General features: G+C 73.2%; 47 protein-coding genes and 3 tRNA genes (1 of these 50 running past the window's edge). 30 read left to right on the top strand and 20 right to left on the bottom strand.

Annotation, left to right across the window (positions count from 1 at the left end; all coding sequences use genetic code 11):
• Positions 1-1,314, top strand: partial view of a polysaccharide lyase family 8 super-sandwich domain-containing protein gene (locus tag ABD335_RS07530; protein WP_344321316.1) — the end only. Its footprint begins 1,695 nt before the window's first position; 1,314 of the gene's 3,009 nt are visible here — the last part of the coding sequence; its start codon lies off the left edge, out of view; it ends in the stop codon at positions 1,312-1,314.
• Between the two features lie 87 nt (positions 1,315-1,401).
• Here the strand turns inward: ABD335_RS07530 and ABD335_RS07525 are convergent, their stop codons facing one another.
• Complete coding sequence (locus ABD335_RS07525) at positions 1,402-4,356, bottom strand: glycoside hydrolase family 48 protein (protein WP_344321315.1); 2,955 nt, start codon at positions 4,354-4,356, stop codon at positions 1,402-1,404.
• A 625-nt stretch (positions 4,357-4,981) separates the two neighbouring features.
• Here ABD335_RS07525 and ABD335_RS07520 point away from each other — a divergent pair.
• A complete protein-coding gene (locus ABD335_RS07520) occupies positions 4,982-6,721 on the top strand; it encodes a glycoside hydrolase family 6 protein (RefSeq protein ID WP_344321314.1) in 1,740 nt (579 codons plus the stop codon).
• 201 nt (positions 6,722-6,922) lie between these two features.
• Here ABD335_RS07520 and ABD335_RS07515 read toward each other — a convergent pair whose 3' ends face one another.
• A complete protein-coding gene (locus ABD335_RS07515; RefSeq protein WP_344321313.1) occupies positions 6,923-7,960 on the bottom strand; it encodes a LacI family DNA-binding transcriptional regulator in 1,038 nt (345 codons plus the stop codon).
• A gap of 329 nt (positions 7,961-8,289) precedes the next feature.
• Between ABD335_RS07515 and ABD335_RS07510 the strand changes: the two genes are divergently transcribed.
• From ABD335_RS07510 to ABD335_RS07495, 4 genes are all read left to right on the top strand, one after another.
• Positions 8,290-9,579 carry an ABC transporter substrate-binding protein gene (locus ABD335_RS07510; RefSeq protein WP_344321348.1) on the top strand — a complete coding sequence of 430 codons (1,290 nt, stop codon included), beginning with the start codon at positions 8,290-8,292 and terminating at the stop codon, positions 9,577-9,579.
• A 28-nt stretch (positions 9,580-9,607) separates the two neighbouring features.
• A complete protein-coding gene (locus tag ABD335_RS07505; protein WP_344321312.1) occupies positions 9,608-10,627 on the top strand; it encodes a carbohydrate ABC transporter permease in 1,020 nt (339 codons plus the stop codon).
• Entirely contained in the window at positions 10,624-11,547 is a 924-nt protein-coding gene (locus ABD335_RS07500) for a carbohydrate ABC transporter permease (protein ID WP_344321311.1), read from the top strand. Before ABD335_RS07505 ends, ABD335_RS07500 begins: the two co-directional genes overlap by 4 nt.
• A gap of 70 nt (positions 11,548-11,617) precedes the next feature.
• Positions 11,618-13,048: a GH1 family beta-glucosidase gene (locus ABD335_RS07495; RefSeq protein ID WP_344321310.1), complete on the top strand. Its 1,431-nt coding sequence runs from the start codon at positions 11,618-11,620 to the stop codon at positions 13,046-13,048.
• A gap of 143 nt (positions 13,049-13,191) precedes the next feature.
• Here the strand turns inward: ABD335_RS07495 and ABD335_RS07490 are convergent, their stop codons facing one another.
• The 3 genes from ABD335_RS07490 to ABD335_RS07480 form a co-directional block, all read right to left on the bottom strand.
• On the bottom strand, positions 13,192-13,434 hold the full coding sequence (locus tag ABD335_RS07490) for a hypothetical protein (protein WP_344321309.1): 243 nt from the start codon (positions 13,432-13,434) through the stop codon (positions 13,192-13,194).
• Between the two features lie 107 nt (positions 13,435-13,541).
• The gene (locus ABD335_RS07485) at positions 13,542-14,957 is read right to left on the bottom strand and encodes a sensor histidine kinase (RefSeq protein ID WP_344321308.1); all 1,416 of its coding nucleotides are present in this window, start codon (positions 14,955-14,957) and stop codon (positions 13,542-13,544) included.
• A gap of 51 nt (positions 14,958-15,008) precedes the next feature.
• Complete coding sequence (locus ABD335_RS07480) at positions 15,009-15,752, bottom strand: response regulator transcription factor (protein ID WP_344321307.1); 744 nt, start codon at positions 15,750-15,752, stop codon at positions 15,009-15,011.
• A gap of 97 nt (positions 15,753-15,849) precedes the next feature.
• On the opposite strand from ABD335_RS07480, the gene ABD335_RS07475 reads away from it, so the two are divergent.
• Positions 15,850-16,398 (top strand): hypothetical protein, encoded by a 549-nt coding sequence (locus tag ABD335_RS07475; RefSeq protein WP_344321306.1) that lies wholly within the window; start codon positions 15,850-15,852, stop codon positions 16,396-16,398.
• 44 nt (positions 16,399-16,442) lie between these two features.
• Here ABD335_RS07475 and ABD335_RS07470 read toward each other — a convergent pair whose 3' ends face one another.
• Positions 16,443-17,321, bottom strand: coding sequence for a spermidine synthase (locus ABD335_RS07470; protein WP_344321305.1), 879 nt, complete (start codon positions 17,319-17,321; stop codon positions 16,443-16,445).
• Between the two features lie 46 nt (positions 17,322-17,367).
• The gene (locus tag ABD335_RS07465; protein ID WP_344321304.1) at positions 17,368-17,817 is read right to left on the bottom strand and encodes a hypothetical protein; all 450 of its coding nucleotides are present in this window, start codon (positions 17,815-17,817) and stop codon (positions 17,368-17,370) included.
• Between the two features lie 173 nt (positions 17,818-17,990).
• On the opposite strand from ABD335_RS07465, the gene ABD335_RS07460 reads away from it, so the two are divergent.
• A complete protein-coding gene (locus tag ABD335_RS07460) occupies positions 17,991-19,454 on the top strand; it encodes a tetratricopeptide repeat protein (RefSeq protein ID WP_344321303.1) in 1,464 nt (487 codons plus the stop codon).
• Between the two features lie 50 nt (positions 19,455-19,504).
• On the opposite strand, the gene ABD335_RS07455 is transcribed toward ABD335_RS07460, so the two are convergent.
• Entirely contained in the window at positions 19,505-20,101 is a 597-nt protein-coding gene (locus tag ABD335_RS07455; protein WP_344321302.1) for a histidine phosphatase family protein, read from the bottom strand.
• Between the two features lie 287 nt (positions 20,102-20,388).
• Between ABD335_RS07455 and ABD335_RS07450 the strand changes: the two genes are divergently transcribed.
• The 6 genes from ABD335_RS07450 to ABD335_RS07425 all read left to right on the top strand — a co-directional run bounded on the left by ABD335_RS07450 (position 20,389) and on the right by ABD335_RS07425 (position 25,760).
• Positions 20,389-21,525: a hypothetical protein gene (locus tag ABD335_RS07450; protein WP_344321301.1), complete on the top strand. Its 1,137-nt coding sequence runs from the start codon at positions 20,389-20,391 to the stop codon at positions 21,523-21,525.
• Entirely contained in the window at positions 21,525-23,060 is a 1,536-nt protein-coding gene (locus ABD335_RS07445) for a hypothetical protein (RefSeq protein WP_344321300.1), read from the top strand. The genes ABD335_RS07450 and ABD335_RS07445 overlap by 1 nt, the downstream gene beginning before the upstream one ends.
• Positions 23,057-24,406 (top strand): AAA domain-containing protein, encoded by a 1,350-nt coding sequence (locus tag ABD335_RS07440; RefSeq protein ID WP_344321299.1) that lies wholly within the window; start codon positions 23,057-23,059, stop codon positions 24,404-24,406. The genes ABD335_RS07445 and ABD335_RS07440 overlap by 4 nt, the downstream gene beginning before the upstream one ends.
• Positions 24,407-24,549: 143 nt before the next feature.
• Positions 24,550-24,906, top strand: a complete 357-nt coding sequence (locus tag ABD335_RS07435) for a hypothetical protein (RefSeq protein ID WP_344321298.1) — start codon at positions 24,550-24,552, stop codon at positions 24,904-24,906.
• A 124-nt stretch (positions 24,907-25,030) separates the two neighbouring features.
• The gene (locus tag ABD335_RS07430) at positions 25,031-25,696 is read left to right on the top strand and encodes a bifunctional DNA primase/polymerase (protein ID WP_344321297.1); all 666 of its coding nucleotides are present in this window, start codon (positions 25,031-25,033) and stop codon (positions 25,694-25,696) included.
• A tRNA-Lys gene (locus ABD335_RS07425) sits at positions 25,687-25,760 on the top strand. The genes ABD335_RS07430 and ABD335_RS07425 overlap by 10 nt, the downstream gene beginning before the upstream one ends.
• A gap of 84 nt (positions 25,761-25,844) precedes the next feature.
• On the opposite strand, the gene ABD335_RS07420 is transcribed toward ABD335_RS07425, so the two are convergent.
• Entirely contained in the window at positions 25,845-27,209 is a 1,365-nt protein-coding gene (locus ABD335_RS07420; RefSeq protein WP_425583564.1) for a M6 family metalloprotease domain-containing protein, read from the bottom strand.
• Positions 27,210-27,525: 316 nt separating this feature from the next.
• Here ABD335_RS07420 and ABD335_RS07415 point away from each other — a divergent pair, with 316 nt between their 5' ends.
• Positions 27,526-29,349, top strand: a complete 1,824-nt coding sequence (locus ABD335_RS07415) for a putative bifunctional diguanylate cyclase/phosphodiesterase (protein ID WP_344321295.1) — start codon at positions 27,526-27,528, stop codon at positions 29,347-29,349.
• On the opposite strand, the gene ABD335_RS07410 is transcribed toward ABD335_RS07415, so the two are convergent.
• On the bottom strand, positions 29,319-30,491 hold the full coding sequence (locus ABD335_RS07410) for an LLM class flavin-dependent oxidoreductase (protein ID WP_344321294.1): 1,173 nt from the start codon (positions 30,489-30,491) through the stop codon (positions 29,319-29,321). The two genes, ABD335_RS07415 and ABD335_RS07410, sit on opposite strands and share 31 nt — an antisense overlap.
• A gap of 428 nt (positions 30,492-30,919) precedes the next feature.
• On the opposite strand from ABD335_RS07410, the gene ehuB reads away from it, so the two are divergent.
• From ehuB to ABD335_RS07380, 6 genes are all read left to right on the top strand, one after another.
• Positions 30,920-31,780, top strand: coding sequence for an ectoine/hydroxyectoine ABC transporter substrate-binding protein EhuB (ehuB, locus tag ABD335_RS07405; protein ID WP_344321293.1), 861 nt, complete (start codon positions 30,920-30,922; stop codon positions 31,778-31,780).
• Entirely contained in the window at positions 31,777-32,535 is a 759-nt protein-coding gene (gene ehuC / locus ABD335_RS07400; protein WP_344321292.1) for an ectoine/hydroxyectoine ABC transporter permease subunit EhuC, read from the top strand. Before ehuB ends, ehuC begins: the two co-directional genes overlap by 4 nt.
• Positions 32,532-33,182: an ectoine/hydroxyectoine ABC transporter permease subunit EhuD gene (ehuD, locus tag ABD335_RS07395; protein ID WP_344321291.1), complete on the top strand. Its 651-nt coding sequence runs from the start codon at positions 32,532-32,534 to the stop codon at positions 33,180-33,182. The genes ehuC and ehuD overlap by 4 nt, the downstream gene beginning before the upstream one ends.
• Positions 33,172-33,987, top strand: a complete 816-nt coding sequence (ehuA, locus tag ABD335_RS07390; RefSeq protein WP_344321290.1) for an ectoine/hydroxyectoine ABC transporter ATP-binding protein EhuA — start codon at positions 33,172-33,174, stop codon at positions 33,985-33,987. Before ehuD ends, ehuA begins: the two co-directional genes overlap by 11 nt.
• 102 nt (positions 33,988-34,089) lie before the next feature.
• On the top strand, positions 34,090-34,929 hold the full coding sequence (locus ABD335_RS07385) for an IclR family transcriptional regulator (protein WP_425583563.1): 840 nt from the start codon (positions 34,090-34,092) through the stop codon (positions 34,927-34,929).
• Between the two features lie 98 nt (positions 34,930-35,027).
• Positions 35,028-35,101: transfer RNA gene (locus ABD335_RS07380), tRNA-Lys, on the top strand.
• Between the two features lie 51 nt (positions 35,102-35,152).
• On the opposite strand, the gene ABD335_RS07375 is transcribed toward ABD335_RS07380, so the two are convergent.
• The 3 genes from ABD335_RS07375 to ABD335_RS07365 form a co-directional block, all read right to left on the bottom strand.
• The gene (locus ABD335_RS07375; protein ID WP_344321289.1) at positions 35,153-35,644 is read right to left on the bottom strand and encodes a phospholipase; all 492 of its coding nucleotides are present in this window, start codon (positions 35,642-35,644) and stop codon (positions 35,153-35,155) included.
• 249 nt (positions 35,645-35,893) lie between these two features.
• The gene (locus ABD335_RS07370; RefSeq protein WP_344321288.1) at positions 35,894-36,487 is read right to left on the bottom strand and encodes a lytic polysaccharide monooxygenase auxiliary activity family 9 protein; all 594 of its coding nucleotides are present in this window, start codon (positions 36,485-36,487) and stop codon (positions 35,894-35,896) included.
• Positions 36,488-36,581: 94 nt separating this feature from the next.
• The gene (locus ABD335_RS07365) at positions 36,582-37,232 is read right to left on the bottom strand and encodes a nucleoside/nucleotide kinase family protein (RefSeq protein ID WP_344321287.1); all 651 of its coding nucleotides are present in this window, start codon (positions 37,230-37,232) and stop codon (positions 36,582-36,584) included.
• A 138-nt stretch (positions 37,233-37,370) separates the two neighbouring features.
• Here ABD335_RS07365 and ABD335_RS07360 point away from each other — a divergent pair, with 138 nt between their 5' ends.
• The 5 genes from ABD335_RS07360 to ABD335_RS07340 all read left to right on the top strand — a co-directional run bounded on the left by ABD335_RS07360 (position 37,371) and on the right by ABD335_RS07340 (position 43,790).
• Positions 37,371-38,660, top strand: a complete 1,290-nt coding sequence (locus ABD335_RS07360) for a glycosyltransferase (protein ID WP_344321286.1) — start codon at positions 37,371-37,373, stop codon at positions 38,658-38,660.
• 157 nt (positions 38,661-38,817) lie between these two features.
• On the top strand, positions 38,818-40,455 hold the full coding sequence (locus tag ABD335_RS07355) for an ArnT family glycosyltransferase (protein ID WP_344321285.1): 1,638 nt from the start codon (positions 38,818-38,820) through the stop codon (positions 40,453-40,455).
• Entirely contained in the window at positions 40,452-41,057 is a 606-nt protein-coding gene (locus ABD335_RS07350) for a GtrA family protein (RefSeq protein WP_344321284.1), read from the top strand. The genes ABD335_RS07355 and ABD335_RS07350 overlap by 4 nt, the downstream gene beginning before the upstream one ends.
• Positions 41,058-41,067: 10 nt before the next feature.
• Complete coding sequence (locus ABD335_RS07345; protein WP_344321283.1) at positions 41,068-43,593, top strand: galactose oxidase early set domain-containing protein; 2,526 nt, start codon at positions 41,068-41,070, stop codon at positions 43,591-43,593.
• 123 nt (positions 43,594-43,716) lie between these two features.
• Positions 43,717-43,790, top strand: a tRNA-Lys gene (locus ABD335_RS07340).
• A gap of 95 nt (positions 43,791-43,885) precedes the next feature.
• Here the strand turns inward: ABD335_RS07340 and ABD335_RS07335 are convergent.
• Positions 43,886-44,032, bottom strand: coding sequence for a hypothetical protein (locus ABD335_RS07335; RefSeq protein WP_344321282.1), 147 nt, complete (start codon positions 44,030-44,032; stop codon positions 43,886-43,888).
• A gap of 361 nt (positions 44,033-44,393) precedes the next feature.
• Between ABD335_RS07335 and ABD335_RS07330 the strand changes: the two genes are divergently transcribed.
• Entirely contained in the window at positions 44,394-46,367 is a 1,974-nt protein-coding gene (locus ABD335_RS07330; RefSeq protein WP_344321281.1) for a glycosyltransferase family 2 protein, read from the top strand.
• Complete coding sequence (gene glxA / locus ABD335_RS07325; protein ID WP_344321280.1) at positions 46,364-48,328, top strand: radical copper oxidase GlxA; 1,965 nt, start codon at positions 46,364-46,366, stop codon at positions 48,326-48,328. The genes ABD335_RS07330 and glxA overlap by 4 nt, the downstream gene beginning before the upstream one ends.
• A gap of 119 nt (positions 48,329-48,447) precedes the next feature.
• On the opposite strand, the gene ABD335_RS07320 is transcribed toward glxA, so the two are convergent.
• From ABD335_RS07320 to ABD335_RS07300, 5 genes are all read right to left on the bottom strand, one after another.
• Positions 48,448-49,488 (bottom strand): glycoside hydrolase family 6 protein, encoded by a 1,041-nt coding sequence (locus tag ABD335_RS07320; protein WP_344321279.1) that lies wholly within the window; start codon positions 49,486-49,488, stop codon positions 48,448-48,450.
• A gap of 176 nt (positions 49,489-49,664) precedes the next feature.
• Positions 49,665-50,456, bottom strand: coding sequence for a class F sortase (locus ABD335_RS07315; RefSeq protein ID WP_344321278.1), 792 nt, complete (start codon positions 50,454-50,456; stop codon positions 49,665-49,667).
• 11 nt (positions 50,457-50,467) lie between these two features.
• The gene (locus tag ABD335_RS07310) at positions 50,468-51,181 is read right to left on the bottom strand and encodes a hypothetical protein (protein ID WP_344321277.1); all 714 of its coding nucleotides are present in this window, start codon (positions 51,179-51,181) and stop codon (positions 50,468-50,470) included.
• Positions 51,182-51,308: 127 nt separating this feature from the next.
• Positions 51,309-52,088 (bottom strand): HAD-IIA family hydrolase, encoded by a 780-nt coding sequence (locus ABD335_RS07305; protein ID WP_344321276.1) that lies wholly within the window; start codon positions 52,086-52,088, stop codon positions 51,309-51,311.
• A gap of 77 nt (positions 52,089-52,165) precedes the next feature.
• Positions 52,166-53,443, bottom strand: a complete 1,278-nt coding sequence (locus ABD335_RS07300; protein WP_425583562.1) for an ROK family transcriptional regulator — start codon at positions 53,441-53,443, stop codon at positions 52,166-52,168.
• Here ABD335_RS07300 and ABD335_RS07295 point away from each other — a divergent pair.
• On the top strand, positions 53,442-54,572 hold the full coding sequence (locus tag ABD335_RS07295) for a Gfo/Idh/MocA family oxidoreductase (RefSeq protein ID WP_344321274.1): 1,131 nt from the start codon (positions 53,442-53,444) through the stop codon (positions 54,570-54,572). The genes ABD335_RS07300 and ABD335_RS07295 overlap by 2 nt on opposite strands.
• A 120-nt stretch (positions 54,573-54,692) precedes the next feature.
• Here ABD335_RS07295 and ABD335_RS07290 read toward each other — a convergent pair whose 3' ends face one another.
• Positions 54,693-56,045 (bottom strand): DUF445 domain-containing protein, encoded by a 1,353-nt coding sequence (locus ABD335_RS07290; protein ID WP_344321273.1) that lies wholly within the window; start codon positions 56,043-56,045, stop codon positions 54,693-54,695.
• Positions 56,046-56,329: 284 nt separating this feature from the next.
• Between ABD335_RS07290 and ABD335_RS07285 the strand changes: the two genes are divergently transcribed.
• Positions 56,330-57,643 (top strand): SGNH/GDSL hydrolase family protein, encoded by a 1,314-nt coding sequence (locus ABD335_RS07285; RefSeq protein ID WP_425583561.1) that lies wholly within the window; start codon positions 56,330-56,332, stop codon positions 57,641-57,643.
• Positions 57,644-57,671: the final 28 nt, after the last annotated feature.

Genomic DNA, 57,671 nt, shown 5'->3' with positions numbered 1-57,671 from the left:
ATCGAGACGGTGGTGGACGGCCGGAACCTGCACGCGCCGGACGCTCCGCGACGGGCCCGGCTCACCGTGGACGGCGCGGAGGTGCCCGAGGCGCTCGGCGAGACCCTGCGCCACCCCCGGCCCCGCTGGGCGCACCTGGAGGGGACCGGCGGACACGTCTTCCCGGACCTCCCCCGGGGCGTGGTGGGGCCGCGCGAGCTGTCGAGCCGGCGCGAGGACCGCACCGGCACCTGGCGGGACCTGAACGCGAACGGCCCCACCGCGCCCGTCACCCGCCGCCATCTGACGCTCTGGCACGACCACGGCACCGACCCGGTGGACGCGGCCCACGCCCATCTGCTGCTGCCGGGCGCCTCGCGCGCCGCCACGGCCGCCCGCGCCGCCCGTCCGGGCGTGGAGATCGTCGCGCTGGGCGAGGACGCGCACGCCTTCCGCACGGTGCCGGGGGCGCCGGGCGTCCCGCGCGGGGCGCGGCTGACCGCCGTGAACTTCTTCGCCGCGGGCTCCGCCGCCGGGATCACCGCCGACGGGCCGTGCGCGGTGCTGGTCCTGGCCGAGCGGGAGGCGCTGCGGATCGCCGTGAGCGACCCGTCCCGCTCGTCCCCCGTGGTGCGGCTGGCCCTGGACCGGGAGCGGGCGGCGGGCCGGCGGGTGGTGCGGGAGAGCGACGAGGGGCTCACCGTGCTCTCCGCGGGGCCGGACGGCGTCCGTCTGCTCGCGGAGACCGGCGGACGGCACGGCGCGACGCTGACGGCGGTCCTGGCGCCGGGCCCCGGGCACGCGGCGCCGCGCCGGGAGGCGCTGCTGCTGGAGCCCGTGGCGGACGCGACCGTGCGCGGCGGCCGGCACTCCGGGGAGAACGACGGCGCCTCGCCGGTGCTGACCGTGCACACGGGCGCGGACGCCGACGACGAGCGGCGGGCGTACCTGCGGTTCCGGCTGCCGCGCGGCGTGGCCGCCGGAACGGTGCGGCGCGCGGTGCTCTGGGTGCGCGGGCACGTCCCGAACGACCCGGGCACCCGCGAGGACGACATGCTCTTCACGTCCCTGCGCGCCCACGGCCCGGCCGGGAGCGACTGGAGCGAGACGGGCGTCACCTGGGCCGACGCCCCCGCGCCGGGCCCCGCCCTCGGCGAGGGGCCGGCGACGACCTACGACGACTGGACGGGCCTGGACGTGACCGCGGCCGTCCGGCGCACGGTCACCGGGGAGACGACCCTGGTGCTGGCGCAGGACGGCCGCGGCCATCAGGTGCGGCTGAGCAGCAGAGAGGCGGGGGAGGACGGACCGCTGCTTCAGCTCGTCACCGGCTAGTGGACGGAGTTGTCCCGTTGGAAGGCCCCCCGGTGCGGCCGCCGTCGACTCAGACCGGACCGGGGGGCCGGCTCGTGCCCCCTTCGGCTACTCGCCGAAGAGGTCCGCGTAGGTCGCCATGGCGAGAGCGGCGTCCGCCTGGGCCCAGAAGCGGTGGTAGGTGAACTTCGGCGCCTCGCCGCCGTTCAGGTAGCTCTCCACCTTGTTGAACTGCGGGTCGTCCTCGTAGAAGGAACGGATCGACAGGAAGGTGGAGTTGGAGTCGATCCTGTCGCCGTTCGGCATGGTGCCGGTCCAGCCCGAGGGGACGTACACCTTGTCGTCGAAGCGCTCGAAGTCGGTGCGGGTCTCCTCGACCGCGATGCCCATCGCGTCCTGGTGGTGGTCCCACATGGCGTCCATCAGGTCCTTGGCGGTGGTCCTGGCCTCCTCGTCGCCGGACTTGGCGGCGTAGTACATCAGGGTCTTGGCCAGGGCCGCGGTGACACCGACGTCGGTGGTGTAGTCGCGGACCGTCACGTGGAGGTTCGCGTTGTCACCGGGGTTGGACGGGTTCCAGGTGTCGGGCCGGCCCGACCACTGGAGGGTCGACGGGATCTGGTAGTTGCCGTCGGGGTTGACGGTGATCTCCGACAGGACCCAGTCCACCCACTTGTCCAGGACCTCCTTGGCCGTGGCGTTGCCGGTCTCGTGGTAGAGCTCGGCGACGCGCTCCATCGACCAGGCCTGCATGCCGAACCACTGGTTCGACGGCGGGTCGTGGTAGACGGGCTTCTCGTCGTAGAACATGCCGTAGAAGGTGGGGGTGCCGGACGGCGGGGTGCCGTAGTTGCCGCCCCAGCTGTTGGTCGCGCCGCCCGCGATGGCGCCCTCGTCGGACTGCAGCCAGCGGTAGAACTCGACCTGGCGCTGGAGGCTCTTCTCCCAGTCCGCCACGGCGGTGGAGCCCTTGGGCCGCAGCTCCGGGACGGTGGTCAGCGCGTGGGCCGTCATCGGGTTCTGGTAGCCGAAGTGGTTGTGGCTGCTGCCGATCCGCCAGGCCCAGCCGGCGCTGGTGTCGGTGGCGCCGCCCCAGGCGTAGTACCAGGAGAGCAGGTAGTGCGCGCTGTCCTTGCCGGTGCCGGCGGGGCAGGAGGTGGCTCCGACGCAGTTGCCGATCTTCTTGAAGTACTTGTCGAAGAAGGCGTAGCGCAGGTAGTCGCCCATCTTCGCGGCCTTGGCCAGGGTCGCGGAGATCTCGGACTTCCTGCCCTGCTCCTCGGCCCACAGCTCGGCCCAGTAGGCGGCCTGGATGGCGCGGGCGTCGGCGTCGGGGGCGTTGGTGAACTTCCACTGCTTGGCGTAGCCCTGGTCCTTGATGAACAGGTCCAGGTAGCCGTTCCTGCCGCCGAACTTGAAGTCGTCGCAGGTGGGCTGCGGGACGGTCTCCCAGACCGACTCCTGCGAGCCGCGCTGGAAGGTGTTGATGTACGACGGGCCCTGCTGGTTCGGCCCGCCCTGGCAGACGCTGCCGGGGGCGTTGCCGTAGCCGTAGACGTTGTCCACGTCCTGGAGCCAGTGCATGCCGTAGATGTCGTTGGTGCCGTAGGCGCTGCGCAGTTCGGCCGCGATCGGGTCACGGCCCACGGAGACGCTCGGCTGGATCTCCGACGGGTAGTTCGACGGGTCCGGGTGCTCGGCCGCGTAGGTGGCCGGCTTCGAGGCGTCGTAGAAGCTGTTCGTCGGCTGGTCCGCCTGCGTGGGGATCATGTACTTCTCCATGATCTGCCACGACTCGTTGAACGGGCCCCAGTCCTCGGTGACCTTGCCGTACATGGCCTGGAGCCAGATCAGGTAGCTGTACGCCTCGGAGGTCGTCTCGTGGCCGTGGTCGGGTGCCTCGACCATCAGCGTCTCGACCGAGTGGTAGGGGATGCCCTCCGGGGAGAAGTACCCGTTGGCCGGGTCGAAGATCTTGTTGTAGAGGTCGAGGAACCGCTGCTCGTACTCGCCGGCGTCACCGGAGTTGGCGAGCTGGGTCACCGTGACCTCGGCGTCCTCGTGACCGGGGGCGCTGACGGTGAACGTCGCGGCTCCCGAGCCGCTGTCGGCGGCGGCGATGGTCACGGTCTGGGGGGTGTCCCAGTCGGACGGGGTGAAGGTGAGCCGGTCCCCGCTCAGCACGGAGAGCCCGGAGTTGCCGTCGGTGCGGCGCACGGTCGCCGTCACGGTGGAGGACGGCTGCTTGGAGAGCCGCACGGAGAACCGGCCGGTCTCCCCTTGGCGGATGCCGAGTTGGGCCGGGCTGACGACCAGCGCGGGACCGGCGGTGACCTGGATGCCGACGGGCGTGGACTCGCTCGACATGCCGTTGGAGTCGTGGGCGACGGCGTAGAGGGAGTAGTTGCCCGCGGCGACGTCCTCCCAGTCGAAGCCGTAGGGGGCCGTGGTGTCGGTGCCCAGCAGCTCGGTGTCGCTGTAGAACTCGACCTTCTCGATGGTGGCCCCGGGCTCCTCGGCGCGCGCGGTGGCGGTCAGGGGGACGGTCGCGCCCTCGGAGAAGACCGCGCCCGGCTCGGGGCTGGTCAGGGTGGCGGTGGGCGCGGCGGCGGCGCCGTTGCAGCGGGTGCCGTTGACGGAGAAGGAGGTCGGATCGGTGTTGGTGCCGCTGTAGCTGAAGTTGGCGCCCGCGGTGACGGCGGCGCCGGACGCGATCCTCGTGTTGTACGTCGGATTCTTGACGGTGATGGTCCCGCCCGACTGCGACCACTGGCCGTTCCAGCCCTGGAGCAGCTTCTGGTTGCCGCTGTAGTCGTACGTCAGGGTCCAGTTCTCGATGGGTTCGGAACCCCGGTTGGTGATGGTGACACTGGCGGTGAAGCCGGAGCCCCAGTCGTTCTTGGTGTAGTCGACGCCGCACTGGACGGCTGCGGCCTGCGCGGTGCCTCCCAGGGCCGAGACCGTCCCCAGGGGAAGGGAGAGCACGGCGACCGCCGTCAGCAGCCTTCTGGCTCTGCCCCTGCGGGGTCTCGGTGGCGCTTCCGGTACCGGTAACACTCGCATGCGGGGGTTCCCTCCTCGCGGCTCGGGGGTGTGGGGAGGAGCTGTGCCTGGTGCATGGGACGAGGTGCTGAAACCAGTGGGAGCGCTCCCAAGAGTCAAGGTGGACATGACACCTGTCAAGGGTCTGAACGAGACGACCCCGTCGAAGAAATTCGATTCGCCAATTCCTGAAGGCAGTCTGGCCACATGTGGAAGTTGCCGCTACGTTCTTCCCAACCAGTGGGAGCGCTTCCACAGTCGTGCGCCAGGGACGGCGCGTTCGACCGACCAGGAGCCGCTTCATGTACCCCCCACCGCGCCCCCGGGCGTCGCTCACCGCCGCGGTGCTCCGCGCCGCGTCTCCTCACGACCGCCCTTTCGCCCACGTCCACCGTGCCCCGTCCTCCGTCCCGCCGTCCGTCCCGCCGTCTCCCGGCGCCACGGGCGGGCCGCGCTCCCGGCCGAGCCGGCCGGAGACGGGACCGGAGCGCTCCGTCGCTCCGTACCACGACGGCGGTCGTTCCCCACCACGACGGAGGCCCGCCCTCGTCCTGGGCTCGCACCCGTGACACGACCGCACCCCCCGAACGCGGAGCTGGGCTCCGTCGGCATCCGGAGGACCCCCGGAAGGAAGAGGAAAGATCGCATGACAGGCACCAGTACACCGACGCGCAAGCGTCGGACGGCGTTACTCGCCGCGAGTGCGCTGCTGGCCGGCGCACTCGGCGCGGGCGGATTGATGCAGGGAACCGCGATGGCGGCGCCCGCGTGCACCGTCGACTACAAGGTCACGAACGACTGGGGCTCCGGCTTCACCGCCTCGGTCACCGTGACCAACAACGCCACCTCCACCCTGAACAACTGGAAGGTGGAGTGGGACTACGCCGGGAACCAGAAGGCGGGCCAGGCGTGGAACGCCACCGTGGCCCAGAGCGGCGCGCACGTGACCGTGACCGCCCCGTCCTGGAACTCGACGCTGTCCGCGGGCGGCTCGGCGAACTTCGGCTTCAACGGCACGTACTCCGGGTCCAACCCGGCCCCCACCACGTTCAAGCTGAACGGCACCACCTGCAACGTCGACTCCCAGGACCCCGGCGACCCGGGGGACCCGGGCGACCCCGGTGACCCGAGCGGCGACCGCGTCGACAACCCGTACGCGGGCGCCAAGCTCTACGTGAACCCCGACTGGTCCAGGAAGGCCCGCGAGAGCGGCGGCGCGGCCATCGCCAACCAGCCCACCGCCGTCTGGCTGGACCGCATCGCCGCCATCGAGTCGGGCTCCGCCGGCAGCAACACCATGGGCCTGCGGGACCACCTCGACGAGGCCCTGAGGCAGGGCGCCGACGCGATCCAGATGGTCACCTACAACCTGCCCGGTCGCGACTGCGCCGCCCTCGCCTCCCAGGGCGAGCTCGGACCGACCGAGATCGACCGGTACAAGCGCGACTTCATCGATCCGATCGCGGAGATCGTCGGCGACCCGAAGTACGCCGACCTGCGGATCATCAACATCGTCGAGATCGACTCGCTGCCGAACCTGGTGACCAACGTCGGCAGCCGGCCCACCGCCACCGAGAACTGCAACACGATGCTGGCCAACGGCAACTACGTCAAGGGCGTCGGCTACGCCCTGGCCACGCTGGGCCAGTTCGACAACGTCTACAACTACATCGACATCGGCCACCACGGCTGGCTCGGCTGGGACGACAACTTCGCCCCCGCCGCCCAGATGCTCTACAAGGCCGCCACCGCCGAGGGCGCCACGGTCGACGACGTCGCCGGCTTCGCCGCCAACGTCGCCAACTACGGCGCGCTCAAGGAGCCGTACTTCACCATCAACGACTCCGTGAACGGCACCTCGGTCCGCCAGTCCAAGTGGGTCGACTGGAACCGCTACGTGGACGAGCAGTCCTACGCCCAGGCCTTCCGCCAGGAGGCCATCCGGGCCGGCTTCCGCTCCGACGTCGGCGTGATCATCGACACCTCCCGCAACGGCTGGGGCGGTCCCGACCGTCCCACCGGTCCGGCCGCCAAGAGCAGCGTGGACGCGTTCGTGGACGGCAGCCGCGTCGACCGCCGCATCCACACCGGCAACTGGTGCAACCAGGCCGGCGCCGGTCTCGGCGAGCGCCCGAAGGCCGCGCCCGCGCCGGGCATCGACGCCTACGCGTGGATCAAGCCGCCGGGGGAGTCGGACGGTGCCAGCGAGGACATCCCGAACGAGGAGGGCAAGAAGGCCGACCAGATGTGCGACCCCGACTACCAGGGCAACGCCCGCAACGGCAACAACCCCTCGGGTGCCCTGGACGGCGCTCCGCTCTCGGGCCACTGGTTCCAGGCCCAGTTCGAGGAGCTCCTGCGCAACGCCTACCCGCCGGTCAACTGACCGCCCGACCACCGGCCGACGCGAGTCGGTGACGTGATCCGGGACAGCGGTACGGCGGGAGGGGCCGGTCGGTACGCCGACCGGCCCCTTCACCGTGTTCACCATGCCCGCGACTCCTCGCGGAACCCCGTGGGCAGACCGGGGTTCCGCGAGGGGCCACGACGAGACGGTGAGGAGACCGCCGTGCGACCACGGCCGGACCTACGACGAGGAGCGGCGGACCAGCTCCGTCGGCAGCACCCGGTTCGAGCGGCCGTCCCGGCCCTCCTTGCGCCCCGCGATCTCCTCCAGCAACACCCGCACCATCGCGCGGCCCATCTCCTCGATCGGCTGCCGCACGCTGGTCAGGGGCGGGTCCATGTGGCGGGCGACGGCCGAGTCGTCGAAGCCGACCAGGGCCACGTCGTCGGGGACCCGGCGCCCCGCCTCGCGGAGCACGGCCCGGGCGCCGGCGGCCATCACGTCCGAGGCGCAGAAGACGGCGTCCAGGTCGGGGCGCGCGGAGAGCAGTTCGCGCATGGCGCGACGACCGCCCTCCTCGGTGAAGTCGCCCTCGGCCACCAGGCGTTCGTCCTCCTCCAGACCCGCGGCCCGCAGCGCGTCGCGGTACCCCTGGAGGCGGCACTGGGCGACGTACATGTCCGGCGGCCCGGTGACGGTGGCCACCGCCCGCCGGCCGCGTCCGATCAGGTGCTCCACGGCGGCCTGCGCGCCGCCGGTGTTGTCGCAGTCCACGTACGGGACGGGCTCCTCGCCGCCGCGGCGTCCGCTGAGGACCGCGGGCATCTCGATCTCCTGCAGCAGGTCCGGCAGGGGGTCGTCGGCGTGCACGGAGAGCAGCAGCACCCCGTCCACGCGGTGGGCCGTCACGTACTGGGCGAAGCGGTCGCGCTCCTTGGGCGTGCGGATCAGCGTGAGCAGCAACTGCATGTCGGTGTCGGCCAGTTCGGTGCTGACCCCGCGGATGATGCCGGAGAAGTACGGCTCGGCGAAGAGCCTGGTCTCCGCCTCGGGGATCACCAGCGCGATCGCGTCCGTGCTCCCCGCGGCCAGCGCCCGGGCCGCCCGGTTGGGCACGTAGCCCAGTTCGGCGATCGCCCGCTGGACGGCGGTGCGGGTCTGGTCGCTGACGTTCGCGGCGCCGTTGATCACCCGGGAGACGGTGCCGCGGCCCACCCCCGCGTAGGCGGCCACTTGCTCCAGGGTGGGCCTTCGCCCCCGCCGTCCGCTCACTGTCATGACCGCCTCCCCGGGTTGTCCCTGTTCGCGCGGGACCGTCCGGCCCCGTGCACCAGTATCGATCAGCCACCGAAGCTAACAGCCGGATAACTGCATCGGGTCAGTCTGTCCATTCCCTTGACACCCGCGCCAGGGAGCCGCGACCCTTCAACTCATCACGTCTGGGAGCGCTCCCAACCGACCTGACCCATACAGAACCCGCACGTTCCCACCCGAGCCGCAGCACCGACCCCGTCACCGCGGCCCCCCACACTTTCCCTCGGCCGGGAGTGAAACGTTCAGGGCGCTAGGAGGACGCAGTGCGCAAGACCCGCACCACCCGGAGAGCCATGGCCATCGTGGCCGCCGCGACCATCGGCACCAGCCTGCTCGCCGGGTGCGCGAGCGACGACGACCCGGGCACCGAGGCCGCCGGCGGCGACGACGGCAGGACCGTCATCACCGTCGGTCTCTTCGGAACGTTCGGCTTCAAGGAGGCCGGGCTCTACGAGGAGTACGAGAAGCTCAACCCGAAGGTCAAGATCAAGCAGACCGTCATCGAGCGGAACGAGAACTACTACCCGCAGCTCCTCACCCGCCTCGCCAGCAACAGCGGCCTCGCCGACGTCCAGGGCATCGAGGTGGCGAACATCGCCGAGGTCGTCCAGACCCAGGCCGACAAGTTCGTGGACCTGGGCAAGGCCCAGGGCGTCTCCAAGAGCGACTACTTCGACTGGAAGTGGCAGCAGGCCACCACCCCCGACGGCAAGACCATCGGCCTGGGCACCGACATCGGCCCGATGGCGATCTGCTACCGCAAGGACCACTTCGAGGCCGCCGGCCTGCCCACCGACCGCGAGGAGGTCGGCAAGCTCTGGGCGGGAAGCTGGGAGAAGTACCTGGAGACCGGCAAGAAGTTCACGGAGAACGCCCCCGAGGGCGTCAAGTGGGTCGACTCCGCCAGCGGTCTGTACAACGCGGCCATCTCCTCCAGCGCCACCCGCTACTACGACGACAAGGGCGAGGTCATCTACAAGACCAACCCCGACGTCAAGAAGGCCTGGAACATCGCCGCGGAGGCCGCCGCCGAGGGGATGACCGACAAGCACGAGCTCTTCACGGACTCGTGGAACAAGGCCATGAACAACGGCACCTTCGCCACGCTCTCCTGCCCCGCCTGGATGCTCGGCTACATCCAGGACAAGGGCGGCGACAAGGCCCAGGGCAAGTGGGACGTCGCCCCCGCCCCCAAGCCCGGCAACTGGGGCGGTTCGTTCCTCGGCGTGCCCGAGAGCGGCAAGAACAAGGAAGAGGCGATCAAGTTCGTCGCCTGGCTGACCGCGCCCACCCAGCAGGCCAAGCTCTTCGCCGAGCGCGGCAGCTTCCCCAGCGCCCCGAAGTCGTACGAGACCCCCGAGGTCTCCGACGCCAAGCACGAGTTCTTCTCCGACGCGCCCATCGGCAAGATCTTCTCCGACGCCGCCAAGGGCATCCCCACCCAGGTGATCGGCCCGAAGGACCAGGTCATCCAGGAGAACATCACGCGCACCGGTCTTCTCCAGATCGAGCAGAAGGGCCTGTCCCCGGCCAAGGCGTGGGACGCGGCCACCAAGGCAGTCGACAACGCCCTGGACGAGTGATCGACAAGTGACCACAACCGGTTCACCGGTGTCCGCGCCCCCCGCGAAGCAGGGGGGCGCGGGCCCGCGCCACAGGACCGCTCCCCCCTCCCGCGAGGACCGGCGGCGGGAACGCCGCAGCCGCTGGTACCAGCGGGACGTGAAGTGGAGCCCGTACGCCTTCGTCGCCCCGTTCTTCCTCTTCTTCGGGGCCTTCAGCCTCTTCCCGCTCCTCTACACGGGGTGGGCGTCGCTGCACAAGGTGTCCCTCACGGCCCCCACCGAGATGGAGTGGGCCGGCCTGCACAACTTCACCCGGCTGTTCGAGGACGAGTTCTTCTGGAACGCCCTGCGCAACACCCTCAGCATCGGGATCATCTCCACCGTTCCGCAGTTGCTGATGGCCCTCGGCCTGGCGCACCTGCTGAACTACAAGCTGCGCGGCGCGACGTTCTTCCGCGTGGCGATGCTGGCCCCCTACGCCACCTCGGTGGCCGCGGCGACCCTCGTCTTCGTCGTGCTCTTCGGCCGTGACTACGGCATGATCAACTGGGCCCTGGGGATCGTCGGCCTCGATCCCGTCGACTGGCACAACGACACCCTGACCTCCCACGTCGCGATCTCCACGATCGTGATCTGGCGCTGGACGGGCTACAACACCCTCATCTACCTCGCCGCCATGCAGGCGGTGCCGAAGGACCTGTACGAGTCGGCGGCGCTGGACGGCGCCTCGCGCTGGCAGCAGTTCGTCCACGTCACGATCCCCGCGCTGCGGCCGACGATCCTGTTCACGATCGTCGTCTCCACCATCGGCGCGACCCAACTCTTCGGTGAGCCCCTGCTGTTCAACCCCGGCGGCGGCGCGAACGGCGGCGCGGACCACCAGTACCAGACCCTGGGCCTGTACCTGTACGAGCAGGGCTGGGTCAACCTCCACCTGGGCCGGGCCTCCGCCATCGCCTGGATGATGTTCCTGATCCTGCTGCTGATCGCCCTGATCAACTGGGTGGTCGCGCGCGCCATGCGCAGGAGCGAGCTGGGTCGCGAGTCCGCGAGGAGGCGGTCATGAGCCTGCTGACGAAGTCCGACCGCGCCGCGGCGGGGGTCCCCGCGCCCCGGCGGGACGAGGAACGGCGGCGGAGCGGCCGGGGCCGGGCCCGCAGCGCCGGCGGGCAACTGCACGGCGGCAGGTTCGCCTACGCGGTGCTGATCGTCGTCACCGTGATCGCCCTGTTCCCGCTGTTCTGGACGGCCGTCGCCGCGTCCCGCAACAACACCCGGCTCGCGGAGATGCCGCCGCCCTTCTGGTTCGGCGGCAACCTCTTCAAGAACCTGGGGATCGCCTGGAGCGACGCCAACATGGGCCTGGCGCTGCTCAACACCACGATCGTCGCCGGATCGATCGCGGTGGGCACCGTGCTGTTCGGAACGATCGCCGGGTTCGCCTTCGCCAAGCTGCGGTTCCGCTTCCGCAACCTGCTGCTGATGCTGACGATCGGCACCATGATGGTTCCGCCGCAGCTCAGCGTGGTGCCGCTGTTCATGGCGATCGCCGAGCTGGAGTGGACCAACCAGCTCCAGGCCGTCATCCTGCCGACCCTCGTCAGCGCCTTCGGCGTGTTCTTCATGCGTCAGTACCTGGTGGAGGCGCTGCCGACGGAGCTGATCGAGGCCGCCCGCGTGGACGGTGCGAGCAGCCTGCGCATCGTGTGGCACGTGGTCTTCCCCGCGGCCCGGCCGGCGATGGCCGTGCTCGGCATGTTGACCTTCGTGATGGCCTGGAACGACTTCTTCTGGCCGATCATCGCGCTGACCCAGGACAACCCGACCGTCCAGGTCGCCCTGACCGGCCTGGGCCGCGGCTACATCCCCGACCAGTCGGTGATCATGGCCGGCGCCCTGCTCGGCACCCTTCCGCTCCTGCTGATCCTCACCGTCTTCGGCAAGCAGATCGTCGGCGGGATCATGCAGGGGGCCGTCAAGGGCTGACCTCCGGCCGGTTCTCTTCTCACCCCACACCCGCCCCTTTCCGTACGACCTTTGATGGGAGCGCTCCCATATGAGCCAATCCGCTTTCCCCGCCGACTTCCTCTTCGGCTCGGCCACCTCCGCCTACCAGATCGAGGGCGCCGCCAACGAGGACGGGCGCACTCCGTCGATCTGGGACACCTTCTGCCGTACACCGGGGAAGGTGCTCGGAGGCGACACCGGCGACGTCGCCGTGGACCATTACCACCGCTGGCGCGACGACGTCGAGCTCATGGCCGACCTCGGCCTGAACGCCTACCGCTTCTCCATCTCCTGGCCGCGCGTCCAGCCGACCGGCCGCGGGCCCGCCGTCCAGCGCGGGCTGGACTTCTACCGCTCGCTCGTCGACGCGCTGCTGGAGAAGGGCATCACCCCCTGGATCACCCTCTACCACTGGGACCTCCCCCAGGAGCTGGAGGACGCCGGCGGCTGGCCCGAGCGCGCCACCGCCGAGCGGTTCGCCGAGTACGCCTCGCTCGTCGCCGACGCGCTCGGCGACCGCGTGGAGCGGTGGACCACCCTCAACGAGCCCTGGTGCTCGGCCTTCCTCGGCTACGGCTCGGGCGTCCACGCCCCCGGCCGCACCGACCACACGGCCGTGCTGCGCGCCGCCCACCACCTCAACCTCGCCCACGGGCTGGGCGTCCAGGCGCTGCGCGCCGCCCTTCCCGGCCGCGCCCGGATCGGCGTCAGCATCAACCCGGCCGCCGTCCGCGCCCTCACCGACGACCCCGACGACCTGGACGCCAAGCGGCGCATCGACGCCCTGGCCAACCGGATCTTCGACGGCCCGATGCTGCGCGGCGCGTACGACCAGGACCTGATCCAGGACACCTCGCGCCTGACCGACTGGAGCTTCGTCAAGGACGGCGACCTGGCGGACATCAACCAGCCGCTGGACACGCTGGGCATCAACTACTACACGCCCACCCTGGTCTCGGCCTCCGCCGACCGGAAGCTGCCGCGCCGCGACGGCCACGGCGGCGGCGCGCAGTCCCCCTGGCCCGCCGCGGACGACATCGCCTTCCACCAGACGCCGGGCGACACCACCGACATGGGCTGGACGATCGACCCGACCGGTCTGCACGAGCTGCTCATGCGCTACCACCGCGAGACCGGCGGCATCCCGCTCTACGTCACCGAGAACGGCATGGCCTGCGACGACAAGCCGTCCCCCGACGGCACCGTCCACGACCCCGACCGCATCGCCTACCTGCACAGCCACCTGGGGACGGTGCAGCGGGCGATCGCCGACGGCGCCGACGTCCGCGGCTACTTCCTGTGGTCCCTGATGGACAACTTCGAGTGGGCCTACGGCTACAGCAAGCGCTTCGGCGCGGTGTACGTGGACTTCGAGACCCAGGCGCGCATCCCCAAGTCCAGCGCCCTGTGGTACGCGCAGGTGGCCCGGACCGGCGTGCTCCAGGAGCCCGACGCGGTGCGGGAGCCGGTGGCCGACTGACGGGACCGGACGGGGCCGGCCGGTCCCGAACGGCCTTGGGCGGGGCGCAGCGGGTGTGGGGGGTGGAGACCGCTGCGCCCCGCCTGTCGTGGGGGGTGGCTGGTACAGACGGAACCCCGAGGGGCTCCACGAGGCGAGGAGTGCTAGAGGAGCGCTCCGGCGGTGGACCCCCGCGGGCCTCCCGCCGCACCGTCGTACGCGGACCCGTGGGTCCCGACGGTGTCCGCAGTGGCGTCCGCCGTGGCGTCCGGCGCGCCCTGCGGGCCCGCCGTCACCGCGCCGGCCAGGACGAGTCCTCCGACCGCGACGATCGCCGCCACGGCCGCGTCGGCGATCGGCCGCCGCCGCCCGCTCGGGCGGCGCCACTGTACGGCGATGCTCCTCATCCGCTCCTGCCTCGGTCCGGTGGGGAACGTGGACAAGGAGCACGCTAGCGACTCCGATTCCGGCGAAACACCCGTTCCGGGCGCCCGATCCGGGACTTATGCCTCCCTTAAGGCGGGCCTACGGAACCGCTGAGGAACCGCCACTGTCGGCGCGCGCGCCGTCGCACCGCGTGTCCGCGGCGGCGGCCGGCGCCGTCCGCCGGCGCCCCGCCCAGGGACAGCCAGACACGGACCTCCGTCCCTCCGAGCACCGAGCGGCCGATCCGCACGTCGCCACCGGTGGACTCCGCCACCCGCCGCACGATGTCCAGGCCCAACCCCGTCGATCCGGGGCCGCCGTCGCCGTGGCCGCGGCGCAGTGCCGCGTCGGGGTCGTCGATGCCCGGCCCGGCGTCGGAGACCAGCACGATCACCGAGTTGCCCTCGACGCTGTGGTGGACGTCCACCGCGAAGGCCGTGCCCTCGGGGGTGTGCCGGAAGACGTTGCCGAGCAACGCGTCGAGCGCCGCGGCGAGTTCGGCCCGGGCCACGGGCACGCGGACGGGCCGCTCGACGCCGGCCAGCCGCACCTCGCGCCCCTCGTCCTCGGCGAGCGCGGACCAGAAGGCCATCCTCTCCCGGATCACCTCGGAGGCGTCGCAGACGGCGCCGGCGCCCGGCGCTCCCGGGGGCTGGGTCCGCTGTTCGCGGGCGGTGCGGATGATGTGGTCCACCTCGCGCTCCAGTTGCGCCACGGCCTCGCGGGTCTGCTCGGCGGCGTCGCCGTCGCCGAGCGAGGCGGCGTTGAGCCGCAGCACCGTCAGGGGCGTGCGCAGCCGGTGGGAGAGGTCGGCGGCCAGTTCGCGTTCGTTGGCCAGCAGTTGGGCGACCTGGTCGGCCATGGAGTTGAACGCGGCGGCGGCCCACCGCAGTTCGGCCGGCCCCTCCACCGGGACGCGCACGGCCAGCCTTCCGGCGCCCAGTTCCTTCGCGGCCCGGGCCAGCCGTTCGGCGGCGCCGACCATCCGGGTGCCCAGCCGGTCGGCGATGACGACGGAGGCGACGACGAGGGCCAGCCCGGTCCCGGCGAGGACGAGCCAGGCGGTGGCCACGCCGTTGGTGACCTCCTCCTCGGGCACGAACACCTCGATCACCACGGTCTCGGTGGTCACGACCGGCTGGAGCAGCGCGAAGCCGCCCTCGACCGGGATGACGGTGGCCCCCCGGAGCCTGGCGACGGTCTCCATCTCCTCGTCGGGCACCCGCCGCCTGCCGAACTCGGCGACGTCGCCCTTCTGGTCGGAGGGCGCGTACACCGCGATCCGCCCGTCGGTCCCCGCCTGGGTGCCGGCCAGCGCACGGTGGAGCTGGTCGCGGTCACCGGTGATGGCCAGCACGGGGATGACGGTGCCGGCCAGCCGCTCGGCGTTGGAGAAGGCCCGGTCCCGGGCCATCTCCTTGACGACCAGCGCGAGCGGCACGGCGAAGGCGACCACGACCATGGCGGTCACGGCGATGCACACCTTGACCAGTGCCCACCTCATCCGCCCCTCCCCCTCACGGTGTCGCTCTCGGGGTCGCGCTCACGGTCGCGTTCACGGTCGCGGGGAGGACCGCGGGAGTTCCCGCGCGACCTCCCGCGGAGGCTCCTGCGGGGGCTCCAGTTTGACGCCCACGCCGCGCAGCGTGTGGAGGTAGCGGGGGTTGGCGGCCGTCTCGCCGAGCTTCCGGCGCAGCCAGGACAGGTGGACGTCGATGGTCTGGTCGTCGCCGTAGCTCTGCTGCCAGACCTCGGCCAGCAGTTCCCTGCGCGACACGACGACGCCCGGGCGCCGCGCGAGGAAGGCCAGCAGGTCGAACTCGCGGCGGGTCAGGTCCAGGGACCGCCCGTCGAGCACGGCCTGCCGCCGCAGCGGGTCGATGGCCAGTCCGCCGACCCGTATCACCAGGTCCGCGCCGACGCCGCCCTGCGCGCCGCCGCGCGCGCGGCGCAGCACGGCGGCCATCCGGGCGGACAGGTGCTCCACGGAGAACGGTTTCACCAGGTAGTCGTCGGCGCCGTCGTTGAGCAGCCGGACGATCTCCGTCTCGTCGTCCCGCGCCGTGGCGACGATCACCGGGACCTGGGTGATCCCGCGCAGCATCTTCAGCGCCTCGGCCCCGTCGAGGTCGGGCAGGCCGAGGTCGAGGATCACCACGTCGAACTCGTGGTGGGCCACCTCCCGCAGCGCCTCCAGGGCCGTCCCGACGCTGCGTACGGCGTGTGAGGCGTCCGTGAGGTGCCGGATGAGGGCGGAGCGTACGAACTGGTCGTCCTCCACGACGAGAACACGTGCCATGGGCCGCACGTTACGGCATACGCGGACACGTCAAGGAGACGCCTGCGGAAGCAACAAGAATGCGAGCGGACGGAGGGAAGCGGTTAGGGTGCCCGGGATGCGACGAGGACTGACCCACGCGGGAGCGTGGGCACTGGCCACGGGGGCGGCGGTGACGCTGTCCTGGTACGGGGTGCACACCGTGGTGTCGGGGACCTCGTACGACCCGCCGCGCGCCCTGCGGATCTCCGAGGACCCGGTGTCGCCGTCCCCGACCGTCGAGCCCAGGACGGACTCCACCCACCGGCCCAGACCGCCCGCGCCCACGCGCGCGTCCTCGCCCCCCTCGAAGTCCCCCGACCGGCCGGGCGCTTCGGCCTCCCCCGAGCCCTCCCGCACGTCCGGCGACGCCTCGTCCCGGCGGCCCTACGACCCGTCCGGGAACGTGGAGAGCCACAACCTGCGCGGCGGCCGGGTCGCCTTCGACCTGGGTCCGGACTCGGCGACGCTGGTGTCCGCCACACCCCACGCCGGGTGGGAGATGCGGGTCTGGAAGGAGAGCCGGTGGATCCGGGTCACCTTCACCCGGGGCGAGGAGGCGTCGAGCGTCTTCTGCGTGTGGCACGACACCGCGCCGCGGGTGATGGTGGACGAGCACGGCGCCTGAGGGCCGCACCGTGACGGGTACGGGACGGGCGCCGTGACGGGGGGTCAGCGCCGCTGGAAGACCCGCGCGGGCGGCGGTGGCGAGGGGGTCGCGGTGGCGTCGGTGACGGGGACGGCGCCGCCGGTGAAGTCGACGAGCGCCCGGCCGTGTTCGACCCGGCCCGGGTGCGGGTCACCGGCCGCGCGCCGGGTGAGCTCGGCGATGGGCAGCTCCCGGTCGGACGCGGCCAGGACGGCGTTGCCGAAGCGCCGCCCGCGCAGCACGGCGGGGTCGGCGACCAGGCACAGCTCGGGGAAGACCGCGGCGGCCGTGGCCACCTGCGCGCGCAGGTGGGCGAGCGGCGGCCCGTCGGCGAGGTTGGCGGCGTAGAGCCCGCCGGGGCGCAGCACGCGGCGGACCTCGGCGAGGAACTCGGTGCTGGTCAGGTGGGCGGGGGTGCGGGCCCCGCCGAAGACGTCCGCGACGATCAGGTCGGCCCGGCCGTCGGCGATCTTCGCCAGCCCGGCGCGGGCGTCGCCGCCGCGCACCCGTATCCGCCAGGCGCTCTCCAGCGGCAGTTCGCGGCGGACGAGGGCGACCAGCGCGGCGTCCACCTCCACGACCTGCTGGGTGGAGCGCGGCCGGGTGGCGGCGATGTAGCGGGCCAGGGTGAACGCGCCGCCGCCGAGGTGCACCGCCCGCAGAGGGCGTCCGGGCGGGGCGGCCAGGTCGATCAGGTGGCCCAGCCGGCGCTGGTACTCGAAGTCCAGGTACGCGGGGTCGTCGAGGTCGACGTGGGACTGCGGGGCGCCGTCGATCAGCAGGGTCCAGGCGCGCGGCCGGTCCGGGTCGGGCAGGAGCCGGGCCAGTCCTCCGTCGACCGGTTCGCTCACCGGCTCCCTGCTCCGCCTGCCGCCCTCGCGCCGCCGTCCGTTCCTCGCCACGCCGACCAGTATCGCTCCCGCGGGCCGGACGGGCCCGCGGGGCCGGTCAGGGGAGGGTCCGGGGACGGTTCCGGTCGCGCCCCTCGGCGGCGGCGATCGTGCGGGCCGCCTCGCCGAGCGCGGCGCGCAGCCGTGCCGGCTCGGTGGTCCCGGTGTGCGCGTCCTTGGGCGACACCAGCCATCCGGCGCCGGTGATCGGCGGGTCGGCGAGCGGGCCGCCCCGCCGGTAGGTCGGGGTGCAGACGCTGCCCGGCAGGTCCCAGCCGTCCGCGGTGCCGGGCGGCACCAGGAAGCCGAGGGTGTCGCCCGTGCCGTCGTGCAGCACCGGGCCGACGCTGTGGCGCAGTCGCAGGATGTCCACGGCCTCCAGTCCCTGGCGCGCGGGCACCGTCACCAGGTCGTAGGGCGTCTCCGCCGGTTCGGCACCGCCGTTCGGCTCGGGGCGATGCCGGGCGGTCGTCGGACGGCTTCCGGTTCCGTAACCGGTGTCCAGCAAGGGGAACCCCTCCTCCGCGGTCGCTGTACGGAGTACAACGAGCCGTCCTGTCAACCGCTACGGCGCAATGCCGCCGCAAAGGATGGCAGTTCATGGCGGATCACGTGTGGGATATCCCGTTTGTCGGCATAACATGTCGTATCGGTCGCGCGACAGTCGGTACGGTCCCGGCCATGGCGTCGTCACCGTCACCCTCACCGCAGGCGGGACCGGACCGCCGGCCCAACCTCGCCTTCCGGCGGCTGCGCGGGCGGCTCTCCCCGGGGGAGTTCGCGGCGGCCGTCCGCAGGGCGGCCCGGGACATAGGCGAGAACGTCTCCTGCGACGCCCGGTACGTGGGGCGGGTGGAGTCCGGGGAGATCCGGTGCCCCAACTACGCCTACGAGCGGGTGTTCCTGCACATGTTCCCCGGCCGTTCGCTCACCGATCTGGGGTTCGAACCCCGCCAGGCCGTCCGCGGGCGCACCGCGCGCGGACGAGGGGCGTACGGCGGAGAGGGCACCCCCGTGGAAGCCCAAGTGCGCCCCGCTCCCGCCGGGACCCGCCGTCCGACCGGCGGCCCGACCACCCGTCCGACCACCCGTCCGACCGATCGCCCGACCGATGAGGAGAGCGACGTGCTCCGTCGCGCGTTCTTGACCGGCGGCCCGGCCGCCCTGGCGGCAGCGTCCCTGATCCCGACCCTGCTCCCGTCCCCCGAACCGGCCCCGGGCGTCGCCCTCGGGCGGCTCGGGGAGGCCGGGGTGCCGGCCGTCGAGGAGGCCGTGCGCCACATCCGCCTGCTGGACGACCGGCACGGCGCCGACACCCTCTACCGGCGTGCCGGGGAGGCGCTGAGGGGCGCCTACGACCTGCTGGACGCGGGCGCCCACCGACACGCGGCCGGCGACCGGCTGCACGCCGCGACCGGGGAACTGGCCATATCCGTGGGCTGGCTGGCCCACGACTCGGGCCGCTTCGCCGAGGCCCGGCCCCACTACGCCGAGGCCCTGGCCATCGCCCGGGTCACCGGCGACTCCGCGCTGGAGGCGCACGCCTTCTGCAACACCTCCTTCCTGGCGCGCGACGCCGGCCGTCCCCGGGAGGCGGTGCGGGCCGCGCAGGCCGGACAGCAGGCAGCCGCCCCGCTGGGCTCGGCGCGGCTGCTGTCGCTGCTGGCGCTGCGCGAGGCGGGCGGCTGGGCCGGACTCGCGGACCGCGCCGCCTGCGAGGAGTCGCTGGACCGGGCCCGGACGCTGTACGCGCAGGGCCCCTCGGACGCCGACCCGGAGTGGATGAGCTTCTACGGGGAGGCCGAGTTGAACGGGCTGGAGGCGCAGTGCTGGGCGGCGCTGGGCGACCACGGGCGCGCGGCACACCACGCCCGGCGCGCGGTGGCCCTCCAGGATCCGCACTTCGCGCGGAACACCGCGCTGTTCACGGCCGAGTTGGCGGACGACCTCGCCGGCGGGGGCGAGGTCGACGAGGCCGCCCGGAACGCGGGACGGGTGCTGGACCTGCTCCGCCACGTGCGCTCCTCGCGCGTCGAGACGATGGTGGACGGCACCGCCCGGCGGCTGCGCTTCCACCGCGGCACGCCGGCCGTCGCGGAGTTCCTGGACCGGCACGCCGCGTACGTCTCCGCCCGACCGGCCTGACGGCCCGCCCGTTCCCACGGTCCGTCAGGAGCAGCGGTCGGCGGGCCCGTTCACTCCAGGTGGCCGGTGTCGTTCCAACGCTCCAGCGCGGGCTCCCCGTACGCCCACCCCAGGATCGACAGGGCGCCCGGGTCCAGGCGCAGGCGCATCGCGAAGGACGGGTCCTCCCCCAGCCAGCGCGCGCCCAGCACCCGGAGCAGGTGGCCGTGCGCGAACAGGAGCACGTCCCGGTCCTCCGACCGCGCCCAGGCGACCACCTCGTCGGCGCGGGCGGCGAGGTGGTCCAGGCTCTCGCCGTCCACCACGCCGTCGCGCCAGATGACCCAGTCCTTCCCCGTGCGCTTCCCGATCTCGGGGGTGGTCAGCCCCTCGTACGCGCCGTAGTCCCACTCCCGCAGCGCGTCCCAGTCGCGGGCCCGGTCGCCGAAGCCCGCCAGTTCGCAGGTCCGACGCGCGCGGACCAGCGGGCTGGTGCGGACCTCGGCGTCCGGCAGCCCGTTCCAGGGCGCGCCGCGCAGCCGCTCCCCCAGTCGTCCGGCCGCCCGGCGTCCCTCGTCGAGCAGGGGGACGTCGGTGCGGCCGGTGTGCCGTCCGGACCTGGACCATTCGGTCTGGCCGTGCCGGACCAGCAGGATGCGCGGCGCCATGGCGAGTCCTTTCGCGGGAGTGCTCGGTTCCACCGAGGGCGGAACGTTCTGTTCGACCATCGTCGCGCCCGTCCCCGCGAAGACGTCACGCACCCCCTCACCGGTTCGGGCGCGGCGACGTCTCCACCGCCGTCGGGAACGGGGTGGCGATGCTCCGCTTCGAGGAGTGGCCGCGCCCGGACGGCGAACGGCCCCTCGACCGGCCGTTCGGCGGGGAGGCGTGGCCGGGCCCGTCCCGAAGGACCTCAACTCCCCGGTTGTCACAACCGGATGCCACACTTCCCCGGGTGAGCGACATCCCCGACAGCCAACCGACGACAGCCCTGCGCCGGCGGCTCGCCGAGCTGCGCGGCGCCGACGTGGCGCCCCGGCCCCTGGACGCGCGGGCGCTCGCCGCGCTGGCCGCCAATCCCGGCTGCCGCCGCCGGGCCCTGCTGGACGGCGCAGGGGTCGACAAGGGCACGCTGGCCGAACGGCTGGGCTCCCCGGCCCCCTTCGGGCAGTCGCAGTTCGCGTTCGCCCGCGGCCACGCCTTCGAGGCCCGGGTGAAGGGCGACGGCGGCGCCGAGCTGATGCGGCTGGTCCACGCGCGCGTCGGCACGCCGGGCACCCCGGCCCCCGAGCCCGGCGAGGTGGCCGTCCCCGACCTGTCGGCGCCCGGCCCGGAAGGGCGCGCCGAGCGCACCCGGCTCGCCCTGGAGCGGGCCGTGGCCGAGGGCGGCTGGACGCTGCTGGACCACCCGATGGTGACGCTGGAGGTCGCCGGGTCGCCCGTCCACCTGGAGCCCGACGCGGTGGCCGTCCACCCCGACGGACGCCGGACGGTCGTGGAGATCAAGTCCTTCCCCATCCTGGACGGTTCCGCCGACCCCGCGAAGGTCGGCGCCGCGGCCCGGCAGGCGGCGGTCTACGCCCTGGCCCTCCAGGCCCTCGGCGGCCGGGTGGACGAGCGGGCGCTGCTGGTCTGTCCCAAGGACTTCACCAACCTGCCCACCGCCGAGGCCGTCGACCTGCGCAGGCAACTGGCCACCACCCGGCGGCAGCTCGCCCGGCTGACCCGGCTGGAGGAGATCGCCGCCGCGCTGCCGGAGGGGGTCACCTTCGACCCCGCCCGTCCGGCCGACGAGCTGGCCGAGGCCGTCCGGTCCGTTCCGGCGGCCTACGCCCCGCAGTGCCTGTCCACCTGCGAACTGGCCTTCCACTGCCGCGAACGCGCCCGGACGGCGGGGGCCGTGGAGGTCCTGGGCCGCGAGGTGCGCGGGGAGCTGGGCGGGCTGACCACCGTCGAGGCGGTCCTGGCGGCGGCCCGCGGCGGTCCGGACGCCACCGGCGACGGCGGCCCCGACCGGCCGGACGACCCGGCCGTCGCCGCGCTGCGCCGCGCGGCCCGACTGCGGGCCGAGGCCCTGGCGGGGAGGGCCTGATGTCGCTGCTCTCCACGCTGGCCCGGGTGGAGGCCGCCGCGACCGGGCGGGCACGGCCGCTGACGACGGTGCGCCACCGGCACCTGGCCGAGCGGCCCATGGTCCTCGTGCCGCTGACCACCGCCGGCGAGGTCGGCGCCCCGCTGGGGGCGATGGTCGGGACCGACCGGGACGCGCCGCGCCTGCTGGTCGTCCCGCAGCCGCGCGACCGCACCCTCCGCTTCGCCTTCCTCGCCGAGCTGGCCGAGGTCGTCCTGCCCCACCTGGAGTCCGCCCAGGACGCGGTGGAGATCCAGGAGCGCGCCGAGACCGACCCGGAGACCGGGAAGCGGGTGAAGGTGGAGGTCGAGCTGTGCGCGGACGCGCCGCAGCTCGTCGTGCCGAACACGGCGGGGATCTCCTACGTGCGGCTGCTGGGCCGCTCGACGCGCTTCCGCCGCACCGCCGAGGAGGACCCGGACAACCCCTACCCGGCCCCGCCCCGGCTGCCGCTGCTGGGGCGGTGGCTGACGCACTACGGGGAGCGGGCGCGGGTGCCCGGCTCCTCGCTGCTGGTGGCCGTGACGGAGCTGCTGGGCCGCCACTGGGCCACCGGTCAGAGCCGTCTGGAGGACCAGCACCTGGGCGCGCTGCTGGCCTGGATCGAGGCCGGGGAGGGCGCCTCGGGCGCCGAGGCCGCGCGCCGCGTGGAGCTGGCGCGCGACGGCGACGGGGTGCTGCTCACCCCGCCCGCCGGTCCGGCCACCGACCCGGCCTTCGACAACCGCAGGCTGGCCCCGGCCATCGCGCGCCACGACGCGGGGCTGCCCGGCGCCGAGGAGGAGATCCGCGAGCTGGTCGCCTCCCAGCTCCGTCCCACCTGGGACGCGGTGTGGCGGGCCCTGGACCTGCTGCGCGCCCTGCCCCCGGGCTCCCGCGTCGCCGACCGCTGGAAGCGGGACCGCTGGTCCTACACCGCCCACCGCGACCGGCTGCGGGCCGGCGAGCCGCCGCAGCCCCGGCGCGACGACGCGGTGACGGCCGCCCGCAAGCTCGCCGCGCGGGAGACGGCCCTGGCGGAGCTGGCCGCGCAGGAGGCGCTGGACGATCCGCTGGTGATGGCCGAGCGGCGGCTGTCCGGGGAGGCGTTCGCGGGCGAGGTCGTGGAGGTGGTGCCGGCCTTCTCGGAGGGGAAGCGGCCGATGCCGCGCCCGCTGGTCACCGTCCGCTCCGACGACCTGCCGCACCTGGAGGAGGGCGACCGGGTGTACCGGGCCCTGGAGGGCGGGAAGTCGCAGCCGGGCGTGTTCGTCGCCGCTCCCGGACCGGGGCTGTTCACCGTCCGGCTGACCGGCGGGATGGGCCGGGGGAAGGTCCCCGAGCCCGGGTCGGTGCCGGAGAAGGGCGAGACGGTGTGCTGGACGCTCTTCGAGCACGCGCCGCGCGGCGGGCCGGACCTGCCAGCCCCGGAGGAGACGCCGTGGACGCACGGCGGCCCGCCCGACCCCGACGCCCTCGACGCACCCGACCCCGTGACGGCGGAGGACCTGCTGTGACCGACACCGCGCTCGACGCCACGACCGCCCTCGACCCCGGCACGGCCGCCGCGGCGGCGACCGAGGCGATCCTGCGGGACACCCTCTCGGGCGCCCACCGGGGCGTGGTCGTGGACTCGCCGCCCGGCGCCGGGAAGACCACGCTGGTGGTCCGCGCGGCGCGCGAACTGGCCGCCACCGGACGGCCGTTGATGATCGTCGCCCAGACCAACGCCCAGGTGGACGACCTCGTGGACCGGCTGGCGACCGCCGATCCGGACCTGCCCGTGGGCAGGCTGCACAGCAGCGAGGCCCAGCCGTACGACCCCGTGCTGGACCGGCACCCCTCGGTGGTGAAGTCGGCGCGGATCGCGGATCTGGCCGGGCTGGACGTGGTGGTCTCCACGGCCGCGAAGTGGGCGCACGTCAGGGGCGCGGGGCCGTGGGAGCAGGCCATCGTGGACGAGGCGTACCAGATGCGGTCCGACGCGCTGCTGGCCGTCGCCGGGCTGTTCGAGCGCGCGCTGTTCGTCGGCGACCCGGGCCAGCTCGACCCGTTCAGCCAGGTCGCCGCCGAGCAGTGGGCGGGGCTGTCGTACGACCCGTCGGCCAGCGCGGTGACCACGCTGCTGGCGCACAACCCCGGTCTGCCCGTGCACCGGCTGCCGGTCTCCTGGCGGCTGCCGGCCTCGGCCGCGCCGCTGGTGTCGCGGGCGTTCTACCCGTACACCCCGTTCCGCAGCGGCACCGGGGAGGGCGAGCGGCGGCTGGAGTTCTCGGCGCCCTCGGACGGCTCGTCCGTGGACCGGGTGCTGGACGAGGCGGCCTCCGCCGGGTGGGGGCTGCTGGAGCTGCCCGCCCGCCACACCCCGCGCACCGATCCGGAGGCGGTCGCGGCGGTGGCCGCCGTGGTGCGGCGGCTGCTGGAGCGCGGGGGGCGGGCGTTCGGCGAGCGCTCGGAGGAGCCCGCGCCGGTGACCGCCGACCGGATCGCGGTGGGCACCGCTCACCGGGACCAGGCGGCGGCGGTCCGCGCGGCGCTGGCCTCCCTGGGCGTCACCGGGGTCACGGTGGACACGGCGAACCGGCTCCAGGGCCGGGAGTTCGACGTGACGGTGGTGCTCCACCCGCTGTCGGGCCGCCCGGACGCCACGGCCTTCCACCTGGAGACGGGGCGGCTGTGCGTCCTGGCCTCGCGCCACCGGCACGCCTGCGTGGTGGTCTGCCGCGCGGGCGTCGCCGAACTGCTGGACGAGCACCCCTCGGCCGAGCCGGTCCAGCTCGGTGTCACGGTGAAGTTCCCGGACGGCTGGGAGGCCAACCACGCCGTCCTGGCCCACCTGGCGGACCACGCCGTCCGCTGGTGACCCGCCGGCGCGCGCGTGTCGGCAGAAGCCGATGGAAGCCGCTGGAAGCCGCTGGAAGTCTGTGGGAGAGGTCACTCGGGCGGACGCCGGGCGGGCACAGGAGGGACAATGAGACGTTGTCCACAACCGACGGAGGTAGTTTCATGCCCGAGCCGAAACCGGCTCCGGAACCGGGCGGCGAGCCGCGTCGCATGCGGCCCGCACCGCTGCTCTTCGAGCCGCCGGACGCCACGGCGGACCCCGAGCACTTCTTCGACCTGGAGTCCATCGAGGACCCGCGCGAGCTGCTCGACCGCGCCACGGAACTGGCGCTGGCCTTCCGGGCGGCGGCGGACCGGGCCATGGAGTTCCAGGCCGTCGCGGCCGCCCAGCTCGCCGATCCCAAGCGTTTCGACCGGTTGACCGACGAGGCGATCGCCGAGCAGGCGGAGTGGACGGCCGACTACGCCCGCAAGATGATCGAGTTCGGCCGCGAGCTGATGGCGGACCGTACCCCCTAGTAATGACCAGGGCCACGACCCCCGGCATATGCAAAGGGCGGACCCTACCGGACGTGACCGCACCACGTCCCGTTTTCCGCGATTTCCGGGGGCTGTACACCGATCGTCGGTGACTCTGGGTCGCATGACCGACACCGCCGCGTATGTGACTCCGGCCGGAGCCGACTGGCTCGCCTCCGCCAGCGCGTTCCCGCGCAGCGTCCACGCCCTGTGGTCGGTGCGTCCCGGCGCTCCCGGTGTGTTGCCCTGCGGCACGGCCTTCGACGTGGTCAGCGTCGGCACGCTGTTCGGCCGACGGATGCTGGACCGACTGTGGGCCGCCGGGCCGGGCACCGGACCGGTCGCCCTCCACGCCGGACGGATGCTGCTGTTCGCCGAGCCCGGCACCGCCCAACGACTGCCCGCCCTGCTGCGCTGGCGGGAGTGGCAGGGCGCCGGTTCCGGGAAGGGCTCCGGTTCCGGCGCGGGTGCCGACCGGGCCGCGGAAACGATCCCTCCGCTGCTCTGCTACGGCCTCGGGGACGCCGTGACCGTCCCTCCTCCGGTGCCCGGCGAAGGCTGCCCGCCGGGCACCCGCTGGCTGGTCGCCCCGGACGTCCGCCACCCCTGGCTGCCGGGCGCGGAGGCTCTGTTGTGGGCCTGCGTACGAGCCGCGCGCTCCGGTGACGCGGGGCGCGGGAGCGGCCACGGACGCGCGGTGGAGCGGGGGCCCGGAAACGGGCGCGACCTGCCGATTTCCGCTCCATCGGACCAGGGTGCTAAGGTCTACCACGTCAGCAGGCGCCGCTAGCTCAGTTGGTTAGAGCAGCTGACTCTTAATCAGCGGGTCCGGGGTTCGAGTCCCTGGCGGCGCACAGACGGTCGAAGGCCCTCGCGGGAGCGGGGGCCTTTCGGCTGTCCCGCTCCCGCCGTGTTCCGCGGGGGCCGCCCGGCGTCGCTCACGGCGACGCTCCCGGCACTCCCCGCACGGAGACCTCCACGCTCCAGCCCGTCGCCGTCCTGTCGCCGACGGCCACCCGGACCCTGCTCCCGTCGGCGTCCACCTCCATGCTCTCCCCCGGCCCCAGCGGCGCGTCGGCCAGCGGCGGGTAGACCGAGAGCCCGCCGCAGGCGTCGCTGTCGGGGTGGGCGTCCAGCACCCGGATGGGGCCCTCCGCCGAGGCGACGTCGTTGCGCACCCGGTACACCAGCACCCCGCTGGAGCAGGTGGTGACGTCGTTGCCGCTCGGCTCCCGGGCCTCGATCGCCAGCACCTCGCCGCGGCCCGTGCGGACCACGATCAGCCGGGTGTCGGACGTGCCGGGCAGGTCGCCGTCCCGGCGCGGGGCGCTGACCGCGCGCAGGGCGTGCCGGGTGGCGCCGGTCTCGACACGGCAGTCGATCGCCCGGCCGTCCAGCCAGCCCAGCTTCCACTTGTGCCAACCGAAGGGCTCCGGGGCCAGTCCGAACTGGCTGCCCATGAGGTCCCAGTCGCCGACGTGGGTGTCCCAGTCGCCGTCGTTCTCCTCGGGCTGGTGGTAGAGGTCGGGCAGGTCGAACAGGTGCAGGGTCTCGTGGGCGAGGACGTTGCGGTCCGGCGGGTGCTTCTCGAAGACCGTCACGACACGGCGGAGTTCGGTGCCGTCCACGGTGATGGGGCGGTCGAGGTTGACGACCTTGGTGGCGTCGGAGTTCACCCCGGGGGCGTCGGGGTCGGCGACGAGGTAGACGATGTCGTACGCGCCGAAGTCCACGTGCGGGTCGGCGGCGGTGACGGCGTCCTGGAGGTAGGCGGCGCGCAGGTCCGGCGCCCAGTCGCGCTGTATCCCGTACGCCCGCGAGTCGGCTCCCATCTCGAGCCAGCGCGCCACGGGGCGCGGGCGCAGCGTGAAGGTGCCGTAGGAGGCGCGCTCGAAGAACTCTGAGGTCTCGGGGAAGTAGTCGGCGACGAGCCGGTCGGGGGTGGTGGCCGGCCGCGACTCCGGGAAGGACAGGAAGACCATCAGGGCGTCGAGCGTCCGGTCGGGCCGGGGGTAGTCCGGATGCCAGGTGTCCAGTCCCTCGGAATGGTGGGTTCCGGTCCGCTCCAGGGCACAGGAGTCGGCGGTCGCCGCGACGGCGACCGGCCCCGCCACCAGGCTCGTGCCGATCAGCGCGGAGAGCGAGGTGAGCACCGCCCCGACCCTGCGGAACCGCGGGTCGGAGCAGAAGCCCCCCGGCCGGGGTGCGCGCCCCCGCCCCCCGTCGGTCCGATCGGCCCAGCGCGTCCTCCGCACATCGTCCTCCCGCATGGTGTCGGGGCACGGTGCCCGCTTGGGGGGCACGGCACCCACTGTGTGCCTTCCGCCCCCCGCGTGCCCCGTTCCGGTAGGCCGTACGAGTGAGCCCCCACAGCATCACCGTGCGTAACAATCGGTCATCATCGGTCGTTGTCGCGAAGCTGCCGCGCAGGAACGATCAGCCTCTCGAAAACACGTCCGCAGACTCCGCCACATGGCCCCCGAACACTTCGCGCGACACTGGCTCGGTCGCCCGATAAGCCTCTATGATCGCCACATTTCCAGGGCGGATGCCCCAGCGAGCGCGGCGGCCCACCGCCCGGGCCATCCGCGTCAGACGAGTCCCCTGCGGGAGCGATCGGTGAATGGACCCCTCGACGGACCGGGCACGAAACCAGGTGACAGTCCCGGCACGGCAGCGCCCACCGTCACCGACAGTAGTGATCCCTCGGGCCTCAGGCCCCCTGCCTGCCCCGACGTCCCGTCCGACGTCGCCCTCGATCCGGCGGCGTTCCGCGCCGCCTTCGAGGCCGCCCGGCTCGCGATGGCCGTGATCGACGGCGAGGGCCGCGTCCTGGCCGCCAACCACGCCCTCGGCCGGCTGCTGGGCTCCCCCGCCGCCGAACTCACCGGCACGCCCGTGACCGCCCTGGCCGGGCTCGGCCTCGACGACCGCGCCCGCGACGACTGCCAGGCCGTCCTGGAGGGGCGCAGCGAGGGGATGATCCGCACCCGCCGGCTCAAACACGGGGACGGCCGTTCGGTGTGGGCCGAGGTCACCGTGGTGCCCACCGGGCGGCCCGGGAGCCGGGGCGGCACCGCCCTGCTCTCCGTCGCCGACGTCAGCGAGCGCCGCGACCTCCAGGAGCGGCTGCGCCATCTGGAGATGCACGACCCGGTCACCCGGCTGCCCAACCGCGCCCTGTTCTTCGAGCGGCTGTCCACCGCGCTCGCCGAGTCCACCACCGGCCGGATCGGGCTGTGCTACCTGGACCTGGACGGCTTCAAGGCCGTCAACGACACCCTCGGCCACCGCGTCGGCGACCGGCTCCTGGACGAGGTCGCCCAGCGGCTGCGCCGGTGCGCCGAGCCGGGCGGACACCTGGTGGCGCGGCTGGGCGGCGACGAGTTCGCCCTGCTCGCCGAGGCGTCGACCGGTACGCAGCCGCTGACCGAGCTGGCCGAGGAGGTGCTGGCCGCCCTCCAGCAGCCCTTCGACCTGGCCGGGCAGCGGCTGGCCGTCTCCGCGAGCATCGGGGTGGTGGAGCGGCCCGCCGCGGGCACGTCCGCGACGGAGCTGATGCAGGCGGCCGACACCACGCTCTACTGGGCCAAGGCGGACGGCAAGGCCCGCTGGACCCTCTTCGACCCCGAGCGCAACGCCCACCGGATGACCCGCCAGGCGCTCTCCAGCACGCTGCGTCCGGCGCTGGAGAGGGGCGAGTTCGCGCTGGAGTACCAGCCGATCGTCTCGCTCCACGACGAGTCGCTCACCGGGGTGGAGGCGCTGGTGCGCTGGCACCACCCGCAGCTCGGCACGCTCGGCCCCAACCAGTTCATCGGGCTCGCGGAGGAGAACGGCGCCATCGTCCCGCTGGGCCGCTGGATCCTCGCCGAATCGTGCCGCCAGGCCCGCCGCTGGCAGCTCGAACACCCCGATCGGCCGCTGTACGTCAGTGTGAACGTGGCCGTACGCCAGGTGTGGGACTCCGATCTGGTGACGGACGTCGCCGCGATCCTGGAGGAGACGGGGCTGCCCTCGGGGCTGCTCCAGCTGGAGCTGACCGAGTCGGCGGTGATGGGGTCGGCGGGACGGCCGCTGAAGGCGCTCCAGGCGCTCTCCGCGATGGGGGTGCGCATCGCGATCGACGACTTCGGCACCGGCTACTCCAACCTCGCCTACCTCAGCAGGCTCCCGGTGCGCGGGCTGAAGCTGGACGGCCTGTTCGTCCGCGGGTTCCGCGCCGCCCGCCCCCTCAACCCGGCGGACGAGACGATCGTCACCTCACTGGTCCAGCTCGCCCACAACCTGGGCCTGACGGTCACCGCCGAGTGCGTCGAGGGCCCCGCCCAGGCCGACCGGCTGCGCCGGATCGGCTGCGACACCGGCCAGGGGTGGCACTACTCCAAGCCGGTGCCGCCGGACCGCATCAGTCAGTTGCTGGTGGGAGACGGCAGGCCGTAGGCGTCCGCGACCAGCTCGTAGCTGCGCAGGCGCGCCGCCATGCCGTGCGCCTGCGAGGTGAGCATCAGCTCGTCGGCGCCGGTGCGCTTGGCCAGGGCGTCGAGACCGTCGCGGACCTCCTCGGCCGTGCCGTACACGATGGTGGACAGCCAGCCGCGCACGAAGTCGCGCTCCGCCTCGCCCATGGTCCGCTCGTACTCCTCGGCCTCCTCGGGCGTGGGGACCAGGCCCGGACGTCCCGTGCGCAGCCGCAGCATCGACAGGGCGCCGGTCATCACCTGGCGGTGCGCCTCGCTCCCCTCGTCCGCCGCCAGCGCCGAGACGCCGATCAGGGCGTACGGCTCGTCCAGCACCTCGGAGGGGCGGAACGAGGACCGGTACAGGTCCAGGGCGGGGAGGGTGTTGGCCGCGGAGAAGTGGTGGGCGAACGCGAAGGGCAGGCCCAGCCGGCCGGCGAGCTGCGCGCTGAAGCCGGAGGAGCCCAGCAGCCACACCGGCGGCCGGTTCGCCGACTGCACCCCGCCGGGCACGCTCCCCTGGACCGGGCCGGGGACGGCGTGGATGCGGGAGTAGGGGTGGGCGTCGGGGAAGTCGTCGTCGAGGAAGCGGATCAGCTCGGCGAGCTGGCTGGGGAACTGGTCGGCCACCTCGTGCGGGCGGTCGGTGCGCCGCAGGGCCGCGGCCGTCGCCCCGTCGGTGCCGGGCGCACGGCCCAGGCCGAGGTCGATCCGGCCGGGGGCGAGCGCCTCCAGGGTGCCGAACTGCTCGGCGATCACCAGGGGCGCGTGGTTGGGCAGCATCACCCCGCCCGAGCCGAGGCGGATGGTGGTGGTGTGCGCGGCGAGGTGGGCCAGGATGACGGCGGGCGAGGAACTGGCGACACCGGGCATGGAGTGGTGCTCGGCCACCCACAGGCGGTGGTAGCCGCGGCGCTCGGCGAGCCTGGCGATCTCGACGGAGGTGCGCAGGGCGTCGGAGGCGGTGCTGCCGGCGCCGACGGTGGCGAGGTCGAGCACGGACAGGGGGACGGGAGCGGTGCCGCGGGCGGTGCCCCGTACCGGGTCGCCGCCGGTCCGGCCCTTCCCGGCCTCGTCGTTCCGCTCCTCGTCGTTCCTCGACTCGTCGCCGGTCACCGGGTCCATCGGGGGCTTCCTCCTCGCATGTGCTGGTTGCGCCAGGAGACAAGCCCTCGGAGCGGGGTTTTATTCCTCCGACACCCTTCCGTGACATGCGCCACCCCGCCGTCGAGAACGTCGCGGCGGGCTCGGGCGCGCGGCCGTCGGGGGAATGTCGGGGAATTCCGCGGCGCGCCCTTTCCCCGTTTGTCCGGTGACACGTCGGTGAAACGCCGCGTCATTTCGGACCCTGTCCGTCGATTTCCCCGTCAATACCGACGCAACGGACAGCGGCGCGGACGAGCCCGCAACACCCGGATCAAGGGCCGGAAACGATCGGCATATTTTTCGAGGACTCGGGTAGTGGCGCGCCCATGGCTCCACCCCATAGAAACAAGATCGGAAAAACGGAAAGCGACGGAAATCACAGGGCCGCGACACGCTCCGCCACGGGAATGGGCAGACGTTCGCTGCTCGCGGGCCTGGCCGCCCTCGCGGTGACGGGCGTGGCCGGATGCAGTCGGGTTCCCGGTCCCGCGGAGGGCGGCGAGAGCCTGCTGGAACGGCTGCGCGCCCAGGGGACCGTGCGCGTGGGCATCGCGGGCGAGGTCCCCTACGGCTACATCGACAAGAACGGCGAACTGACCGGCGAGGCGCCGGAGCTCGCGAAGGTCATCTTCAAGCGGCTGGGAGTGGAGGACGTCGTCCCGGTGCCGACCGAGTTCGGCTCGTTGATCCCGGGGCTGCGCTCGCAGCAGTTCGACGTGGTCTCCGCGGGCATGTACATCAATCCCGAACGTTGTGAGCAGGTCATCTTCGCCGACCCCGAATACGTCATGCTCGACGCCTTCATCGTCCCCAAGGGCAATCCGAAGGGGCTGAACACCTACGAGGACATCGTCGAGAAGGGCGCGAGAATGGCCACCGGCACCGCGTACGCCGAGATCGACTACGCGGTCGCGGCCGGGGTGAGGCGTGACGACATCCTCATCCTGCCCGACCAGGTCGCCGGGCTGGCCGCCGTCGAGCAGGGCCGTGTGGACGTGTTCGCCGGGACCTCGCTGACCGTCCGCCAGGTGGTGGAGAACAGCGACCGGGCCGAGGCCACCGAGCCCTTCCAGCCCGTGGTGGACGGCGAGCCGGCGATCGGCGCCGGCGGCTTCGCGTTCCGCCCCACCGCCACGGACCTGCGCGACGCCTTCAACAGGGAGCTGCGCGAGCTCAAGAGGAGCGGCGAACTGCTGGAGATCATGCGGCCCTTCGGGTTCACGGAGGACGAGATGACCGACCTGACCGCGAAGGAGCTGTGCTCATGACCTGGGCCCTGTGGGAGTCCTACATGCTGCCCGGCGTCTGGATCACCGTCCAGGTCACGGTGTACAGCGCGGCGCTGGCCGCGGTGGTCGCCTTCGCCGTCGGCACGGCGCGCACCTCCCGGCTGTGGATCGTGCGCTTCCTCTCCGGCGCGTACTTCGAGATCTTCCGCGGCGCCTCGGCGCTGGTGTTCATGTTCTGGCTGTTCTTCGCGCTGCCGATCGCCGCCGGTTGGCAGCTCGTCCCCCTGTGGGCGGGCGTGCTGGCGCTGGGCCTGACCTACGGCGCGTACGGCTCGGAGATCGTGCGCGGCGCGCTGGCCGCGGTCTCCCCCGCCCAGCGCGAGGCCGGGATCGCCCTGAGCTTCACCCGGTGGCAGCGGCTGCGGCGCATCGAACTGCCGCAGGCGTGGCCGGAGATGGTCCCGCCGTTCAACAACCTCGCCATCGAGCTGTTGAAGGGCACCGCCCTGGTCTCGGTGATCAGCGTCGCCGACATGACCTTCGCGGCCAACCTCATCCGCTTCACCACCAACGACAGCGCCCCGATCTACACGCTCCTGCTGCTGATGTACTTCGTGCTGGCCTTCGTCGTCACCCGCGGCATGCGGCTGCTGGAGCGCAGGGCCAAGGCCGGGGTCGGGCAGGCGCCGCCGCCGCGCCGCGGCCTGATGGGCGGTCTCTCCCGCCGGACGGCGACCGGCGACGCCGCCGGTGACGCCGTCACCGGCGCCGCCGCTTCGGGAGGTGCCCGGTGAACTGGGACTGGAACGTCGTCTCCGAGTTCCTGCCGCGCTTCTGGGACGGGGTGGTCCTCACCCTCCAGGCCCTGGTGCTCGGCAGCCTGCTGGCCTTCACCCTCGGCCTGGTGTGGGCCGTCGCGCAGCGCTCGGCGCGGGCGTGGATCCGGGTGCCGGTGACCGCGGTCACCGAGTTCGTCCGCAACACCCCGCTGCTGGTGCAGCTGTTCTTCCTCTTCTACGTGGTGCCCGAGTGGGGTCCGAGCATGTCCCCGCTGGCGACGGGCGTGCTCGGCCTCGGCCTGCACTACTCGACGTACACCGCCGAGGTCTACCGGGCCGGCATCGACGGCGTGCCCAAGGGCCAGTGGGAGGCGGCCAAGGCGCTCAGTCTGCCGCCGACCCGCACCTGGGGGGCGGTGATCCTGCCGCAGGCGATCCGCCGCGTGGTGCCCGCGCTGGGCAACTACGTCATCGCCATGCTGAAGGACTCGCCGCTGATCGCGATCATCGGTGCCCTGGAGATGCTCGGCGAGGCGCGCGCCTACGGCTCCGAGACCTTCCGCTTCCTGGAGCCGATCACCGTCGTCGGCCTCGCCTTCATCGCCATCGCCTACCCGGCTTCCCTCCTCCTCCGAACCCTGGAGCGTCGTCTTGTCCGCTGAGCCCATCCACGAGAACGCCATCGAGCGCGCCGCCGCGGACGGCCGCGAACTGATCCGCTTCGACAAGGTCACCAAGCGCTTCGGCGACCACGTCGTCCTGGACCAGCTCGAATTCAGCGTCTCCGCGGGGAAGCACGTCACCCTCATCGGACCGTCGGGATCGGGCAAGACCACGATCCTGCGGCTGCTGATGACCCTCACCAGGCCCGACGAGGGCACCATCACCGTCGACGGCGAGTACCTCACCCACGAGGAGAAGGGCGGCAGGCTCGTCCCCGCCGGCGAGAGGCACGTCCGCGAGGTGCGCAAGAAGATCGGCATGGTCTTCCAGCAGTTCAACCTCTTCCCCAACATGAAGGTGCTGCGGAACGTCACCGAGGCGCCGGTCCACGTCCTGGGCCTGGGGAAGGAGGAGGCCGAACAGCGGGCGCGCGAACTGCTGGAGACGGTCGGTCTGGCCGACCACCTCGACAAGTACCCCTCGCAGCTCTCCGGCGGCCAGCAGCAGCGCGTGGCCATCGCCCGCGCGCTGGCCATGCGGCCGCAGGTGCTGCTGCTGGACGAGGTCACCTCGGCGCTCGACCCCGAGCTGGTCGCCGGGGTGCTGGACGTCCTGCGGGACATCGCGCACACCACGGACATCACCATGCTCGTCGTCACCCACGAGATGAACTTCGCCCGCGACATCTCGGACGAAGTGCTGATGTTCAACGAGGGCAAGGTGATCGAATCCGGTCCACCGGAGAAGATCTTCAACGACCCGGACCACGAGCGCACCCGGGAGTTCCTGGGTGCGGTCCTCTGACCGGTCCGGTCGCCGCGGCGTGAAGGGCCGCGGCCCGCCACGAGACCGGCGACCGCCCGCGGACTCCCGCCGCGGGCGGTCGCACCGCCCGAGGGGGGCACCGTGACACTGCTGCACTCTCCCGGGGACCACTCCCCGGAGCATCCGGAGGTGCCGGCGCGTCTGCTGCCGGTGCGGCACGCGCTGCGCGTGCTGGAGGCGGTCGCCGGACACGAGGGGGGCGTGAGCGAGGAGCGGCTGGCCGCCGAGACGGGCCTGCCGCCCGCCTACCTGGCCACGCTGCTGTGGACGCTGCGCCGCGAGGGGTACCTGGACCGTCCGGAGGACGGCACCCATGTCGCCGGCGAGGCGCTGTCCCGGCTCGGCGGCGCCGGCGCCCGGGGGACCGGCGGCACCCGGCCCGGCCGGGTCCGCGGGAGCGGCGGCGGTCTGGGGCCGGCGCTGCGCGAGCGGCTGCGGTGGACGCTCGCCCGGCTGCGGGACTCGATCGGCGCGGCGGTCTACCTGGGCCTGTACCGCGACGGCGAGGTGGAGGTCGTCCTGTGCGCCGACAGCCCCCGGACCCCCGCGATCGACGAGTGGGTGGACTTCCGCGCCGCCGGGCACGCCACCGCGGTCGGCAAGTGCCTGCTGGGGCAGCTGGACCACGGCGCGCGCCGGGACCACCTGGACCGGCATCCGCCCGCGCGGCTGACCCCGCGCACGATCACCGACACCAGGGTGCTGCTCGACCTCCTGGACCGGCAGCCGCCGACCGTGCCGGTCCTGGACGTCCAGGAGTACGCGACCGACACGGTCTGCGCGGCCGTCCCGGTCACGGTCGGGTCGACCGTCGGCTCCCTGGCGCTGTCCCTGCCGGTCGAGCACGCCCACCGGCTGCGGCGGGCCGCCGAGGCGTTGAACGAGCAGGCCGTCCGGGTCGTGCTCCCGCTCACCCTGTGAGCCCCGGCCGGCCGTGGCGTCGGGCACCCCTCGGGACCGGGTAGTATGGAGGCACGACAGCGCGTCCGGAGCCCTTCCGGAACGCGACTGCCGACCAGGCGCCGCTAGCTCAGTTGGTTAGAGCAGCTGACTCTTAATCAGCGGGTCCGGGGTTCGAGTCCCTGGCGGCGTACCGTGACCGAAGGCCCCTCGCCCTCCGCGAGGGGCCTTCGGCGTGCCGCCGTCAGGACCGGGTGTCGCGCGAGCCGTCCACGGCGGGGGTGTTCCCGAACTTGTCGACGGCCTGGTAGTAGACCCAGGCGGTGCTGTCGCAGGACGTCTTGGTGGCACCGCTGTAGCGGGCGCACACCCGCTTGAGGTCGGCGTAGAAGGCGTCGTCCAGACGGGCCTTGTTGGCGTCGAAGGCGCCGATGGCCTTGTAGTTGCGGTAGCCGAAGTCGTGGCGCGCGCAGGCGGTCTGGAAGGGGAAGCCGAAGGGGTTGTCGGGCGAGGTGCTGCAGTAGTCGGTGGACCAGTCGAAGCCGTAGGCGCCCCAGGCGCCCTGGTTGTTTCTCGCGGCCAGCCAGGCGTTGTAACTGGTCGCGCTGGTCTGGGTCCAGGAGGCGAGCACCTGGGGCTTGTCGGCGGGGGCCGCCGAGGCGGAGCCCGCCAGGCCGAGCGCGGTGGGCAGGGAGAGGGCGGCGGCGGCCAGGGACACGACGGATCGGCGGCGCATGGGGAACCTCCGGGTGCGGGGGTGGGGGGACGCCTCACCGGGGTTCCGTGAGGCGCGGTGATCCTTCCGGCAGGGGTATCACCGGCGCTCACTGCTGTCATGTACAGAACCGGACAGTGGACCGATCTCCGCTTCTCGTTGGCCGAAAATCGACCATGCAGGAGACCGACATACGGCACGCGGCGCCCCGGAACGCACCAGAGGGGGCGGGCCCTCGACGGACCCGCCCCCTCCCGTCCGGAGCGCGGCTCAGAACGTCACGTCGGAGCAGGCGTAGAAGGCGTTGGCCGTGTCGTGGACGGTCCAGACGCCCAGGATGAGGTGCCTGCCGGACTTGTTGGTCGGGATGGTGCCCTGGTGGCTCTCGGTGAAGGCGGGCTGACGGCCGCCCATGTGCACCGTCATGAACGGCTGCGGCTCCAGGGAGGCCCGGGTGAGCGGCTTGGTCGGGTCCCAGCCGTCCTTGGTGATGTAGTACTTGAAGTCGGTGGTGCGGTGCGGGGCCGTCATCTTCCAAGTGAAGGTGAAGCCCTGGCCGGGACGGAGTTGGGTCGCGGGCCAGTTGCCGCCGCGCGGGTCGTCGAGCTGCGCGAACGCGGCGTTGCCGGCCGAACAGATCTTGCCGTCGGCGGGACCGGCGGCCGGGAAGCCCTTGGGGCCCTCGACGCTCTGAGGCTCCCACTGGATGGAACCGCAGTTGGTCACGGTGCCGTTGGCGCAGTACGCCTGCCGACTCATGGGCGACTGGGTGTAGCCGTGCCCCTGGGCGCTGCCGCCGGTCGCGAGCACCGTCGTGGCGGCGACACCGAAACCGACCAGGGCAGTGGTGATCCTTTTGCGCATCCTTCGCTCCTGAACGTGGGGGGTCTTGTGGCCCGTGGGGGGCGGGCACGCGGAAGACTGCGGTCTAGACCAAGTCAGACCGTAGCCTTTCCCGTTAGTCATGTCCAGACCAATGGAATGCGCGCTTCACCCAGGGCGCGCCCTTCGACGCCTCGACGATCTCCGCGTTGGGCATGTCATTGGTCCGGACCCATTCCCGCGCCTCCTCGGGCGTCCGGCCCCCCGCCACCTGGCGCTCCACCAGCCGCCGTCGACGCTCCTCCGGGTCGGCGTCCACGTACCACACCTCGTCCATCACCCCACGCGCCTCGGACCAACCGGGCAGCTCACAGGCCAGGTAGTTGCCCTCGGTCACCACCAGCTCTGCGCCGGGGCGGACCACGTGCCGGGCCGCGACCGGCTCGTCCAGGGTCCGGTCGAAGTCGGGTACGTAGATGTCGTGGTCACCTTCGACCACCAGACGCCTCAACAAGGCGACGTATCCGTGGACGTCGAAGGTCGGCGGGGAACCCTTGCGGGAGGTCAGGCCCAGCCGTTCCAATTGGGCGTTGGACAGGTGGAAGCCGTCGAGCGGAACGTACGCCGCCGCCAGGGGCCCGTACCGCCGGCGAAGCCCCTCCACCAGCGCCCGCGCCAGCGTGGACTTGCCCGCGCCGGGCGGCCCGGCGAGGCCGAGCACGGCCCGCGCGCCTTCCTTACGATCCGTCAGATCCCGTGCCGAATCCAGTAGTTCATCGGTACGCATGATCGTGAACGGTAACGTCTCGGACATCAGTGCCACATTGACGCGTCTTGGCCGCCGCCGATAATTTTCTGCGCATTGTCCGGTGGGGAGGGGGCCTCGGCACGAGGCACCGCCGGACGCGTCTGGGGGGACGTATTCGTGTTGTCCGCTGTCCTGGTGGCAGCGTCCTGCGTGCTGCTCGTGGCCGCCACACTCCAGTTGTGGTGGATGATGCACGCCTGGCGCACACCCGACACTCTGCGCCGCACCACCTTCCGTGAGCCCGACGGGGCCCACCACCACTCCTTCTCGCTCCTCGTACCGGCACGCCACGAGGAACGGGTGCTCGGCCACACCGTCGAGCAGATGCTCCGCTGCGAGCACACCGACTTCGAGATCATCCTCATCGTCGGCCACGACGACCCCGGCACCGCGGCCATCGCCCACCGGCTCGCCGAGGAGCACCCCGAGCGGGTCCGGGTGGTCACCGACACCCACGCGGCGAAGAACAAGCCGCGCGCGATGAACACCGCGCTCCCGCACTGCCGCGGGGACATCGTGGGCGTCTTCGACGCCGAGGACATCGTCCATCCCGAACTGCTCACCCACGTCGACGCCGCGTTCCGCGGCACCGGCGCCGACGTGGTGCAGGCCGGCGTCCAGCTGATCAACTACGACAGCGACTGGTACAGCGTCCGCAACTGTCTGGAGTACTTCTTCTGGTTCCGCAGCCGGCTGCACCTGCACGCCGCCAAGGGCTTCATCCCGCTCGGCGGCAACACCGTCTTCGTCCGCACCGACCTGCTGCGCGCCACCGGCGGCTGGGACGGGAACTGCCTGGCCGAGGACTGCGACCTGGGCGTACGGCTGTCCAGCAACGGCGCGCGGACGGTGGTCGCGTACGAGGCCGGGCTGGTCACCCGCGAGGAGACCCCGGACTCCCTCGGCGGCCTGTTCCGGCAGCGCACCCGCTGGAACCAGGGCTTCCTCCAGGTGCTGCGCAAGGGCGAGTGGCGACGGCTGCCCTGGCGGCAGCGGATGCTGGCCCGCTTCACGCTGTGGACGCCGTTCTTCCAGGCGTTCACCGGGCTGATGACCGCCATCGGCCTGTTCATCGCCCTCACCGGCGGAATCCCCCTGCCCATCTCGCTCTTCGCCTGGCTGCCGGTGCTGCCCATGGGCGTCATGCTCGTCTTCGAGTGCGTGGGGCTCCACGACTTCGGGCGGCAGTACGGGTTCCGCGTCCGACCGGTCCACTACGCCCGGCTGGTCCTCGGGACGCCCCTGTACCACCTGGTCCTGGCCGCCGCGGCGGCCAGGGCGGTGTGGCGGGAGTACACCGGCCGCACCGACTGGGAGCTGACCCGCCACGTCGGCGCCCACCTCGGCCGCGACGAACGCTCGGACGAGCACCGCGACGAGCACCGCGACGAGCGCGTTCCCGCCTGAGCCCGGCCGCCCCTCCCCCGGCCGGTGCGGGCCCGACGACGCGCCCGCACCGTCGCCCCACGCATCGATCCGTCACGCCCGTACCGGCGTCCGCGTCGGGCCGCCGCGCGCCCGCGCCGCCGCGCGCACCCGACACCACCGCTCACAGGAGTGTCCCGTGACCGTGCTCCAACAGCCTCCCGACGACACCCTCGCCGACCCGACCGCCCCACGCGGCGACCCGGGCGGCGCGGACGGTGCCCCCGCGGGCGCCTCCTCCGCCTCCCCGCGCCGGCGCGGGGACCTTCCGCTCGCCCTCGTGCTCACCGCCCTGGTGACGGTCGTCCAGGCGTGGAACCTGGGCGCCTTCCCCGGCGTCGGCGACGACGAGGGCACCTACCTCGCCCAGGCGTGGGCCGTGCGCACCGGCGAGGGCCTGGCCCACTACACCTACTGGTACGACCACCCGCCCGTCGGCTGGCTCCACCTCGCCGCCCTCTCCTGGCTCCCCGAACTGCTCCTGCCCGACCTGGCCTCGGTCGCCGCGGGCCGCGTGGTGATGCTGGTCCCGACGGCGGTGAGCTGCCTGCTCGTGGCGGCCCTGTGCCGCCGGATGGGGATGCGCCGCTGGACGGCCGCCCTGGCCCTGCTGCTCTTCGGCCTCTCCCCGCTGTCGATCACGATGCACCGGCAGGTCTACCTCGACAACATCGCCGTCCCCTGGATGCTCGCCGCCTTCGTGCTGGCGCTCTCGCCGCGCCGCCACCTGTGGCACCACATCGCGGCCGGCGTCTGCGCCTCGGTGTCGGTGCTGTCGAAGGAGACGATGGTCCTGGTCCTGCCCGCGCTGCTGTACGCGCTGTACCAGGGCAGCGACCGGACCACCCGCGCCTTCTCCTTCGCCGGGACGATCACCGCCTTCGCGCTGACCGTGGTCGTCTACCCGCTGTACGCGCTGCTGCGCGGCGAACTGCTGCCCGGCGAGGGCCACGTCTCGCTGTGGGACGGCATCGCCTTCCAACTCGCCGACCGCGCGGGCTCGGGCGCGATGTGGCAGGAGGGCACCGGCTCGCGGCAGGCCCTGGAACAGTGGCTGGCCGCCGACCCCGTCCTGCCGGTGGCCGGCTGCGCGGCGGCGGTGCTCGCCCTGGCGGTGCGGCGGGTGAGACCGGCCGCGGTCGCGGTGCTGCTCCTGGTCGCGGTGGCCCTGCGCCCCGACGGCTACCTGCCGCAGATGTACGTCATCCAGCTCCTGCCGTTCCTCGCCGTCTGCCTCGCCGGAGTCGCCGACGCCGCGACCCGCCTGACGGCCCGTACGGCCGCCGGCGCCCGGCCGGCGCCGCGCCTGGCCGCCGCGCTCGCGGTGCCGGCGCTGGTGGCGGTCGGCTGCGCGCTGCTGGTCGCGCCGCGCTGGTACGACGGCGACCGGACGGCCACCACGGCCCGCGGCAACAGCGCCTACGAGCAGGCCGCCCGCTGGCTGCGCACCTCCCTGCCCGGCGACACCCCCGCCGAGCGGGCGCGGCAGCGGATCGTCGTGGACGACACGCTCTGGCTGGACGCGGTCCGGGGCGGCGCCGAACCGGGGCTGGGCGCCATCTGGTTCTACAAGGTCGACCTCGACCCGGCCGTCACCAGGGCCCTGCCCCGCGGCCACCGCGACCTGGACTACATCGTCTCCTCGCCGATCGTCCGCACCGACCGCAACCACCTGCCCATCGTCCGCGCGGCCCTGCGGGACTCCACCGTGGTGGAGGTCTTCGGCTCCGGCGACGACCGCATCGAGATCCGCCGGATCGGAGACGACCGCCCATGAACCCTGCCCCCTCCCCGCCGGAGGTCGACGGCGAACCCGCCCCGGCCCGTCCGCCGCTGCCGATCCCGCCACCGCCGCCGGTCTCGGCGCCGCGCCGGCCCGAGCCCGCCGCCCGGACGCGCCCGCGCGCCCGGCCGCGGTCGGCGCGGGGCCGCGCCGTCGGGTTCGGCCTGATCGGGCTCTCCGGCTTCCTGCCCAACCTCGGGGTGCTGTGGCTGCTCACCTCGCCCGCCGGGATGCACGAGGCACCGGCCGTCGTCCTGGCCAACCAGGCCGGAATCTTGTGGAACTTCCTGCTCACCGACCGGCTGCTGTACGGCGGGACGCCCGCGGCGCCGCCCCGCCCCGCCGGGCTGCGGCTGTTGTCGTACACCGCCGTCAACAACGCCGACCTGCTCGTCCGCGTACCGCTGACCACCTGGCTGGTGTCCGGCCTCGACTGGCCTCCCGTGCCCGTGTCCGGCGCGCTGCTGCTCGCCTTCGCGGCGGCGCGCTTCCTGCTCGTGGACCGGCTCCTGTACCGCGCCCACCGGCCGGACCCGCTCGAACCGCCCTCCACCGACCAGATCCCAGAGCCGACGACGCACCACACGAGGAGCTGAAGGAGCGACCATGAGTGCCCGTGCCCGTCCCCCGATCCGCACCCCCGCCCGCCGCCACCGCCGCGCCGGGCGCCTGCGCCGGACCACCGCGCTCCCCCTGCTGCTCTCCGCGCTGCTGGCGACCGGGCTGTCCCTGTCCCCGGCCGCCGCCGACCCGGCGCCCGCCGCGGAGAACCTGCTGGTCGACCCCGGCTTCGAGACGTCGGACGGGGACGGCTTCGCCCAGTGCTGGCAGCGGGCCGGCTGGGGCGACAACACCTTCGCGTACTCCCTGACCACCGACGCGCACACCGGCGACCGCGCGGCGCGGCTGACGGTCACCGACTGGGCGAGCGGCGACCGCAAGATCATGGTCGAGGAGACCGCGGCGTGCGCCCCCGAGGTCGAGCCGGGCAAGCAGTACGACCTGGCGGTCCACTACACCTCCACCACCGACAACACCGTCTTCACCGCCTTCCGCCACGACCCGCGACAGGGCTGGCTGTACTGGACGGACCTCAAGACGCTGCCCGCCACCGGCACCTACACCCGTGCCGAGGTGCGCACCCCGCAGGTCCCCGAGGGCACCGACCGGATCGCCTGGGGCGTCACCGTCTACGGCGGGGGCGGCACCCTCACCCTCGACGACGCCGAGATGACCGCCGTCGCGGTCGATCCGCCCGAGGAGCCCCAGGACCCCGACGCGTCGGGGTCCTGGGAGGTGCGCCAGATGGACGCGGAGGCGCGCGCCATGCACTTCGTCCAGCTCCACAACGGCAAGGTGCTGATGATCGCGGGCTCGGGCAACGACCCGGACCGCTTCGCGGCGGGCACCTTCACCTCCCACCTGTACGACCCGGCCACCGGGGAGATGACGGACGTCGACACCCCCGAGGACCTCTTCTGCTCCGGGCACGTCCACCTGGAGGACGGCCGGGTGCTGGTCATGGGCGGCAACCTGGACTACCCGGCCGCCGACGGCTCGCACGGCTACAAGGGCCTGAAGAACTCCTACGTCTTCGACCCGGCCACCAACGAGTACACCCGGGTGAACGACATGAACGCCGGGCACTGGTACCCCTCGGCCACCGTGTTGGGCAACGGCGACGTCCTCTCCCTCGGCGGCCTGGACGAGAAGTCCGAGGGAACGGTCACCGCCGAGTACTTCTCCGCCGACCGGCAGCGCTGGCTCGGCCTGCACGAGGTCAACCAGACCTGGTCGTTCTGGGGCCTGTACCCGTCGATGATCCTCCTCCAGGACGGCCGGCTGTTCTACAGCGGCAGCCACGTCTTCGGCAACGGCCTGCCGGGGACGGGCGCCTCGCTGTACGACTACGGCACCGGGACGATCACCGACGTGCCCGGCCTGCGCCGCAAGGACGAGCGCGACCAGTCGATGAGCGTCCTGCTGCCCCCGGCCCAGCGGCAGCGGGTGGCGACCTTCGGCGGCGGCAACGTCGACAGCAACCCCGCCGCCCACCGGCTCACCGACATCGTCGACCTGGGCGTGCCCGACCCGGCCTACGTCCCCGGCCCGGACCTGCCGCGGGGCCACTACTCCGACGGCACCCCGCAGACGGGCGACGAGGGGAAGATGTACGTCTCGGCGGTGATCCTGCCGGACGGCACCGTGCTGGAGACCGGCGGCGCGCTCCACAACCGGGCCGAGCCGGTGCACGAGGCGTCGATCTTCGACCCGACGACCGACACCTTCACCCCGGTGGCCCCCGACCCCGAGCCGCGCGGCTACCACTCCGGTTCGCTGCTGCTGCCCGACGGCCGGGTGCTGAGCTACGGCGACAACCCCGGTGACGGCAGCTACGCCACCACCCTGTCGCTGTACTCGCCGCCGTACCTGTCCAAGGGGCCGCGGCCCGACATCGCGCCCCCGTCCTCGCGGGAGTGGACGTACGGCACCGAGAACCGGATCACCGTCTCCGGCGGCGGGCAGATCACCAAGGCCGCGCTGGTCCGGCCCGAGGCGGTCACCCACTCCTCCGACCCCAACCAGCGCTACGTCGACCTGCCGATGACGGTGCACGGCGAGGCGCCCGGCGGCGGCACGGAGATCGGCCTGAACCTGACCGACAACCCGAACCTGGCCCCGCCCGGCTGGTACATGCTCTTCGTCACCGACGCGAACGGCGTGCCGTCGGTCGCCGAGTGGGTGAGGATCGAGGGCGAGGAGCAGGCCGCCCGGACGCTGCGGACCGAACCGGCGGCGGACGCGACCTCGCCGAAGGCGGGCACCGGCGACGCCGAGGCGTCCGAGCGGCACGGGAGGCACGGGACGTCCGAGCACGGGAAGCGGCCCCGCCGCCCGGCCCGGGACGTCGAGGCGTGGGTGGACGGCTGCGACCGCTCCTACGGCGACCCCTCGCAGTGCCTGCCGAGCGTCTTCCCCGCGGAGGTGAAGGGCTCCGCCGCCAAGTGCCGCTGGCTGGACGGCCAGGGCTGGAAGCCCTTCCCGGTCCACGGCCGGGACCGGCACCGGTTGGACACCGACCGCGACGGCACGGCCTGCGGGCGGGGCGACCGGGGAGGTGCCATCGGCTGACGGCCGACCGCGCCGCGGCGGGCCGCCGCGGCGCGGTGGGACGGAGCACCCTCCGGCGTCGGGTATGCTGGTTCTCGCAGGTCGGCGGGTCGGCGCACATCGCGCGGGCCACAGTCCCTGCGGGCGCCGCTAGCTCAGTTGGTTAGAGCAGCTGACTCTTAATCAGCGGGTCCGGGGTTCGAGTCCCTGGCGGCGTACCCACCCCTTCGGGCCCCACCGTCTCGCGGTGGGGCCCGAACGCGTCTCCGGGGCCGTCGGCGGTCGCGTCCGGGCTCGTCCGGTGGGCGAGCGCTCAGTCGATGCCCCGGCAGATGTGCTGCTCGCCCTCGTCGTCGTCGTCCCCGGCGAGGCGCAGCGGCGGCGGAGAGAGCGGCAGTTCGTCGAAGGCCCGCCCGGCGGCAGGCTGTTCGTCGGCTTCCGGTTGCGCTGTGTCATACATGGCGGAACGACAGCCTCCGTGTCCAGGGAATCTCGGTCCTCCGAGTACCGCGTCCCCCGCCGTTCAATCCCGGGCGGGCGGAGGCGACAACCGGTTCGGCCGTAAGCTTCACCCTTGCGGCCACACCTCGTGGTCCGTGAAACTGTCCTGCCATCATGGGCTCCCCGCCCGCAGGGGGACGCGAAGAGGCGACGGGGGCCTCACACCGGAATCCCGGACGACGGTACGGAACCGCGAGGCGGCCGTCCCGTGTCCGAGTGGGCAACGGTCGTACACACCACGTCCGGACCGGGGATCGTGAGCGCGCGGGGGGCATCGGCACGAGGGCACGCGCCTCGCCGCGTGCAGGGGGTTGGAAGTCATGACGTCGACGCCTACCGGCGCCGGGCAGCCACGGCTGCCCGACCACGACCCGTCCCAGACCCTGATGCTGGGCATACCCCGGCAACTCCGCCGCGGGCGGGGCACCGACGGGCGGAGGAGCGACGGTCGCGGCGGCCGCTGGTGGCACAAGGCACCGCCGCGCTACGACTACGAGCACTACAGCCGGCTCGCCGGGCCCCTCACCCAACCGGACCCGGGCAGGCCGTACCGCGTGCGCTACCGCAGCCTGCTCGCCGACGAGCCGCACCGCGTCGGCGCCGCCCTGCTGCTGGGCGCCGCGCCGCTGGTCTCCCTCGGTCTGCTGATCTGGCTGCTCCAGCCCGCCCACTGGACCCAGCGCGACGACGGCTCGGTCTCCGACCTGGTCCTCAAGCTCGACATCGTGATGCTGATCTCGATCGGCCTGATCGAGCTGTTCCGCACCGTCAACGTCTTCTCCAACGCCCACGCCACCCTGGTGGCCCGCGACCCCGTCCCGGTGGTGCCCGAGCCCGGCACCCGCGTCGCCTTCCTCACCTCCTTCGTGCCCGGCAAGGAGCCGTTGGAGATGGTCACGAGGACCCTGGAGGCGGCCGTGAGGGTCCGGCACCGGGGCACCGTGCACGTCTGGCTGCTGGACGAGGGCGACGACCCGGAGGTGAAGAAGGTCTGCGCGCGCCTGGGCGTGCGCCACTTCACCCGCAAGGGCGTACCCCAGTGGAACCAGGCCAAGGGCCCGCACCGGGCCAAGACCAAGCACGGCAACTACAACGCCTGGCTCCAGGCGCACGGCGACGACTACGACTTCTTCGCCTCCGTCGACACCGACCACGTGCCGCAGCCCAACTACCTGGAGCGGATGCTCGGCTTCTTCCGCGACCCGGACGTCGGCTTCGTCATCGGCCCGCAGGTGTACGGCAACTACGACACCTTCGTCACCAAGGCCGCCGAGAGCCAGCAGTTCCTCTTCCACGCCCTGATCCAACGGGCCGGCAACCGCTACGGCGCCCCGATGTTCGTCGGGACCAGCAACGCCGTGCGGATCAGCGCGCTCAAGCAGATCGGCGGCCTGTACGACTCCATCACCGAGGACATGGCCACCGGCTTCGAGATGCACCGGGCCCGCAACCCGCTCACCGGCAACACGTGGCGCTCGGTCTACACCCCGGACGTGCTGGCCGTCGGCGAGGGCCCCAACTCCTGGACGGACTTCTTCACCCAGCAGCTCCGCTGGAGCCGCGGCACCTACGAGACCATCCTCAAGCAGTTCTGGAAGGCGCCCTTCACGCTGCCGCCGGGCAAGCTGCTCAACTACACCCTGATGGTCGTCTTCTACCCGATGTCGGCGCTCAACTGGATCCTGGCGGCGCTGAGCTGCGCCCTCTTCCTGGGATTGGGCGCCTCCGGCGTGCAGATCGACCCGGTGATCTGGATGATGCTCTACGGCAACGCCTCCGCGCTCCAGATCGGCCTGTACGTCTGGAACCGGCGGCACAACGTCTCCCCCCACGAGCCCGAGGGGTCCGGCGGCGTCGCGGGCATGGTGATGTCCGCGCTCTCCGCGCCGATCTACGCACGCTCCCTGCTGGACGCGGTACTGCGCCGCAAGAGCGCGTTCGTGGTGACGCCCAAGGGCGACTCCGCCAGCCCGGACACCCTCTTCGGCACCTTCCGCGTCCACCTGTTCTTCATCGCCGTCTTCGGCGGCTCGCTGGTCGGCTCCTTCTGGCTGGGCCACGACCACCCGGCGATGATCACCTGGGCCTCTCTCGCCCTCCTGATCACCACGGCGCCGATCCTCGTCTGGCGCTGGACCCTCCGTCAGGAGAGGAAGAAGCGGCGGGCCGGCCGGAGGAGGGCCGGCCGGAGCGGGGGTGACGGCTCCGGTGGGGCCGCCGACCGGCCGACGGCCGCCCCGGCCGCCTCGTCGGAGGAGACCATGCAGATCGTCCTTGGGGGACAGCGACAGTGAAGTACCGACCGAGCCGCCGTGCACGCCGGATCGCCGTCACCACGGTGGTCGTCCTGGCCCTGGCCGGGATGAACGGGCCCGCGCTCTACCGCTTCGGCAGCGAGACCTACCACGACTACAAGATCAACCAGCCCGAGTACAAGGCCGCGAACGGGCACTGGAAGGTCGTGGACGTCCCGGAGGAGCACCGGATCAACACGATCCACGCGGCGCTGCTGCACACCGGCAAGGTGCTGCTCATCGCGGGCTCCGGCAACGACGCCCAGCAGTTCGAGGCCAAGACCTTCCGCACGGTGCTGTGGGACCCGGAGGAGAACACCTTCGAGGACGTCCCCACGCCCAACGACCTGTTCTGCGCCGGGCACACCCAGCTGCCCGACGGAAAACTGCTGGTCGCCGGCGGCACCCAGCGCTACGAGACCCTCGAAGGCGACGTGGAGAAGGCCGGCGGCCTGATGATCGTCTACAACGAGAACCCGGACAAGCCGAAGACCTTCCCCGCCGGCACCCGCTTCACCGGCCGCTCCAACGGCAGGACCTTCGCCTCCAACGCCCCGATCGTCGTGCCGCGCGCCAAGAAGAGGGTCGACCCGGTCACCGGCGAGGTGACGGTCACCGCCGGCTCGGCGCGGGTCTACGTGGAGGCCCTGAAGAAGGGCAGGAAGCACCAGACCGGAACCCAGGACCAGTACCGCATCCACGGCCTGAGGGGCGAGGACGGCCGGAACCTCTACGGCATCGCCCAGAAGCTCTCCTTCGACAAGAAGGACTTCCAGGGCATCAAGGACGCCTACGAGTTCGATCCGGTGGCCGAGCGCTACGTCAAGGTCGACCCGATGATGGAGGCCCGCTGGTACCCGACGCTGACCACCCTGGAGGACGGCAGCGTCCTGTCGGTCTCCGGGCTGGACGAGATCGGCCAGGTCGTCCCCGGCAAGAACGAGATCTACGACCCGAAGACCAGGAAGTGGTCGTACACCTCCGCCAAGCGGTTCTTCCCCACCTACCCCGCGCTCTTCCTCGCCGACGACGGCAAGATCTTCTACACCGGCTCCAACGCCGGCTACGGCCCGGCCGACGAGGGCCGCACCCCCGGCATCTGGGACCTGGAGACCAACGAGTTCCGGGAGGTGCCGGGCATCGGCGACCCGAAGATCCTGGAGACCTCCATGTCGGTGCTGCTGCCGCCCGCCCAGGAGCAGCGGTACATGGTGCTCGGCGGCGGCGGGGTCGGCGAGAGCCGCGAGGTCACCGCCAGGACCCGGATCGTGGACCTCACCGAGGAGAACCCGCGGTTCACCGACGGCCCCGACCTGTACGCCCCGGTCCGCTACCCCAGCAGCGTGATCCTCCCCGACGACACGGTGCTGACCACCAACGGCTCCGGCGACTACCGCGGCCGCAGCGACTCCAACGTCCTGAAGGCCGAGCTGTACGACCCGAAGGCCGACACCACCCGTCCGGTGGCCGACCCGCTGGTGGGCCGCAACTACCACTCGGGCGCGCTGCTGCTGCCCGACGGCCGGGTGATGACCTTCGGCTCCGACTCGCTGTTCGCCGACGCGGCCAACACCAAGCCGGGCGATTTCGAGCAGCAGATCGACCTCTACTCCCCGCCGTACCTCTTCCAGGGGGACCGGCCCGAGCTGCGCGGCACCGACGAGCCGAAGACGGTGGAGTTGGGCGGGACGGTGACGTACGCCTCGAAGGACGCCGCGCGGATCAGGACCGCCCGGCTGATCCGGCCCGGCTCCTTCACCCACGTCACCAACGTCGAACAGCGCTCCGTCGCCGTGGAGTTCGAGCGGACGGAGGACGGACTGGCCTTCACCCTCCCGGACGACCCGTCGCTGGTGCCGCCCGGCTACTACATGCTCACCGTGGTGGACGACAAGGGCGTGCCCTCCGAGGCGGTCTGGCTGAAGGTCCCGGTCTCGCCGAAGGCGAAGTCGGTGGGCTGAGCCGGTGGAGCGAGCCGGTGGAGCGAGCGCCCCGCGCCGCGGTCGCGAGAGGGCCGCCGGCGGATCCCCTCGGGGATCCGCCGGCGGCCCTCCGCCGTTTCCGGCGCTCGTTCCCCGGCCTACTTCCCGGCGTTGCGCACGAGTTCGAGCGCGTACTCCTCCCACCACACGCCCGCCTGCGGACCGCCTTTGCAGGCGCCGTCCGACTCCCCGGGCCGCTTGATCCACAGGTAGGCGTCGACCAGCTCCTCGCCGGTCCGCGTGGTGGGCTCCTCGCCCAGCGCCCGGCCCGGCGGGTTGCACCACGCCTCGGCGTCCTCCTCGCCGTCGACCGGGCCGTTGCCGTTGCGGCTGGTGTCGATCACGAAGTGCTTGCCGCCGACCATGGAGGACAGGCGCTTGCCGTAGTCGATGTTCTCCTCGGTGGTCTGGTAGTTGGAGACGTTGAGCGCGAAGCCGTCCGCGCGGGCGATGCCGGCCCGCCTGAGCGGTTCGACCATCCCTCCGGGGTCCTTGATCCAGCGCGGGTTGCCCGCGTCGATGTAGACCGTGGTCTCCGGAAGGTCCTTGAGCCGGTGCACGGCCTCGTTCAGCAGCGCGTACCGCTCCTCGTGGAACTCCGGCGGGGTGCAGCCGTCCATGACGTGCGGCAGCGCGTCCGGCTCGACGATCACCGTGGCGGGGCGGTCGCCGATGCCCTCCACCACGCCGTCGAGCCAGGCGCGGTAGGCGTCGCCGTCCGCGGCTCCGCCCTTGGAGTACCGGCCGCAGTCGCGGTGCGGGATGTTGTAGAGGACCAGCAGGGCGACGCGGTCCGCCTTCTCGGCGGCCTCGGTGATCCGCCGGGTCCGCCCCTCGGGGTCGTCCGGGCCGATCCACTCGGCGACGGGCCGGCGGGCTATCTCCTCGATCAGCTCCGCCTCCTCCGTCCTCCCCTCCTCGCGCAGCTCGGAGACCCGGATGGCGGCGGTGCCGTCGGGATCGACCCAGTACGGGACCTGCGAGGCGGGCTGCCGCCCCGGCTCGGGCGCGTCGTCGGACGAGGCGTCCGACGCTCCGGAACAGCCCGTGAGCAGCAGCAGAGCCCCCACCACCGCGCTCCCCGCCACCCTTGCGGGCCGCGCGGCACCGTGCTGACGGCCGGCGTGAAAGCCGTACATCCAACTCCCCTTTGGAGACGGTACGAAGCCGGTCGCCCCCATCGTGGCACACGGACGGCCCGCCCCGGCCCGCCGGCCTCCGACCGGCACCTCCCCACACCGAGGCGGCGGTGCGCGGGGATCGCGGTGGTCGTCGGGCGGCGCTCGCCGTGTTCTCCGCCCGGCCCGACCGGGGCTCAGCCGACCGGGGCCGGCGCGCCGGAGTTCGTTCCCGCAGCGGGGCGGACCCCGGTGAGGTACGCCGAGACCACCAGGTTGGCGGTGTAGGAGCCGGCGGCCCGGTCGAAGGTGCCGGTGCAGGTGATGAGCCTCAACTCGGCCCGTCCGTCGCGGCGGGCGCCGTAGACCTCCTCCGGGTCGAAGTCGGCGCGCTCGGCGACCGAGACGTCCTCGACGGTGAACTCCGCGACCGTGCCGTCCGCCCGTGCCACGTGGACCCGGGTGCCCGGGCCCACGGCGGTGAGGCGGTGGAAGACCGCCCGGCCGGTGTCCGTGTCCAGGTGGCCCACGAGCAGCGCCGCGCCCTCGGTGCCGGGGGCCGGGCCGCCGCCGTACCAGCCGACGAGGTCGGGGGTGTCCATCGGCGGGGGCTCGATCGCGCCGTCGCGGTCCAGCCCCCGTTCGACGATCCGGGCGTGGACGCCGATGGCGTCGATGTCGACGCGCCTGGGCTCGGAGTCGGGCAGCGGCGCGTGGGCCGCGGGCAGCGTCCGAACCGCGTCGGACCGGTCGGAGGCGCCGGGCGCGCCGTCGGACACGCCGCCGGACGCGCTGCCCGGCGGGCCGTCGAACGCGCGGCCGGACACGGGGACGCCGCCGGGCTCCGGGCCCGGCGGCGGTCCGGTGACGTCGGTCAGCGCCCGTCCCCACAGCCACAGCCCGAGCAGCAGCACCGTCCACACCGCCGCCGCCACGACGCGCCCGGTGCCGCTCGCGCGCGGCTCGCGGAACGTGGTGTCGTCGTACACGGCCGGCCGTCTCAGTGGTCGGCGTCGGAGCGGTCCCGGCGGCGCGACGAGAGGGCCCGCCAGGCGACGGCCAGGGCGGCGGCGCCCGCCAGTCCGGCGCCCAGGGCGGTGTGGAGGGCGCCGGGCCCGGCGTCCTCGGCCCGCTCCGCGGTGCCGCCGCCTCCGGCCGGCACGGGGGCGATCGGGCCGGCGGTCGGGGTGCCGGTCGGCGACACGGCGGGGGACGCCGACGGGGACGCCGCCGGGGAGGAGGGCGGTCCGGAGGCGGAGCGGCGCACGGTCAGCCGTCCGGTGAGGGGGCGGCCCTCGACCCCCTCGCACTCCACCGTGACCCGGTACCGCCTCTCCTCGGCGTCCGAGCGGATCCTCGCCTCGCCGAAGAGTCCGCCGTCGGCCGAGGGCGCCAACCTGGCGTCGGCGACGAACGCCTCGGAGCGCGCGGTTCCGACGGTTCCCTTGCAGCCCCGGGCCACCACCGTGACCTCGGCGCCGGGGCGGGCGGTCGCGGGCGTGATCCGCACCGACGCCGTCCCCGCGGTGTCGGGGGACGCGGTGTCGGGGGGGGCGATGTCGGGGGACGCGATGTCGGGGGACGCGGTGCCGGTGCCGCGGGGACTCGGTTCCTCCCCGAGAGCGGCGGGGGCGGCCGGGAGGGTCAGGGCGCAGGCGGCGAGGGCCGAGACGAGGGCGGGTCGGACGAGTCGGGCGGTGCGGCAGGTAACCATGTCGAACCTCCGGATCGGTACTCCCGAAGATCCGCCGCACCGTCCCGGCCCGCATCCCGGCACCGGCCCGCGCTGCTCCGTTCGGGGGTGCGCCGAACGTGTCCGGGGCCGGGCGGGACCGGGCGGATCAGACCCGCTCGACGAGGTCCGCGATCGAGTCCACGACCTTCGAGGGACGGAAGGGGTAGCGGTCGACGTCGCCGGGCCCGGTCAGCCCGGTCAGGACCAGGAAGGTCTCCATCCCCGCCTCCAGTCCGGCCAGGACGTCGGTGTCCATCCGGTCGCCGATCATCGCGCTGGACTCGGAGTGGGCGCCTATGACGTTGAGCCCGGCCCGCATCATCAGCGGGTTGGGCTTGCCGACGAAGTACGGCTCGCGCCCGGTCGCCTTGGTGATCAGCGCCGCGACCGATCCGGTGGCGGGCAGCACGCCCTCGGCGGACGGGCCGGTCTCGTCGGGGTTGGTGGCGATGAACCGCGCCCCGGCGTTGATCAGCCGGATCGCCTTGGTGAGCGCCTCGAAGCTGTAGGTGCGCGTCTCCCCGAGGACCACGTAGTCCGGCTCGGTGTCGGTGAGGATGTACCCGATGTCGTGCAGGGCGGTGGTGAGACCGGCCTCGCCGATGACGTACGCGGTGCCGCCGGGCCGCTGGTCGTCCAGGAACTTGGCGGTGGCCAGGGCGGAGGTCCAGATGTTCTCCACCGGCACCTCCAGTCCCATCCGCCTCAGCCGGGCGTGCAGGTCGCGGGGCGTGTAGATCGAGTTGTTGGTCAGCACCAGGAACGGCCTGCCGGACTCCCTCAGCCGCTTGATGAAGGCGTCGGCACCGGGGATGGGAACCCCCTCGTGGACGAGCACCCCGTCCATGTCGGTGAGCCACGACTCGATCGGTTTGCGCTCCGCCATGCGTCACTCCTGCCTGTCGCACACACGTACCAGGGGCGGCGGCACCGCGCCGAGCCGTGCCGACGCCCCCAGCGTAGTCACTCTCCGACCACCCCTTCCCCGCCGGGCGGCGTCCACGTCAGCGGGCCGCGAGCCGGTTCCAACCTGCCGAAGAGCGGCGCCAGGACCAGGTGCGCGGCGCCGTCGGCGACCAGTCGCGCACCGCCGGGCGCAGTGGAGACCGGGACGGGGCGGCCGTCGGTGCGCTCGGCGCGGGCGGCCAGGACCGCCGCGACGCCCGCGCGGTACGGCTCCGGGTCGGCCAGCACGGTGCGCCCGCCCAGCACCACGCGGTCGATGTCCAGCAGTCCGGCGAGGTTGGCGGCCCCCACGCCCAGGGCCCTGGCCGCCGCCGCGGTGTCGCCCCGGGCGACGGCAGCCAGGCACAGCGCCTCCAGGCAGCCGCGGTCCCCGCAGCCGCACTCCGGGCCGTCCACCTGCACGACCTGGTGGCCGAACTCCCCGGCCCCGGTGCGCGCGCCCCGGTACAGCGTCCCGTCCAGGACGAGCCCGGCGCCCAGCCCGGTGCCCAGGTGCAGGTAGGCGAACGACTCCCCGCCGCTCCCGCTCCCCGCGCCGTCCGCGCCGCGCAGGGCGAGGCCGAGCGCCGCGGCGTTGGTGTCCTTGTCCAGGGCGACGGGCAGGGCCAGGCGTTCGGCCAGCGCGTCCCGCAGCGGAAAGCCGTCCCACCCCGGGAAGCCGGTCACCCGCCGCAGCACCCCGGCGCGGTGTTCCAGCGGCCCCGGACAGGCCACCCCCACGCCCAGCACACCGGCGCGCGGCCCGGCCTCGGGCGCCGTGGGGGCGAGCAGGACGCGCACCGCCTCGACCGCCTCCTCCAGGGCGCGCTCCGGGGGCGCCCCGAGGTCGAAGGGGGCGCGGTGGACCGCGACCGGGCCGCCGAGGAGGTCCGCCAGGACGGCGGTGAGCTCGTCGCGGTCCAGGTGCAGCCCCACCGCGTACCGGGCGTCGCGCACCAGGCGCCAGACCGTGCGCGGCTTGCCGCCCGTGGAGGGGCGCCGGCCGGCCTCGGCGACCAGGCCCGCGTCCCGCAGCCGGGCGGTGATCTTGCTGACGGCCTGCGGCGTGAGCCCCGTGCCCTCGGCCAGCTCCGGTCTGCTCGCGCCCGTCTCGCCCGCCGCGCGCAGCAGGTCCAGGACGAGCGCGGCGTTGTGGCCGCGCACGGCGGGCAGGTTCGCGGCGCCCGGGAGGGAACCGGAGAGGAGCCTGGGGAAACCGGCGGGGAAGGCAGGTGTCACCGGGCCATTGTCGCGCCCGCTTGCGCTTTCGCAACACTGTTGCCAAAGTGGGCGCATGGACGTCGCCACCTCTGCCGCCCCCTCCACCACCCCGCCCTCCCGCCCGCTGCGCGTCGGACTGATCGGCTACGGCCTGGCCGGCTCCGTCTTCCACGCGCCGCTGATCGCCACCACCGACGGCCTCGTCCTGGACACCGTCGTCACCTCCAACCCCGAGCGGCAGCGGCAGGCCCGCGCCGAGCACGGCGAGGAGCTGCGCACCGCCGCGGACGCCGACGAGCTGTTCGCGCGCGCCGACGAGCTGGACCTCGTCGTCGTCGCCTCCCCCAACCGCACCCACGTCGACCTGGCCCGCCGCGCCCTGGAAGCGGACCTGGCCGTCGTCGTCGACAAGCCGCTCGCGGCCACGGCCGCCGAGGCGGAGGCGCTCGCCGACCTCGCCGAACGCCGGGGGCTGCTGCTGTCGGTCTTCCAGAACCGCCGCTGGGACAACGACTTCCTCACCCTGCGCGCCCTCCTCGACGAGGGCGCGCTCGGCGACGTGTGGCGCTTCGAGTCCCGCTTCGAGCGGTGGCGCCCGTCCCTCAAGGGCGGCTGGCGCGAGTCCGGCGACCCGGCCGACGTCGGCGGTCTCCTGTACGACCTGGGCAGCCACCTGGTGGACCAGGCGCTCACCCTCTTCGGCCCGGTCGACTCCGTCTACGCCGAGTCCGACGTCCGCCGCCCCGGCGCCCTGATCGACGACGACACCTTCGTCGCCCTCCACCACACCTCCGGCGTCCGCTCCCACCTGTGGACGAGCGCCACCGCCGCACACCTCGGCCCCCGCTTCCGGGCGCTGGGCAGCAAGGCCGCCTACGTCAAGTACGGCCTCGACCCGCAGGAGGACGCCCTGCGCGACGGCGCCCGCCCGACCCCGGGCGAGCGCTGGGGCGTGGAGCCGGAGTCGGCCTGGGGCGTCCTGGGGACCCCGGACGACGTGCGGCCCGTCCCCTCCCGCGACGGCGACTACCCCGCCTACTACGCCGCCGTCGCCCACGCCCTGCGCACCGGCGGCGAGCCCCCCGTCACCGCGCGGGAGGCCGCCCGGGCGCTGCGGGTGCTGGAGGCGGCCCGCGTCTCGGCGGCCGAGGGGCGCACCGTGCGCGTCGAGGAGGTCGGGGAGGCGGACACCGCCCGCCCCTGACCCCCACCGACCCGCGGGCGGGCCGCTCCCCGGTTCGGGGAGCGGCCCGCCCGCGCGTTCCACGGAGTCGACGACGCCCGCGCACCGGACCGCGGACCGGCCGGCGGCGCGGCGCCCGCCCTAACCGCCCAGCAGACGGGTCACGGTGTGGATCGCCAGACCGGCCAGCGCGCCCACCACCGTGCCGTTGATGCGGATGAACTGCAGGTCCCGGCCGACGTTCGCCTCGATCTTGCGGGAGGTGTGCTCGGCGTCCCAGCTCTCGATCGTCTCCGTGATCAGGGACGTGATCTCGTGCCGGTAGGTGGTGACGACGTGCGACGCCGCGCCCTCGATCCAGCCGTCGACCTTGCTCCGGAGCCCGCCGTCCGCCGACATCCGCGCCCCCAGCGAGAGCACCGAGGCGCGCACGCGCAGCCGCAGCTCGCTGCGCTCGTCCTCCACCGCCGCGACGATCATGGCCCGCACCGACGCCCAGATCGAGGCGATCACGTCCTGCACCTCGCCCCGGGAGAGGATCTCCGACTTCAGCCGCTCCACCCGGGCCCGGGTGTCGGGGTCGGACTGCAGGTCCTCGGCGAAGTCCCGCAGGAAGCGGTCCAGCGCCCCGCGCGCCGGATGGTCGGGCATGTCCCGCATCTCCGAGACGAAGCGCAGCAGCTCCTTGTAGACCCGCTCGCCGATCTTGCGGTCCACGAAGCGCGGCGTCCACCCCGGGGCGCCGCCGGCGACCGCGTCCATCACCGAGTCCTGGTGCCACACCAGCCAGTCGTAGGCCCGTACGCACACCAGGTCCACCGCCCGGCGGTGGCCGCCGTCGGCGACGATCCTCTCCAGCGTCCGGCCCAGGAGCGGCGCGATCTCCCGGGCGTGGGCACGACGGGTGACCGCCTCCGTCACCACCGCCTGCACGTCGTTGTCCCGCAGCACGGTCAGCGCCCCGCGCAGCGCGGTCGACAGCTCGGCCGTCACCCGGTCGGCGTTGTCGGGCCGGGCCAGCCAGTGCCCCAGCCGGCCGGCGATGCCCACCGAGCGCAGCCGGCGCCGCACCACGGCCTCCGACAGGAAGTTCTCGCCGACGAAGTCCCCCAGGCTGCGGCCCAACTGGTCCTTCTTCGTCGGGATGATCGCGGTGTGCGGGATCGGCAGCCCCAACGGCCGTTTGAACAGCGCGGTCACCGCGAACCAGTCGGCCAGCGCGCCCACCATGCCCGCCTCGGCCGCCGCCGCCACATAGCCCGCCCAGGCGCCCGCCCCGGCGTTCTCCGCCCAGGTGGCCAGCGCGAACACCACGGCCGCCACCAGCAACGCGCCCGTCGCGATGGCCTTCATCCGGCGCACCCCGCGGCGCTTCTCCTCGTCGGCGGCCGTGAACGCGGTCGGGTCGAACGCCGGCCGCGCCGCGGGGGGCGTCGGCACGGTGCTCCAGGGGGCTTCCCGGTCCGTCTTCTCGTCCGTTGTCGTCCGTTCCATCCCGCTCCACCCGTTCGAGACCCGTTCGAGTCGTCCCCCTCTGCATTGTCGCAAGGCACGGCGGACGGAACGGGAGCGGCGCCGCGGGCGTCCCACAGGGCGGGCCCGGCGGCCGATGACGTCCGCCGCCCGATTGACCATCGATCACGTAACGAGCGGGGGCTTCCGACCGGAGCGCCCCATCGGCCATGGGATCATGGACCCTTGCCGATCATTTCGCACACCTGTGGGCTTCCTACGCCCAGAGGGGGGACACCTTCCGTGTACGAACGAGGCTGCCGCCGGTGACCAGAAACATGGGATACGCCCTGCTGGCGGGGCTCGCGGCCGTCGCCATCCTGGTCTCCACCGCCATCTTCGTCGGTGCCGGAGGCCGCAAACCCGCTCCGGACGCCTCCGCGCCGCGAGGCGGCGAGTCCGCCGCGCCCGCGTCCTCGGGCGCCTGGGTGGGCACCTGGTCCGCCTCCCCCGCCTCCGCCGAACCGAACGCTCCCGCTGAGGGTTACCCGGACGCTTCACTGCGAAACGTGGTGCACACCTCGGTCGGCGGGACCGCCGCCCGCGTCCGGTTCTCCAACCTCTTCGGCACCCGCCCCCTGACCATCGCGGGCGCCACCCTCGCCCTGGCCGCCGAGCCCAGCAGCCCCGCCGCCGCGGCGGGCAGCATGCGCCGGCTGACCTTCGGCAACCGGCACGAGGTGACCGTCCCGGTCGGCTCCACGGTCACCAGCGACGCGGTGCGGCTGAACGTGCCCGCCGCCGCCGACCTGCTCGTCACCCTCTACACCCCGACCGGCTCCGGCGCCGTCACCCACCACCCCCACGCCCGCCAGACCAGCTACCTGGCCCGCGGCGACCAGGCGGCCGACACCACCGGCACCCCCTACACCGAGCAGACCACCTACTGGCGCTACGTGACCGCCGTGGACGTGTGGACGAACGAGACCGAGGGCGCCGTCGTGGTCCTCGGCGACTCCATCACCGACGGCGTCACCTCCAGCCCCGGGGCCAACCACCGCTGGACCGACTTCCTCGCCGACCGGCTGCGCACCGAACGCGGCGCCCCCCGCTACAGCGTCCTCAACCAGGGCATCAGCGGGAACCGCATCCTCCTCGACGCCTCCCCCGCCGACCCCAAGAACGGGCCCAGCGCCCTGAACCGGCTGGAGCGGGACGTGTTCTCCCGCACCGGAGCCGAGGTCCTCGTCGTCCAACTCGGCATCAACGACATCCTCAAGACGCCCCACCAGACCGATCCCCAGAAGATCGTGGACGGCCTGGAGCGGATCACCCAGCGCGCCCACCAGCGCGGGCTGCGGGTGATCGGGGCGACGCTGACGCCGTTCGGCGGGCACCGCAAGCACACCCCGCGACTGGAGGCCGTGCGGCAGCGGGTCAACGAGCAGATCCGCCGCGGCGGCGTCTTCGACGCGGTCGTCGACTTCGACGCGGCCCTGCGCGACCCCGCCGCCCCGCAGCGGCTCCGTCCCGCCTACGACTCCGGCGACCACCTCCACCCCAGCGACAGCGGCTTCCGCGCGATGGCCCAGGCCCTGGACCTGAGGATGCTCGAGGGCGCCTCGCCCGCCGTGCTCTGACCCCACACCGACGCCAGGACGTCCCGAC

Origin of the sequence: Streptomyces macrosporus, from assembly GCF_039533145.1 — a bacterium.
GTDB lineage: Bacteria > Actinomycetota > Actinomycetes > Streptomycetales > Streptomycetaceae > Streptomyces > Streptomyces macrosporus.
The sequence above is the reverse complement of the archived record's forward strand: the minus strand, read 5'-3'. Positions and strand labels throughout refer to the sequence as shown.

Coding starts and splice junctions, on each gene's coding strand:
- ABD335_RS07525 (WP_344321315.1), bottom strand. CDS start 4,356: ATGCGAGTGTTACCGGTACCGGAAGCGCCACCGAGACCCCGCAGGGGC.
- ABD335_RS07520 (WP_344321314.1), top strand. CDS start 4,982: ATGACAGGCACCAGTACACCGACGCGCAAGCGTCGGACGGCGTTACTC.
- ABD335_RS07515 (WP_344321313.1), bottom strand. CDS start 7,960: ATGACAGTGAGCGGACGGCGGGGGCGAAGGCCCACCCTGGAGCAAGTG.
- ABD335_RS07510 (WP_344321348.1), top strand. CDS start 8,290: ATGGCCATCGTGGCCGCCGCGACCATCGGCACCAGCCTGCTCGCCGGG.
- ABD335_RS07500 (WP_344321311.1), top strand. CDS start 10,624: ATGAGCCTGCTGACGAAGTCCGACCGCGCCGCGGCGGGGGTCCCCGCG.
- ABD335_RS07495 (WP_344321310.1), top strand. CDS start 11,618: ATGAGCCAATCCGCTTTCCCCGCCGACTTCCTCTTCGGCTCGGCCACC.
- ABD335_RS07490 (WP_344321309.1), bottom strand. CDS start 13,434: ATGAGGAGCATCGCCGTACAGTGGCGCCGCCCGAGCGGGCGGCGGCGG.
- ABD335_RS07485 (WP_344321308.1), bottom strand. CDS start 14,957: ATGAGGTGGGCACTGGTCAAGGTGTGCATCGCCGTGACCGCCATGGTC.
- ABD335_RS07480 (WP_344321307.1), bottom strand. CDS start 15,752: ATGGCACGTGTTCTCGTCGTGGAGGACGACCAGTTCGTACGCTCCGCC.
- ABD335_RS07475 (WP_344321306.1), top strand. CDS start 15,850: ATGCGACGAGGACTGACCCACGCGGGAGCGTGGGCACTGGCCACGGGG.
- ABD335_RS07460 (WP_344321303.1), top strand. CDS start 17,991: ATGGCGTCGTCACCGTCACCCTCACCGCAGGCGGGACCGGACCGCCGG.
- ABD335_RS07455 (WP_344321302.1), bottom strand. CDS start 20,101: ATGGCGCCGCGCATCCTGCTGGTCCGGCACGGCCAGACCGAATGGTCC.
- ABD335_RS07445 (WP_344321300.1), top strand. CDS start 21,525: ATGTCGCTGCTCTCCACGCTGGCCCGGGTGGAGGCCGCCGCGACCGGG.
- ABD335_RS07435 (WP_344321298.1), top strand. CDS start 24,550: ATGCCCGAGCCGAAACCGGCTCCGGAACCGGGCGGCGAGCCGCGTCGC.
- ABD335_RS07430 (WP_344321297.1), top strand. CDS start 25,031: ATGACCGACACCGCCGCGTATGTGACTCCGGCCGGAGCCGACTGGCTC.
- ABD335_RS07410 (WP_344321294.1), bottom strand. CDS start 30,491: ATGGACCCGGTGACCGGCGACGAGTCGAGGAACGACGAGGAGCGGAAC.
- ehuB (WP_344321293.1), top strand. CDS start 30,920: ATGGGCAGACGTTCGCTGCTCGCGGGCCTGGCCGCCCTCGCGGTGACG.
- ehuC (WP_344321292.1), top strand. CDS start 31,777: ATGACCTGGGCCCTGTGGGAGTCCTACATGCTGCCCGGCGTCTGGATC.
- ABD335_RS07375 (WP_344321289.1), bottom strand. CDS start 35,644: ATGCGCCGCCGATCCGTCGTGTCCCTGGCCGCCGCCGCCCTCTCCCTG.
- ABD335_RS07370 (WP_344321288.1), bottom strand. CDS start 36,487: ATGCGCAAAAGGATCACCACTGCCCTGGTCGGTTTCGGTGTCGCCGCC.
- ABD335_RS07365 (WP_344321287.1), bottom strand. CDS start 37,232: ATGCGTACCGATGAACTACTGGATTCGGCACGGGATCTGACGGATCGT.
- ABD335_RS07350 (WP_344321284.1), top strand. CDS start 40,452: ATGAACCCTGCCCCCTCCCCGCCGGAGGTCGACGGCGAACCCGCCCCG.
- ABD335_RS07345 (WP_344321283.1), top strand. CDS start 41,068: ATGAGTGCCCGTGCCCGTCCCCCGATCCGCACCCCCGCCCGCCGCCAC.
- ABD335_RS07335 (WP_344321282.1), bottom strand. CDS start 44,032: ATGTATGACACAGCGCAACCGGAAGCCGACGAACAGCCTGCCGCCGGG.
- ABD335_RS07330 (WP_344321281.1), top strand. CDS start 44,394: ATGACGTCGACGCCTACCGGCGCCGGGCAGCCACGGCTGCCCGACCAC.
- ABD335_RS07320 (WP_344321279.1), bottom strand. CDS start 49,488: ATGTACGGCTTTCACGCCGGCCGTCAGCACGGTGCCGCGCGGCCCGCA.
- ABD335_RS07310 (WP_344321277.1), bottom strand. CDS start 51,181: ATGGTTACCTGCCGCACCGCCCGACTCGTCCGACCCGCCCTCGTCTCG.
- ABD335_RS07305 (WP_344321276.1), bottom strand. CDS start 52,088: ATGGCGGAGCGCAAACCGATCGAGTCGTGGCTCACCGACATGGACGGG.
- ABD335_RS07295 (WP_344321274.1), top strand. CDS start 53,442: ATGGACGTCGCCACCTCTGCCGCCCCCTCCACCACCCCGCCCTCCCGC.
- ABD335_RS07300 (WP_425583562.1), bottom strand. CDS start 53,443: ATGCGCCCACTTTGGCAACAGTGTTGCGAAAGCGCAAGCGGGCGCGAC.
- ABD335_RS07290 (WP_344321273.1), bottom strand. CDS start 56,045: ATGGAACGGACGACAACGGACGAGAAGACGGACCGGGAAGCCCCCTGG.